This window comes from Streptomyces sp. NPDC044571 (assembly GCF_040647115.1).
Taxonomy (GTDB): domain Bacteria; phylum Actinomycetota; class Actinomycetes; order Streptomycetales; family Streptomycetaceae; genus Streptomyces.
This window is the reverse complement of sequence record NZ_JBEZBN010000004.1, coordinates 110955-167128: the sequence shown is the minus strand read 5'-3', so window position 1 is coordinate 167128 and position 56174 is coordinate 110955. Positions and strand designations below refer to the sequence as shown.

Annotated in this window: 49 protein-coding genes, 1 tRNA gene and 3 pseudogenes (2 of these 53 cut by a window edge); 26 read left to right on the top strand and 27 right to left on the bottom strand. The window is 73.8% G+C overall.

Annotated features, from left to right (window positions below; all coding sequences use genetic code 11):
• A protein-coding gene (locus AB0B01_RS03860; RefSeq protein WP_361712542.1) for an acyltransferase crosses the window boundary here: on the top strand, positions 1-716 show its 3' portion. Its footprint begins 496 nt before the window's first position; 716 of the gene's 1212 nt are visible here — the last part of the coding sequence; the start codon falls outside the window, past its left edge; it ends in the stop codon at positions 714-716.
• Between the two features lie 45 nt (positions 717-761).
• Here the strand turns inward: AB0B01_RS03860 and AB0B01_RS03855 are convergent, their stop codons facing one another.
• Positions 762-1184 carry a DUF350 domain-containing protein gene (locus tag AB0B01_RS03855; RefSeq protein WP_356846041.1) on the bottom strand — a complete coding sequence of 141 codons (423 nt, stop codon included), beginning with the start codon at positions 1182-1184 and terminating at the stop codon, positions 762-764.
• 129 nt (positions 1185-1313) lie between these two features.
• Here AB0B01_RS03855 and AB0B01_RS03850 point away from each other — a divergent pair, with 129 nt between their 5' ends.
• Positions 1314-3083 carry a GNAT family N-acetyltransferase gene (locus AB0B01_RS03850; protein ID WP_361712540.1) on the top strand — a complete coding sequence of 590 codons (1770 nt, stop codon included), beginning with the start codon at positions 1314-1316 and terminating at the stop codon, positions 3081-3083.
• A 33-nt stretch (positions 3084-3116) separates the two neighbouring features.
• Here AB0B01_RS03850 and AB0B01_RS03845 read toward each other — a convergent pair whose 3' ends face one another.
• The 3 genes from AB0B01_RS03845 to AB0B01_RS03835 form a co-directional block, all read right to left on the bottom strand.
• On the bottom strand, positions 3117-6089 hold the full coding sequence (locus tag AB0B01_RS03845) for a tetratricopeptide repeat protein (protein WP_361712538.1): 2973 nt from the start codon (positions 6087-6089) through the stop codon (positions 3117-3119).
• Positions 6079-6390 (bottom strand): trypco2 family protein, encoded by a 312-nt coding sequence (locus tag AB0B01_RS03840; protein ID WP_361712536.1) that lies wholly within the window; start codon positions 6388-6390, stop codon positions 6079-6081. The genes AB0B01_RS03845 and AB0B01_RS03840 overlap by 11 nt, the downstream gene beginning before the upstream one ends.
• 91 nt (positions 6391-6481) lie before the next feature.
• Positions 6482-8497, bottom strand: coding sequence for an AMP-binding protein (locus AB0B01_RS03835; RefSeq protein ID WP_361712534.1), 2016 nt, complete (start codon positions 8495-8497; stop codon positions 6482-6484).
• A 98-nt stretch (positions 8498-8595) separates the two neighbouring features.
• Here AB0B01_RS03835 and AB0B01_RS03830 point away from each other — a divergent pair, with 98 nt between their 5' ends.
• From AB0B01_RS03830 to AB0B01_RS03820, 3 genes are all read left to right on the top strand, one after another.
• Positions 8596-10512: an ABC transporter ATP-binding protein gene (locus AB0B01_RS03830; protein ID WP_361712532.1), complete on the top strand. Its 1917-nt coding sequence runs from the start codon at positions 8596-8598 to the stop codon at positions 10510-10512.
• 62 nt (positions 10513-10574) lie between these two features.
• A complete protein-coding gene (locus AB0B01_RS03825) occupies positions 10575-10955 on the top strand; it encodes a glyoxalase superfamily protein (RefSeq protein WP_361712605.1) in 381 nt (126 codons plus the stop codon).
• A gap of 77 nt (positions 10956-11032) precedes the next feature.
• Entirely contained in the window at positions 11033-11587 is a 555-nt protein-coding gene (locus AB0B01_RS03820) for a gluconokinase (RefSeq protein ID WP_361712530.1), read from the top strand.
• 3 nt (positions 11588-11590) lie between these two features.
• On the opposite strand, the gene AB0B01_RS03815 is transcribed toward AB0B01_RS03820, so the two are convergent.
• From AB0B01_RS03815 to AB0B01_RS03795, 5 genes are all read right to left on the bottom strand, one after another.
• The gene (locus AB0B01_RS03815; RefSeq protein WP_361712528.1) at positions 11591-11839 is read right to left on the bottom strand and encodes a hypothetical protein; all 249 of its coding nucleotides are present in this window, start codon (positions 11837-11839) and stop codon (positions 11591-11593) included.
• The gene (locus tag AB0B01_RS03810) at positions 11836-12615 is read right to left on the bottom strand and encodes a hypothetical protein (protein WP_361712526.1); all 780 of its coding nucleotides are present in this window, start codon (positions 12613-12615) and stop codon (positions 11836-11838) included. The genes AB0B01_RS03815 and AB0B01_RS03810 overlap by 4 nt, the downstream gene beginning before the upstream one ends.
• Positions 12616-12653: 38 nt before the next feature.
• The gene (locus tag AB0B01_RS03805; protein WP_361712524.1) at positions 12654-13850 is read right to left on the bottom strand and encodes a cytochrome P450; all 1197 of its coding nucleotides are present in this window, start codon (positions 13848-13850) and stop codon (positions 12654-12656) included.
• A 111-nt stretch (positions 13851-13961) separates the two neighbouring features.
• Positions 13962-14696, bottom strand: a complete 735-nt coding sequence (locus AB0B01_RS03800; RefSeq protein ID WP_361712522.1) for a hypothetical protein — start codon at positions 14694-14696, stop codon at positions 13962-13964.
• 109 nt (positions 14697-14805) lie between these two features.
• Complete coding sequence (locus AB0B01_RS03795) at positions 14806-18342, bottom strand: S8 family serine peptidase (protein ID WP_361712520.1); 3537 nt, start codon at positions 18340-18342, stop codon at positions 14806-14808.
• A 230-nt stretch (positions 18343-18572) separates the two neighbouring features.
• Here AB0B01_RS03795 and AB0B01_RS03790 point away from each other — a divergent pair, with 230 nt between their 5' ends.
• The 3 genes from AB0B01_RS03790 (at position 18573) to AB0B01_RS03780 (ending at position 22495) form a co-directional block, all read left to right on the top strand.
• Entirely contained in the window at positions 18573-20111 is a 1539-nt protein-coding gene (locus AB0B01_RS03790) for an MFS transporter (protein WP_361712518.1), read from the top strand.
• Positions 20112-20127: 16 nt separating this feature from the next.
• Positions 20128-20754 (top strand): DUF6629 family protein, encoded by a 627-nt coding sequence (locus AB0B01_RS03785; RefSeq protein ID WP_361712516.1) that lies wholly within the window; start codon positions 20128-20130, stop codon positions 20752-20754.
• A 91-nt stretch (positions 20755-20845) separates the two neighbouring features.
• Positions 20846-22495: a GMC oxidoreductase gene (locus AB0B01_RS03780; RefSeq protein WP_361712514.1), complete on the top strand. Its 1650-nt coding sequence runs from the start codon at positions 20846-20848 to the stop codon at positions 22493-22495.
• Between the two features lie 110 nt (positions 22496-22605).
• On the opposite strand, the gene AB0B01_RS03775 is transcribed toward AB0B01_RS03780, so the two are convergent.
• The 5 genes from AB0B01_RS03775 to AB0B01_RS03755 form a co-directional block, all read right to left on the bottom strand.
• On the bottom strand, positions 22606-23085 hold the full coding sequence (locus AB0B01_RS03775; RefSeq protein WP_361712512.1) for a carboxymuconolactone decarboxylase family protein: 480 nt from the start codon (positions 23083-23085) through the stop codon (positions 22606-22608).
• A complete protein-coding gene (locus tag AB0B01_RS03770) occupies positions 23082-24164 on the bottom strand; it encodes a dihydrodipicolinate reductase (RefSeq protein WP_361712510.1) in 1083 nt (360 codons plus the stop codon). Before AB0B01_RS03770 ends, AB0B01_RS03775 begins: the two co-directional genes overlap by 4 nt.
• A gap of 66 nt (positions 24165-24230) precedes the next feature.
• Positions 24231-24347 (bottom strand): DUF6126 family protein, encoded by a 117-nt coding sequence (locus tag AB0B01_RS03765; protein ID WP_356846189.1) that lies wholly within the window; start codon positions 24345-24347, stop codon positions 24231-24233.
• 24 nt (positions 24348-24371) lie between these two features.
• The gene (locus AB0B01_RS03760; RefSeq protein ID WP_361712508.1) at positions 24372-25046 is read right to left on the bottom strand and encodes an XRE family transcriptional regulator; all 675 of its coding nucleotides are present in this window, start codon (positions 25044-25046) and stop codon (positions 24372-24374) included.
• 58 nt (positions 25047-25104) lie between these two features.
• Complete coding sequence (locus tag AB0B01_RS03755; RefSeq protein ID WP_361712506.1) at positions 25105-26646, bottom strand: ATP-dependent DNA ligase; 1542 nt, start codon at positions 26644-26646, stop codon at positions 25105-25107.
• Positions 26647-26811: 165 nt separating this feature from the next.
• Between AB0B01_RS03755 and AB0B01_RS03750 the strand changes: the two genes are divergently transcribed.
• The 3 genes from AB0B01_RS03750 to AB0B01_RS03740 all read left to right on the top strand — a co-directional run bounded on the left by AB0B01_RS03750 (position 26812) and on the right by AB0B01_RS03740 (position 31369).
• Positions 26812-29547: an alpha/beta fold hydrolase gene (locus AB0B01_RS03750; protein ID WP_361712504.1), complete on the top strand. Its 2736-nt coding sequence runs from the start codon at positions 26812-26814 to the stop codon at positions 29545-29547.
• On the top strand, positions 29544-30407 hold the full coding sequence (locus AB0B01_RS03745; protein ID WP_361712502.1) for an ABC transporter permease: 864 nt from the start codon (positions 29544-29546) through the stop codon (positions 30405-30407). Before AB0B01_RS03750 ends, AB0B01_RS03745 begins: the two co-directional genes overlap by 4 nt.
• A gap of 230 nt (positions 30408-30637) precedes the next feature.
• Positions 30638-31369, top strand: coding sequence for a carbonic anhydrase (locus AB0B01_RS03740; RefSeq protein ID WP_361712500.1), 732 nt, complete (start codon positions 30638-30640; stop codon positions 31367-31369).
• A 231-nt stretch (positions 31370-31600) separates the two neighbouring features.
• Here the strand turns inward: AB0B01_RS03740 and galK are convergent, their stop codons facing one another.
• Both galK and galT read right to left on the bottom strand, forming a co-directional pair.
• Complete coding sequence (gene galK, locus AB0B01_RS03735) at positions 31601-32758, bottom strand: galactokinase (protein WP_361712498.1); 1158 nt, start codon at positions 32756-32758, stop codon at positions 31601-31603.
• Positions 32755-33795 carry a galactose-1-phosphate uridylyltransferase gene (galT, locus tag AB0B01_RS03730; RefSeq protein ID WP_361712496.1) on the bottom strand — a complete coding sequence of 347 codons (1041 nt, stop codon included), beginning with the start codon at positions 33793-33795 and terminating at the stop codon, positions 32755-32757. Before galT ends, galK begins: the two co-directional genes overlap by 4 nt.
• A 219-nt stretch (positions 33796-34014) precedes the next feature.
• Between galT and AB0B01_RS03725 the strand changes: the two genes are divergently transcribed.
• The 5 genes from AB0B01_RS03725 (at position 34015) to AB0B01_RS03705 (ending at position 39421) form a co-directional block, all read left to right on the top strand.
• Entirely contained in the window at positions 34015-34353 is a 339-nt protein-coding gene (locus AB0B01_RS03725; protein ID WP_361712494.1) for a hypothetical protein, read from the top strand.
• A gap of 138 nt (positions 34354-34491) precedes the next feature.
• A complete protein-coding gene (locus AB0B01_RS03720; protein ID WP_361712492.1) occupies positions 34492-34833 on the top strand; it encodes a hypothetical protein in 342 nt (113 codons plus the stop codon).
• Between the two features lie 356 nt (positions 34834-35189).
• On the top strand, positions 35190-37070 hold the full coding sequence (locus tag AB0B01_RS03715; protein WP_361712490.1) for an ABC transporter ATP-binding protein: 1881 nt from the start codon (positions 35190-35192) through the stop codon (positions 37068-37070).
• A gap of 179 nt (positions 37071-37249) precedes the next feature.
• Positions 37250-38872, top strand: a complete 1623-nt coding sequence (locus AB0B01_RS03710; RefSeq protein ID WP_361712488.1) for a N,N-dimethylformamidase beta subunit family domain-containing protein — start codon at positions 37250-37252, stop codon at positions 38870-38872.
• Positions 38873-39148: 276 nt separating this feature from the next.
• Entirely contained in the window at positions 39149-39421 is a 273-nt protein-coding gene (locus AB0B01_RS03705; protein ID WP_361712486.1) for a hypothetical protein, read from the top strand.
• 284 nt (positions 39422-39705) lie between these two features.
• Here AB0B01_RS03705 and AB0B01_RS03700 read toward each other — a convergent pair whose 3' ends face one another.
• Genes AB0B01_RS03700 through AB0B01_RS03690 form a run of 3 tightly spaced genes read right to left on the bottom strand, consistent with a single transcriptional unit; the run spans position 39706 to position 40284 of the window.
• Positions 39706-39936 (bottom strand): hypothetical protein, encoded by a 231-nt coding sequence (locus tag AB0B01_RS03700; RefSeq protein WP_361712484.1) that lies wholly within the window; start codon positions 39934-39936, stop codon positions 39706-39708.
• Positions 39876-40121: a DUF6233 domain-containing protein gene (locus AB0B01_RS03695; RefSeq protein WP_361712603.1), complete on the bottom strand. Its 246-nt coding sequence runs from the start codon at positions 40119-40121 to the stop codon at positions 39876-39878. Before AB0B01_RS03695 ends, AB0B01_RS03700 begins: the two co-directional genes overlap by 61 nt.
• 7 nt (positions 40122-40128) lie before the next feature.
• Positions 40129-40284 carry a DUF6131 family protein gene (locus AB0B01_RS03690; protein ID WP_361712601.1) on the bottom strand — a complete coding sequence of 52 codons (156 nt, stop codon included), beginning with the start codon at positions 40282-40284 and terminating at the stop codon, positions 40129-40131.
• A 133-nt stretch (positions 40285-40417) separates the two neighbouring features.
• Between AB0B01_RS03690 and AB0B01_RS03685 the strand changes: the two genes are divergently transcribed.
• From AB0B01_RS03685 to AB0B01_RS03665, 5 genes and pseudogenes are all read left to right on the top strand, one after another.
• Positions 40418-40849, top strand: a complete 432-nt coding sequence (locus AB0B01_RS03685) for a hypothetical protein (RefSeq protein WP_361712482.1) — start codon at positions 40418-40420, stop codon at positions 40847-40849.
• A gap of 32 nt (positions 40850-40881) precedes the next feature.
• On the top strand, positions 40882-41055 hold the full coding sequence (locus AB0B01_RS03680; RefSeq protein ID WP_361712480.1) for a CsbD family protein: 174 nt from the start codon (positions 40882-40884) through the stop codon (positions 41053-41055).
• Positions 41056-41248: 193 nt separating this feature from the next.
• A pseudogene (locus AB0B01_RS03675) lies at positions 41249-41338 on the top strand (hypothetical protein); the annotation flags it as partial.
• A gap of 154 nt (positions 41339-41492) precedes the next feature.
• Positions 41493-41912: a DUF1206 domain-containing protein gene (locus AB0B01_RS03670; protein WP_361712478.1), complete on the top strand. Its 420-nt coding sequence runs from the start codon at positions 41493-41495 to the stop codon at positions 41910-41912.
• Between the two features lie 49 nt (positions 41913-41961).
• Complete coding sequence (locus AB0B01_RS03665) at positions 41962-42744, top strand: ribonuclease BN (RefSeq protein WP_361712599.1); 783 nt, start codon at positions 41962-41964, stop codon at positions 42742-42744.
• A 481-nt stretch (positions 42745-43225) separates the two neighbouring features.
• Here the strand turns inward: AB0B01_RS03665 and AB0B01_RS03660 are convergent.
• The 4 genes and pseudogenes from AB0B01_RS03660 to AB0B01_RS03645 form a co-directional block, all read right to left on the bottom strand.
• A tRNA-Trp gene (locus tag AB0B01_RS03660) sits at positions 43226-43299 on the bottom strand.
• Between the two features lie 469 nt (positions 43300-43768).
• Positions 43769-44743 carry a PfkB family carbohydrate kinase gene (locus AB0B01_RS03655; protein WP_361712476.1) on the bottom strand — a complete coding sequence of 325 codons (975 nt, stop codon included), beginning with the start codon at positions 44741-44743 and terminating at the stop codon, positions 43769-43771.
• Positions 44740-45081: a hypothetical protein gene (locus AB0B01_RS03650; protein WP_361712474.1), complete on the bottom strand. Its 342-nt coding sequence runs from the start codon at positions 45079-45081 to the stop codon at positions 44740-44742. Before AB0B01_RS03650 ends, AB0B01_RS03655 begins: the two co-directional genes overlap by 4 nt.
• Before the next feature lie 89 nt (positions 45082-45170).
• Positions 45171-45395, bottom strand: a pseudogene (locus AB0B01_RS03645) (hypothetical protein); the annotation flags it as partial.
• Positions 45396-45493: 98 nt separating this feature from the next.
• On the opposite strand from AB0B01_RS03645, the gene AB0B01_RS03640 reads away from it, so the two are divergent.
• The 3 genes from AB0B01_RS03640 (at position 45494) to AB0B01_RS03630 (ending at position 50821) form a co-directional block, all read left to right on the top strand.
• Positions 45494-46300 carry an IclR family transcriptional regulator gene (locus tag AB0B01_RS03640; protein WP_361712472.1) on the top strand — a complete coding sequence of 269 codons (807 nt, stop codon included), beginning with the start codon at positions 45494-45496 and terminating at the stop codon, positions 46298-46300.
• Positions 46301-46515: 215 nt separating this feature from the next.
• Positions 46516-48246: a sigma-70 family RNA polymerase sigma factor gene (locus AB0B01_RS03635; RefSeq protein WP_361712471.1), complete on the top strand. Its 1731-nt coding sequence runs from the start codon at positions 46516-46518 to the stop codon at positions 48244-48246.
• 142 nt (positions 48247-48388) lie between these two features.
• Positions 48389-50821, top strand: a complete 2433-nt coding sequence (locus tag AB0B01_RS03630) for a Helicase associated domain protein (RefSeq protein ID WP_361712469.1) — start codon at positions 48389-48391, stop codon at positions 50819-50821.
• Positions 50822-50898: 77 nt separating this feature from the next.
• Here AB0B01_RS03630 and AB0B01_RS03625 read toward each other — a convergent pair.
• Positions 50899-51505: pseudogene (locus AB0B01_RS03625) on the bottom strand (transposase); the annotation flags it as partial.
• A 454-nt stretch (positions 51506-51959) separates the two neighbouring features.
• Entirely contained in the window at positions 51960-53351 is a 1392-nt protein-coding gene (locus AB0B01_RS03620) for a glutamate decarboxylase (RefSeq protein WP_361712467.1), read from the bottom strand.
• Between the two features lie 257 nt (positions 53352-53608).
• Here AB0B01_RS03620 and AB0B01_RS03615 point away from each other — a divergent pair, with 257 nt between their 5' ends.
• Together AB0B01_RS03615 and AB0B01_RS03610 are read left to right on the top strand one after the other, a co-directional pair.
• Positions 53609-53998 carry a tyrosinase cofactor gene (locus AB0B01_RS03615; RefSeq protein ID WP_361712465.1) on the top strand — a complete coding sequence of 130 codons (390 nt, stop codon included), beginning with the start codon at positions 53609-53611 and terminating at the stop codon, positions 53996-53998.
• Entirely contained in the window at positions 53995-54846 is an 852-nt protein-coding gene (locus AB0B01_RS03610; protein WP_361712463.1) for a tyrosinase family protein, read from the top strand. The genes AB0B01_RS03615 and AB0B01_RS03610 overlap by 4 nt, the downstream gene beginning before the upstream one ends.
• Here AB0B01_RS03610 and AB0B01_RS03605 read toward each other — a convergent pair.
• Positions 54798-55538: a response regulator gene (locus AB0B01_RS03605; RefSeq protein ID WP_361712461.1), complete on the bottom strand. Its 741-nt coding sequence runs from the start codon at positions 55536-55538 to the stop codon at positions 54798-54800. The two genes, AB0B01_RS03610 and AB0B01_RS03605, sit on opposite strands and share 49 nt — an antisense overlap.
• Positions 55535-56174, bottom strand: partial view of a sensor histidine kinase gene (locus AB0B01_RS03600; RefSeq protein WP_361712459.1) — the end only. 965 nt of this gene lie beyond the right edge of the window; 640 of the gene's 1605 nt are visible here — the last part of the coding sequence; its start codon lies beyond the right edge, outside the window; its stop codon occupies positions 55535-55537. The genes AB0B01_RS03605 and AB0B01_RS03600 overlap by 4 nt, the downstream gene beginning before the upstream one ends.

Genomic DNA, 56174 nt, shown 5'->3' with positions numbered 1-56174 from the left:
TGCGGGCGGCGCGCCGTCTCGGCGGCTGGGCGGCGGCTCCCCTGATCGCCTTCGTCGCGGTGGTGGACCTGCTGCGCTACGGCCCGCTCGCGGACTCCGTACCGTCCTGGCTCGCGCTGCTGAACGTCCTGCCGGGCTGGCTGTTCGCCTATCAGCTCGGAGTGTCCTGGGGCGAGGGGCGGATCGGTCGGCGCGGGGCCCGGCTGCTGCTGGCGGGCGGGACGGCCCTGTTCGCCGCACTGCTGCTGGTCTTCCACTACCCGGTGTCGGTGGTGGGCGTGCCGGGTGCCGCGCGCACCAACTCGCACCCGCCGTCGCTGCTCGTACTGGCCCTGGCCGCGGCGCAGTCGGGGGCGGCCATCCTGCTGCGGGACCGGCTGGCGCGGCTGCTGTCCCGGCCTGCCCTGTGGGCTCCGGTGGTCGTGGTCAACCTGTGCGCGATGACGATCCTGTGCTGGCATCAGAGCGCCATGCTGGCGGCGGCGGTGCCCGGTTCGTTCGCCGGCGCGGTGCCCGGCCTGACGACGGCTCCGGACAGCCTCGGCTGGATCGCCGCCCGAGTGGCCTGGATGCCGGTGTTCGCCGCCCTGTTGGTGCTCCTCGTCCGGTACGCGCGGCGGTTCGAGGAGCCGTGGACCCGGGTCACCGCCCTGCGGCGGACGGCCGCGGGGCTGCTGGCCGCAGGGTTCGCGGTGTTCGCGCTGGGCCTGGCCTGACGGCTCGCGCCGGGCCGGGCGTGACGGCTGCCGTCCGGCGCCGGGTCAGGCGATGGAAGCGGCCACGATGGCCGCCACCGCCAGGTTGCAGGAGGCCGTGACCCAGACCGCCGGGTGGGGCTCCGGGTCGACGACGATGGCGCCGAGCCGGCCGGGGGTCACCAGGTCCAGGACGAGGAAGGCCACGGCCATCAGGACCAGGCCCAGGAGGCCGAACGCCGCGGTGGACAGCAGGCCCTTGCCGAAGTCCTCGTACGTCGTCCAGATCGAGGTGAAGACGATCCCGCCGACACCGAGGAGCGCGGAGCTGAGCATCACGGCCGCGTTGCGGTTGCGCTCCTCCCAGATCTGCTTCGGGAGCTTCCCCGGCGTCAGCACGTCCACCAGGACGATGCCGAGGATCAGCAGGACCAGGCCGAGGGCGCCGTAGGCGCTGGTGCGGCCGAGTCCGCTCAGGATGTCGCTCATGGGAAGCCTGTCTCCGCTGGGGGTGGGAACGGGTGGGAACCTGTGGTCGGGGTGGCCGAATCTATCGCACGGAATCCCCGCGGACCACGGGGAGTCCGCAGGACGGCACAGGCACAGGGGGGGCGGAGCATGGCCGGGCTGAGGGCGGCGCGGGCCGGGGAGGCACATGAGCTCAGCGCGCTTGCGCTGCGCTCCAAGGCCCACTGGGGGTACGGGGCCGCGTTCCTGGCTGCGTGCGCGCCCGAGTTGGAGATCCGGGAGGGGGAGCTGGCGGCCCGCCGGATCGTGGTGGCGCAGGAGGGCGGGCCCGGCGGCGAGGTCCTCGGGCTCGCCTCCTTGGAAGGGTCGCCGCCGCAGGGACGGCTGGGGCTGCTGTTCGTGGAGCCGGAGGCGATCGGGCGGGGCGTGGGGCGGCTGCTGTACCGGGACGCGCTGCGGCGGGCCGTGGAACTGGGCTTCGAGCGGCTGGTGATCGACGCCGATCCGCATGCCGCCGGGTTCTACCGGGCGATGGGGGCCGTGGCGCCCGCCGGGGGGTCCGGCCACGACGACGTGCCGCCGGGCCTGGTGCGCTTCGAGGTGGCCCCCGTCCCGCTCGCCGGCTGGGCACGGGCCTGGACCGGGGGCGGCCCCGCGGTGCACGTGGGCAACGTCGCCGAGTACAACGCCCAGTTCGCCGACACCTCCCTGGACCGCGGGCAGCGGGCCGCGCACCACTATGCCTGCCTGGCCGCCTTCTACAGCCCGCTGCCGGGGGCGCTGGTCCTGCCGCTGCCGGTGTCCCGGGGCTGGATCGGGCTGGTCTGCCGCCCGCTGGGCTGGGAGGGGGTGGAGGTGTACGACGGGCTCGCGGAGCAGGGCCCCGGCCTCTCGGATGCCGTACGGGCCCGCCCGGCGCTGGCCGCACTGCTGACCTCGGGCGGGCTGCCCCTCGTACCGTGGGGGCGGACCGCCGCGTTCGGGCGGCTGGCGGGGTGGCCGTGGCGGCCGCAGCAGCTGCGGTACGAGTCGAAGGCGGCGGCGCACGGCCTGTTCGCCCGGATCCTGGCGGACGGCGGGCATCCCGCGATCGTGCTCCCCGCCCAGTGGCGGGCCCGGAGCCGGCGGGCCGCGGCCGGAATGCTGGCCGCCCGCGTCGAGGCAGGCCGGTGCACGGTGCTGAAGTCGGAGCACGGGGTAGGCGGTTCGGGCACCGTGATCGCACCGCCCGACCGGGTCCGGGCCGCCGGCGGGGCGCAGGCCTTCCTGCGCGGGCTGCCGCGGGGGCCGCTGCTGGTGGAGGAGTACGTGTCCGGCCCGGCGGAGCCCGGTGCCGTACGCGACCTGACCTACGACGGCTTCGTCGACGCGGCGGGCCGGGTGCACGAGGTCGGCGGCGCGGTGATGGACGTCGAGGGCTCCGGCTACCGCGGAGCGACGGTCGGACCCGGCGTGGTGCCGGCCTGGGCGCTGGAGCCGCTCCTCGGGTTCGGCGGCGCGGTGGGCCGAGAGCTGGCCGCGGCCGGCTACCGGGGCTGGTTCGACGTGGACTTCGTCGCCGACGGCGACGGACGCCTGGCGCCGACCGAGGCGAACCTGCGCCTGACCGGGCCGTCCGTCGCCTTCATGGTGGCGGCCCGGCTGGACGCGCTGCGGGGCGCGGGACACCTCGTACGGATCGTCGACCGGGTGGAGTTGGGGGCCCGGCTGCCCGATGCCCCGCTGGAGGAGCTGTGCCGGGAGTGGGCCCGGGCCTGTGCCGGACTGGGAGCCGTGTTCGTGCCGGCGATCACGACCGGGGCTTTCGACCCCCGGCCCTGGCTGGGGGCCCTGCTGGCCGCGCACAGCGCCGGGACCCTGGATGCGGCGGAGGCCCTGATCCGTTCCCGGGCCCTGGAGCCGGGTGCGCCGTTCCGGTGAAACCCCGCCGCCGGAGTGTGCGGCGGGGCGCCCTCAGGCGTCCTCGCGCAGGTGCTGCGCCTGCGCGGTGAGCCAGGCCGGGGGGACCATCTCCGCGTTGCGGCCGGCGCCCTCCGCGGCCCGGTCCAGGGCGTCGGCGGCCGCGCGCGGGGCGGGCACCGCACGGGCCCGGGCCGCTTCGGCGAGCGCCTGCGCCGCCGCGGCCTCGGCGGCCCCGGCGCGCTCCAGGGAGGCGGCCGCGCGCTCGGCCGTCTCGGCCGCCTGCCCGTACCGGCCCAGGGTCCACTGGGCCCAGGCGGTGTTGTAGAGGCACACGCCCTCGGTCCGCGGGTTCTCCATGGCCGAAGCCGCGCGCAGCGCCTCCTCCAACGGGGCCAGGGCCTCCTCGGGCCGGCCCAGGGCGAGCAGGGCCACGCCCTGGGCGTTCAGCGCGTAGTCCGTCGCCTCCTGGACACCTGCGGCCGCATAGGCGCGGACGGCCCGGTCGCCCGCCGTGACGGTCTCCTCCCAGCGGCCCAGGGACAGCAGGGCCGTGAACCGGGCGTTCCAGGAGCGGGCCTCGGTGAGCCGGTCTCCCGAGGCCGCGGCGAGTTCGCTCAGCCGGTCGGCGCCCGCCAGGGCCGCTTCGCCGTCGCCGAGGGTGCTGTGGGCGAGGCTGAGGCTGAGGACGGCGTGGGCCTCGGCTTCGGCGTCGCCGTTCTCCCGGGCCAGCTCGCCGGCCCGGGCCAACGGGCCCGTGGCGTCCTGGAGGCGGCCCAGCTGCCGGTGCGCGTCGCCGAGGCCGAACACGGCCTCCTGGAGCGCCGGGCGGTCTTCGAGGCGCTCGGCCACCTCGGCGGCCTCCGTGAAGAGTTCGAGCGCGTGCGGCAGCGGGCCGCCGCTCAACCGGGCGTGGCCGAAGCTGATGAGATGGGCGAGACGTGCCCGGTCGTCGGTCACTTGTTCCTCCAGTGTCAGGTGCATCGAGATCGCCGCGAGCACGGAGCCGTGCCAGACCATCCATTCCCCGATGGCGGCGAGGACCAGCGCGGCACCGTCCATGTCCCCGGCCCGCACCCGGTGGTCGAATGCGCGCCGGTGCGCCTGTACGTCGTCCAGCGTGCGCCAGTCCCGGCGCGGCGGGGCGATCCGCGCGTACCAGTCGGCCGCCCGCAGTTCCAACGCCCGCCGCCCCAGCGGTCCTTCGGCGGGAAGGGCGCCGTAGGCGAGGTCGGCGTCCATCGGATGCAGCGCATACGTGCGGGTTCCCCGGTCCACGGACAGCATGCGCATCCTCAGCAGCCCGGACAGGGCGGCCGTGACGTCGAGGGCGGGATCGAGGCCGCCGGCGATCCACTCGACCGCCTCCCGCGTCGCGGGGGTGCGCAGCACCGCGAGGACGTTCAGCACGCTGCGGCTGTCGGCGCCGAGGCGCCGGTAGCGGTCCTGGGCGAGGCCGGCGACCACGTCGCCGCGCAGGGTGAAGTCCTCCAGCACGTCCTCCAGGGTCGGCAGCATCAGCGTGTCGTCGGCCATGGCGCCCACCAGCAGCTCCAGTGCGCGGGGCACCCCGTGGACACGGACCGCCGCCTGCAGCAGCTGCTCGTCCGACAGCTGCGCCACTCCGAGGCTGCCGTCCTGGTCGAGTTCGCGCAGCAGCGCGACGGATTCGGCGGGCGGCAGTCCGTCGGACAGCTCGACCTCGGCGGCGAACCGGCGCAGCTCGGGCGGGAGCCGCAGCGGCAGCTGCGAGGTGATCAGCAGCCGCGGCGTGGCCCGTGCCCGGAAGAGGCAGTCGAAGAAGGCGTCGAGCTCCTCGTCGTCGAGCCGGCCGTCGTCCAGGAGCCGGTCCTCCAGGTTGTCGACCAGGATGACGAAGAGCCGGTCCCCCATCGCGGCGAACAGTTCGCCGATCTTGTCCGGGACGGGGCGGTCGGCGGCCCAGACCTCCAGGAGGCGTGCTTCGTGTGCGGGGCCCAGGGCGCGGGCGCAGTCGAAGTAGAGGCGTTCGAGGGAGACCCCGGAGGTGCGGGTACTCAGGTTGACGAGGGCCGCCGGAAGCGGCCCCTGCGCGTGGCCCGGCCACTCGCCGCGTTCCAGCGTCTCCATGACCTTGGCGGCGACGGCGCTCTTGCCGATGCCGCGGCGTCCCGTGACGGTCACCATGCGGATGGCCGAGTCGGCGAGGTGGCGGCCGATCAGGTCCCGCGCCTCGGTGCGGTCCTTGAACAGCTCCAGCCCGTGGGCGACCGGCAGCCCGATGACCTTCGCGGTGGCCTGCGGGGTCGGTGTGTCCGGGCCGGGCGGCTCGGCGCCGACGTCCGGCAGCGCCGCCGGATCGGGGATCGCCAACAGCGCCGCCAGCTCCGCCCGGCGGGCTTCGGCGACCCCGTGCAGCGTGTGGTCGACACGGACCGCCGTCAGCCGGCCCAGCCCTTCTCCGCGGTGGTGTTCGGCGACGACCCCGACGAGGTACGGCCCGGCCCATACGGCGGCCCCGGACATGCCGGACCACGGTGACACGGCGGGATCGGGGTCGGCCGCGGCCACCGGCACCGTGATCTCCAGGGTGCCGGTACGCAGGTTGGAGAGGGCGGCAACGGTCCCGTCGGCCTGGTGCAGTTCCCGGAACTGCCTGCCGTCGGCGCCGCGCCGGCGCTTCCACAGGGGAAAGCCCGCCGCGTGGACGTCGATGACGGCATGGCGGTCGTCGCCGATGCGGCCGAACCGCGCGGGCGGAACGGGCCCCGCGCCCGCCGGGGGTGTGAAGGTCAGCACCGCCACGTCGGTGGCCGGATCCGACCAGGCGAGCTCCGCCCCGGCCGCCCACTGGCCCGGCCGGTCGGCGTCGAACCGCACCCGCACCGCCGCGGCCCCCGCCACCACGTGGAAGGCGGTCAGCACCGCCGTGTCACCGACCCGGTAGCCCGAGCCGCGCCGCCCGCCTCCGGCGGAGGTGGTGACGATGACCTCGGCGATGCGGTGCGGGTCCAGTCCGCCGCGCCCGGCGGGCGCCTCAGTCCTCACCGAGCAGCTCGTCCCCGGAGATCAGGGCCATCTGCTCCGGCGCGTCCGCCCGTACGGGCTGGAGCGTCAGCGTGAGCTTCTGGGTGACCGTGGCCGAGTGCTTGGCCGAGGCGCCGGCGTCGAACACCCAGAACCTCACCTTCACGCCCGGTTCGCGGGTCCGCTCCACTCCCACGGTCAGTTCCAGTTCCACGCGCTCCGCCTTGAACTTCAGGTCGGAGTCCTCGCCGTCGGACATGGCCCGGCTCAGCTCCCGGCGCAGTTGCGTGATCATGTCCGCCAACTCGACCGCATCGTTCACAGGAAAGGCCCCCCAGACCGGATCCGCACGTCAACTACCCACGATAGTAGGCAACATCATCGCGCATCATCGCGCAGGGGCGGACCCGGGTTCAGGGGGTTTCCCCGTCGTCGGAGGGCGGGGCGGGCCTGCGGCTCAGGAAGTGGGCCACGATGGCCGCCGCGATCATCAGCGGGATGTTGAAGGCGTAGACCAGGGCGGCCTGGAGCGGCCAGTCCCGCTTGTCGGCGAGGCGGTAGAAGTTGTCCTGGGGCCACCAGGCGACCAGCAGGTAGACCACCGCCAGGTGTGCGGCCGTGGTCAGGGCCCGGCCGCGGCCGTGGCGCAGCATCGCCCGGCGGCCCGTGAAGAGGAAGGCCAGCCCGGCGGCGAAGGCGGCGCCTTCGAAGAGGTAGAGGACGAAGAAGAGGAACGCCCAGGGACCCGGCACCCCGGTCAGGTCGGTCGACCCGGGCCACAGCGCGCCCGTCAGCAGGTAGAGCACGAAGCCGGCGACGCCCATTCCGAGGGCCCCGCAGCCCACGGCGCAGGAGGTGGGGAGCTCTGCGCCACGGGCGGCCGCGTACTTGCCCCCGCTGCGGGCGGCCCCCTCCCCCGGCTCGCCCTGCCGGGGCTGGGCCAGGGCGGCCCGGTCCTCGCGGCCCGCGCGGGTGCGGGGCAGGACCCGGAGCGGGAACACCGCGTCCGGGGTCTGCGCCGGGAGCACCTTGCCCGCCAGGTGGTCGCGCAACGTTTCGATGTCCGGCAGGTCGGCGGCCGGGGACCGGGCCTGCGCGCCGGCCGGCGGGGCGAGGTGGGCGACCAGCCGCCGCCGGCCGGGCCTGGTCTCCGTCTCGGCCACGAGCGCGGCACCGACGGCCCGGTGGCCCCGGATGGCGGCTTCGACCGGGTGCGGGTCCAGTTCGCGGCCGCCGGTGGTGATCCGGTCCTGGATCCGGCCCGTGAACTCCAGCAGCCCGTCGGGGCGCAGCCGCCCGAGGTCGCCGGTGGGGATCGGGTCGCCCCCGTCGGGCGGGGTCAAGTGGATCTCGGCGCCGCGCAGTTCGACCCGGCAGCCGGGGAAGGCGGTACCGATCAGGCAGAGTTCCTCGGGGTCGTCCAGGGGGCGGGGCAGCTGGGACAGTTCGGAGCCGGTTCCGGTGCCGGCGGTTTCCGCGAGCGCGTAGACGTTCACGACGCGGGCGCCGGTGCGCAGGCTGCCGTGCAGGGCGTCCTGTTCGTCGAGGAAGAGGCGGTCCCCGGTGACGGTGACCAGCCGCAGCGAGCGCAGGGCCGGGTCCGGCCGGCCGCGCCCGGGCGCCTGCTGCCCGCGCAGCAGCAGCCGGGCCGCTCCGGCCGGGTCGGTGTGCAGGACGTCCACCTGCTCCGCCTCGACGGCCCGGCGTATCTCCTCGGGCTTCCAGGGCGAGCGGCCGGGAAGGACCAGGGCCCCGCCCGAGCACAGGGCGCGGGTCCATCCGGCGGCGAAGGCGGCGAGATCCGCTCCGGGGGTGATCAGGTGCCGGTCCTCGGGGGTCAGCCGGCCCAGCTCGGCCCAGCTCTCGTACGCGGCGAGCAGCCGGGCGTGGCCGACGGGGACGGGGCGGGCGGACACGGCGCTCGTGAAGAGGACGGCTGCCGGGCCGGCGGGCGCGGTGCGCGGCGGCGGCCCGGTGGGCCGGTCGGCGATCGCGGCCGCTTCCGTGTCGAGGCGGAGTACCCGCAGGTCCCCTCCGGTGTCGAGGCCGGCGTGGTGGGCGGTGTGGGTGAGCAGCGCACGGGGCGTGAGGGCGGCGAGCTGCTGCTGCCCCGTGCGCGGGTGCTCCACGTCGATGACCGCGTAGCTGCCCCCGGCCTTGAGGACGGCGAGGAGGGCGGTGACGAGCTCGGCCTGCCGGGCGGTGCCGATGGCCAGGAGGCCGCCCTGCGGTAGACCCGCGGCGAGCAGGTGGTGCGCCAACCGGTTGGCCCGGGCGTCGAGTTGTCCGTAGGTGAGGCTGTCCGGTCCGGCGATGACGGCCCGCGCCCGAGGGGCCCTGCGGGCCCACTGCTCGAAGCGGTGCAAGGCGGTGTCGACGGCCGGCCGGTGGAGGTGGTCGGAGTGGTCGGGCTCTGCTCCCTGCGTCATCCGCCGATGATGGCACCCCCCGCTGACATCCGGACCGGGACCACTCACCTCAACCGGCCATTGACCTCAACCACGGTCGAGGTCCTAGCGTTCGGACCATGGACATGGAAGTCACCGCTTGGACATCGCTGCACAGCGCGATCAACGCCCAGCAGGACCGGCGGCCCGTCTCGCGGGCGAGCCTGCGCCGGGTCGCCGCCTTCGCCCGCCCGCACCGCCGCGGGCTGACGCTGTTCCTCCTGCTGAGCGTGGTGACCGCGCTGCTCGCGGTGGCCACGCCGGTCCTCGCGAGCCGGGTCGTCACCGCGATCGTGGACGGCCGGGACAGCTCCGTGGTCACCCGGCTCGCCCTGCTCATCGCCTTGATCGCGGTCGCGGAGGCCGGGCTGGGGCTGCTCACCCGCAAGCTCTCCGCCACCCTCGGCGAAGGGCTGATCCTGGACCTGCGGACCGCCGTCTTCGACCACGTCCAGCGGATGCCGGTCGCGTTCTTCACCCGCACCCGGACCGGCGCGCTGGTCAGCCGCCTGAACAACGACGTGATCGGCGCGCAGCGGGCGTTCAGCAACACGCTGTCCGGGGTCGTCGCCAACACGGTCACCCTGCTGCTGACCCTGGCGGTGATGCTCGGCATCTCCTGGCAGATCACCCTGCTGGCCCTCGTCCTGCTGCCGGTGTTCGTGCTGCCCGCCCGCCGGATGGGAGCGCGGATGGCCGCGATGCAGCGGGAGGCGTCCGCGCTCAACGCCTCGATGGGGACGCAGATGACGGAGCGCTTCTCCGCGCCCGGCGCCACCCTGGTCAAGCTCTTCGGGCGCCCGGCGGACGAGTCGGCCGAGTTCGCGGCCCGCGCCGCCCGCGTGCGCGACATCGGCATCCGTACGGCGATGGCCCAGTCGGCGTTCATCACCGCGCTCACCCTGGTGTCGGCCCTCGCCCTCGCGCTCGTCTACGGGCTGGGCGGGTACTACGCGCTGCGCGGGACCCTTGACGCCGGGAACGTCGTGGCCCTCGCGCTGCTGCTGACCCGGCTCTACGCGCCGCTGACGGCGCTCGCCGGCGCCCGGGTCGAGGTGATGAGCGCCCTGGTGAGCTTCGAACGGGTCTTCGAGATCCTCGACCTCAAGCCGCTGATCGAGCAGCGGCCGGATGCCCGCCGGGTCCCGGACGGGCCGGTGGCCGTGGAGTTCGACCGGGTCTCCTTCGGCTACCCCTCCCCCGACAAGGTCTCGCTCGCCTCCCTGGAGGAGGTCGCGACCCTCGACGCGCGGGGCGGCACGCAGGTGCTGCACGAGGTGTCGTTCCGCGCCGAACCGGGCCAGATGATCGCGCTGGTCGGCTCCTCCGGCGCCGGCAAGTCGACCATCGCGCAGCTGCTGCCGCGGCTGTACGACGCCGACGCGGGCGCGGTCCGGCTGGGCGGGATCGACGTACGGGAGCTCACGGCGGACTCGATCCGCGAGACGCTCGGCATGGTCACCCAGGACGGGCACCTCTTCCACGAGTCGGTACGGGCCAACCTGCTGCTGGCGCGGCCCGGGGCGACGGAGGAGGAGCTCTGGGAGGCGCTGCGCCGGGCCCGGCTGGACGGGCTGGTCGCCTCGCTCCCCGACGGGCTGGACACCGTCGTCGGCGAACGCGGCTACCGCCTGTCGGGCGGCGAGCGGCAGCGGCTGACCATCGCCCGGCTACTGCTGGCCCGGCAGCGGGTGGTGATCCTGGACGAGGCCACCGCGCACTTGGACTCCACCTCGGAGGCGGCGGTGCAGGAGGCTCTGGGCGAGGCCCTGGCGGGGCGCACCGCGGTGGTGATCGCGCACCGGCTGTCGACCGTGCAGGCGGCCGATCTGATCCTGGTGGTCGAGGACGGGCGGATCGTGGAACGCGGGACCCACCCCGAGCTGCTGGCCGCGGGCGGGCGCTACGAGGAGCTGTACCGGACCCAGTTCGCGGCGGCCGAGGCGGCGGCGGCCGATGCCCCGCCGGGCGGCGCGGTTCCCGCTGCGGGCGCATGATGCCGACAGGCCCGCGCGCCGGGCACCCGCCGACCGTGGAGCAGCCGACCGTGGAGCAGCCGATGGACATCAAACTGGAACTGGTCATCGTCCCCGTCACCGATGTCGACCGGGCCAAGGCCTTCTACGAGCGGGTCGGGTTCCACGCCGATCACGACGTCACCGTCAGCGAGGACCTCCGCTTCGTGCAGCTGACCCCGCCGGGGTCGGCCTGCTCGATAGCGCTGGGCATGGGCCTCACCCGGATGGCCCCGGGTTCGCTGGACAACCTCCAGGTCGTCGTCGCCGACATCGAGGAGGCCCATGCGGACCTGCGGGGCCGGGGCATCGAGGTGAGCGGGATCCAGGACATGCCCTGGGGCTCGTTCGTGTACTTCGCCGACCCGGACGGCAACCGCTGGTCGGTCCAGCAGACGACGCCCCGCACGGCGGTCGGGGCCTGAGCGGCAGGTCGGCCTCCGCACGGTTGACCCCCGCACCGGTTGACCTCCAAGCGGGGTGAACGTCGACAATCAGCGCCATGGACGACGACACCCCGCCCGGCCCCGTGCACCGGGTCGCCGTGGCGGTGACGGTGGTGATGGGGGTGTCCGGCACGGGGAAGACGACCGTGGGACGCCTGCTCGCGGAGGCGCTCGGCGTCCCCTACGCGGAGGGCGACACCTTCCATCCGGCGGCCAACGTCGCCAAGATGTCCGCCGGGATCCCCCTGGAGGACGCCGACCGTTGGCCGTGGCTGGACGCCATCGGCGACTGGATCCGGGCGCGGCGGGGTCCCCGGGGTGCGGTCGTGGCCTGTTCGGCGCTGAGGCGTGCCTACCGGGACCGGCTGCGCGCCGCCGCGCCCGGCGCGGTGTTCGTACACCTGCACGGCGAACGCCCCCTGATCGAGCGGCGCATGGCCGGGCGGACGGGTCACTTCATGCCCCTCGCGCTGCTGGATTCGCAGTTCGCCGCGCTGGAACCGCTCCAGGAGGACGAACCCGGGGTCGTCGTCGACGTCTCCGGGTCACCGCAGCAGATCACCGCACGGGCCCTGGCCGCGCTGGCCGCGCTGCCCGCCGAGAAGGAGTGACGGTCAGGGCCTCCGCCGGCGGCCCGCTTCGAGCTGGGCCGCCGCCAGGGCGAAGCCGTCCGCGGCGGTGGTGCAGCGGTCGGCGAGGGCGGCGACCTCGGCCCGGAGGGCGTCGCCCTGCGGGCCTTGGCCGCCCAGCTCCTCGACGGCCGCGCGCAGCCGCTCCGCGTGGGCGCGCAGGGCGGCGCTGTGGGTGCGCAGGCCGAGGGACGGGTCCGGCGGCCGCGGACGCAGCCGGGGCGCGGGGCTCACCGGTTCCGCCACGGCTGGACGAGGAGGATGCCGCCGGTGCCGATGAGGCCCATGGTGTGGACGCATCCGGCGTGCCCGGCGCTGCGGGCGGGGATCGTGCGCCCGCCGGTGTTGCGGTCGCGGTCGAAGAGCGCGCGCAGGGCGGCGCCGAGGCCGAGGAGCGGCTCCGCGGCCATGGCACGGCCGGTTGCCACCTGCCAGCCGGCATGGTCGTTGAAGGGGTTCGTGTCCGTCAGCGCGTTCCAGGCCAGCAGGTCGGCGAAGGAGGAGGCCAGCAGCGCGAAGGCCCGCTCGGCTCCCCGCTCCCGCAGGACCTTGCGGAACAGGCGGACCGCCGCGGCCTGCCCGTCCTGCTCGACCGCCCTGAGGATGGCCGCCGCCTCGGGGTCGTCCAGCAGTTCGGGGCGGTCCACGCGCGCTGCCCGGATCCGGGCCTTCAGCCCGCAGACGGCGAGGCTGACGGCCAGGTTCTCGCGGCCCGTGAGCACCCCGGCGAGCCAGCCCGCCCGTGCCACCCCGCGGCCGCGGGGGGCCCAGCCCAGGCCGGCGGGATCCGTGAGGAGGCGCAGCAGGGTGCGCCAGGCAGGTCGGCGGCCGGGAGGCCGGCTCCGGCCGTGGCGGCCCGGATGGGCCCGCAGGCCGGGCCCGAGGGCCAGCCGCGAGGCGTAGAGGGAGGCTTCACCGACGGCGTCGGCGGCCTCGGCGAGCTCGCGGCACAAGGCGTCCAGCAGTTCGACGTCCGGGTCGGTGGACGGGGAGGTCGCGGCGTCGGACATGGAATCCTCGCGGGGCGGTAGTCGGGACGGGAGCCGCGTCAGCGGCGGGTGAGGGTGAGCCGGATCCCGCGCGGGTCCAGCGCCGTCGGCAGTGGTCCCGGCGGGTCCAGCACCGGCCGTACGGCGGAGATGCGCGCGCGGCGCAGGATCTCGGCGCAGAGAGCGGTGGTGACGAGCAGACCGAGCCGGTCACCGGGGCAGCGGCCGGGGCCGTGACCGAAGGGGGACATCCGGATGTCCTGGTCGGCGCCCGGACTCTTCCACCGGCCGGGTACGAAGACGTGCGCGGCGGGCACGTGTTCGGGATCGCGCTGGTGGAAGTGGGCGGGCAGCAGCACTGCAGTGCCCGCCGGGTGGCGCACGCCCCGCCACTCGGTCTCCGTGCGGGTGACCCGGATCAGGTCGGGCACCGCCGGATACAGGCGCAGCGTCTCCTGGACGCAGGCGCGCAGCCGGGGCAGTTCGTCCGGGGCGCCGCCCGCGGCGGCCTCCGCCGCCGCGGCGTCCTGCTCCGCGGGGTGGCTGCCGAGCAGGAGCAGGGTGCGCAGCACGGTCGCGGGGATGGTGTCCATGGCCCGCAGCCACGGGCGGACCGCAGCCTCCGCGGCGCCCGCGGCGTCCACCGCGGCGAGCCGCCGGGTGGCCCGGGCCGGCAGGGCGTGCGCGTCGGCCGGCGCCGCCCGTGCCCGGTCCCTCCGCCGCAGCGGGCCGGCCCGGGCGAGGAACTCCTCGGCGGCCCCGGCCCCGTCACCGAGCACGATGCGGCGGGCGGTGCGGGCGACGGCATCCCGTACCCGTCCGAGGTCCAGGACTGCACCGGCGGTCAGCTGCCGGGCCTCCTCCGTGAGGACCGCGTGGAGGGCTCCGCACGCGGGCGGGACCGGGCCGCCGACCGCCCCGGCGGGTTCGGCGTAGAACTGCCGCAGTTCCTGCGGGTCGAGGAGGACGAGCACGTTCCCGGTCAGCCTGCGGACGAGGACGGGGGCTCCGCCGTGGCGGGCGCGCAGCGAGCGCAGCGTGCCGGGGGAGAAGACCGGCCGGGGGCCGGCGAAGCCGCGGCCGAGGAGCGGAAGGGCGCGGCCGGCGACGAACCGTACGGTCTCGGCGCGCCCGGCCCGCGCCGCCCCCGCCGCGCGGGGACCGGCCGTGACGGCGGGCCCGGCCCTGGACGGGTCGCGGCCGTGCCCGCCGGGGCGTCTGAGTACGCCGAGGGCGGCCTCGTGAAGCGTGCGCATCCGTATCCCTCCGCGCAGCCGGGACCAACGGTCGGTGACTTCCAGCTCACCGTACGTCGCCCCCGGGGCGAGCGCCCTGCGGGAACGGCCCAACCGGGTCGGGCCCCCGGTTCAGCGAGTGGCAGGGCGGGCGAAGGCCGCCTCGCGGAAGGCGGCGCGCAGGGGCCCCGGGGGGCGGGTCGGCAGCAGGAGCGCCCAGCGGTGCAGGCGGGGTGAGACCCATACGCAGGAGGAGTCGCCGTGGTACCAGACGCCCTGCGGGGCGGGGTGCCACAGGAGGCCGCGGGCGGGCGTGAGTTCGCCGGTGCGGATGCGGAGGGACTCGGTGGTCCAGGAGCGGGTGACGGGGTGGTCGGCCGGGGAGAGGAGGTGGCTCAGGAAGCGCACGAGGTCGGCGAGGGGTGCGTGCAGGGCGGCGCCGGCGAAGCGCGTGCCGGTCATGCCGAGGGGGTGCCAGATCCGGGTGGCGGCGAGTTCGGCGAGGGCGGTGCCGCCGAGGTGTTCGGCGAGGCGGGTGAGGGCGGCTGTGTGGTCCGGGGGGCCGCCGGTGCGGGTGAGCAGGTGGTGGGCGGTGGTGGCGCCGACGGCCCCGTGGCCGGCTTCGGCCCCGTAGGCGGTGAGCGGGGTGTGCAGGCGCAGGCTCTTCTCGGCGACGAGGCTGCCGATCACGGGCCACAGCGCGAGGACCGCGGTCAGCGCGCCGACGTCGAAGGGGGGCGCCTCGTCCGCGTGGTTCGCCGACCCGGCCTGCATCCCCTCCGGGCCCCCGACCGCCCATACGGCGCCGGGGTCCGCGGACCGCAGTACGGTCCCGATCCGATCGACCGCGCCGCTCTCAAGCGTCATGGTCCCCGACGCTAACCGCCCCGTGCCGCCCGCCGGGACCACCCCGCCGCGCGCCGGGACCGGGGCCACTCGAATGCCCCGGCCCCGACGCTGCGGTCAGGGGGTCCCGTCAGGAGGTCCGGTCAGGGCGGTCGGTCACCCGGAGGCTGTTCAGCAGGGGTTTGCCGTAGCCGGTGTGCGTCACGAAGCGGAGGTCGAGGACCCCGTCCGTGACGGTGACCGTGTAGGTGCGGGTCAGCGCGGTGTACGTGCCCGCCTCATAGGCGATGTCCAGGGAGGGCAGCACCTGCGCACCCTCGGCCAGGACGTCGAAGACACGCTTGTTCGGTTTGGTCGAGGACAGCTCGGCGAAGCCGAGTTCCACGGTGTACGTACCGTTCGGGACGTTGTCGAAGCGGTAGGCGTACATGCCCTCGCGGGCGTTGCGGAACAGCCGCTGGTCGTCCGTTCCCGCGATGGTGCGGCCGGTGGACTCCACCGAGGAGTTGCCCTGGTAGCCGTAGGAGCCGGCCGTGTACTTCCGGTCCGCGGACCAGGCGTCGCCCAGGACGTCCGTGGACGGGGAGGCGGAGCCCGCGTCCAGGGCGACCTGGTAGCGGGGGACCACGATCTTGACCGACACCGTGAGCACCGGTGACCGCCCGCTCGCCGAGGTGATCTTCAGGTCGGTGGTCAGGACCGTGCCGGGCGCCAGGCCCGCCGCGTCCGCGTTCAGGGTGAGCGTGCTCTTGCCGCCGGTGGGGAGGTTCCCCGTGCCAGGGGTGGCCGTCAGCCAGGCCGCGTCCTCGGACACCGTGAAGTCCGTGCCGAGGCCCGGGTTGGTGAGGTCGAGGGTGCGGGTGCGCTTCTGGCCCGCCGGGAGGACCACCTCCAGCGCGGCCTTGGACGCCGTGACCCTGCCCGTGCGCAGCGCCCGGTCGGCCACGGTGACGGCGGCCGGTGCGACGTCGACCGCCAACTGCGCGGACTCGTACGCGGGGGCGGTCAGGGACACCGTGCGGGCCCCGGCCGGGCTCTGGACGACGTAGCCGCCGTCCGCCGCCGTGGTCGCCGCCACGGCGGTGTCACCCGCGCCCACCGTGACCGTGGCGCCCGCGACGCCCTTGCCGTCGTTCGCGTCGAGCACCCGGCCCGCGACCACGCCGCTCTTGGTGGTGCGGAAGGAGACGGTCAGCCCGTCGCTGAGGACGGCGGTGTTGAAGGAGTAGGCGAAGGCGTCCGTGCCCGTCGCGTTCTCCACGCCGATCGTGGCCGAGGAGCCGCCCTTGATGCCGGTCCCGCCCGTCCCCTTGTAGGCGTACGTCACCGTGCCGTCCTCGCCGATCGCCGCCGTGAACGAGAACTTGTCCCCCTGCGCCGACCAGTGGGCCACCTCGCGCCACTCGATGACGTACTGCCGGTGCGGGGCGGTTCCGGTGACGGCGGTGAAGACGCCCGAGCCGCTGCCGGGCGCGCCGACGACGAGGTCGTCCCAGAAGGGGTAGAGGGCCGCGTTCGGCGTGGCCGCGCTCGGGAGGGCGCCGTTGATGTCGCCGGTGTGGGCACCGCCGAAGCTGACCGTGCCGTTCGTCCCGATCCAGGCCTGCCCGTACGTCTTTCCGTACAGCGGCAGCGGGAAGGGGAGGTCGACGCGTTCCGTGGTGTTGTCACCGGTCAGCGCGAGCTGCCGGTCCCCTGCCGGGTACGGGCGGCCGCCCGAAGCGGCGCAGGCGTAGCCGTACCCGTCGGTGCGCTCGGGCAGGGTGACGGCGACGGTGGCGTCGCCCGCGACGGCGAGCTGGGCGCTGCCGGCGGTGAGGCAGCGGGAGGAGTGGGCCGCCCGCACCTCGTACGTGCCGTGCGGCAGGGTGAGCTCGAAGCGGCCCTGCGCGTCGGCGGTCGCGGTCACCGGCGTGTCGGTGACGGTGACGGTGGCGCCCGCGGCGGGTCCGGCGGCGGAGGAGACGGTGCCGGTCACCTTTCCGGAGGGGGCCTGGGTGAGGGTGAAGTCGCCGGTGGCGGTGGCGTTCTCGCTCACCGTCGCCGTGGCCGTCTCCTGGCCGTAGCCGAATTTCGAGGCGGTCATCGTGTAGGCACCCACCGACAGGGAGGGGAAGCCGTAGCTGCCGTCCGCCGCGGTGGTCGTCGTGCGGGAGATCGGTCCGGTGGCGGTGACCTTGGCGCCGGCGACCGGGGTCCCGCCGGAGCGGACCGTGCCGCCCAGCGCGCCGACCGCGCCGCGCGGGGCGCCCGACACGGCGGCGAGTGCGTCGAGCTTGCCCTGGCCGAAGACGTTGTTGTCGGCGGCGTTGCCGCCGCACTGGCCGTTGTCGGTGTCCTGGGCGGTGCCGTTCAGCAGGGCCTCGGTCTGGGCGACGTCGCCTTCGAGGGCGGGCGCGGCCGACCACAGGAGCGCCACGGTGGCGGCGGTGTGCGGTGAGGCCATGGAGGTGCCGGAGAAGGCCTCGTATCCGCCGCCGGGAACGGAGGAGCGGACGTTCACGCCGGGGGCCGCGATGTTCGGCTTGACGATGCCGGCCGGGCCCGCCCCGCGGGAGGAGAAGGAGGCGATGGCGCCGTTGATGTCGAAGGCGCCGGAGCTGTAGGAGTTCGCGTAGTCGCCGGGCGAGCCGCTGGTGGCGCAGCCGGGGCCGGCGTTCCCGTTGGAGAAGGCCGGGAAGATTCCGGCGGCGCGCCAGGTGTCGACGATCTGCTGGTACCAGTCGTCGTGCGTGGAGCTGCCCCAGGAGTTGTTGACGATGTGCGGGGCGAGGTCGGGGCGCGGGTTCTGCCCGTTCAGGTCGGTGGGGGCGACGATCCACTGGCCGGAGGCGAGGAGGGAGGCCTCGGAGCAGGAGTTGGTCTCACAGCCCTTGGCGGCGATCCACCGGGCGCCGGGCGCGACGCCCGTCTTGGCGCCGCCGTCGTCGCCGACCATCGTGCCCATGGTGTGGGTGCCGTGGTCGTTGTTGTCGCAGGGGGCCGCGCCGGCGCAGACGCCGGCCGGGTCGAACCAGTTGTGGTTGTGGTCGTAGGTCCCGTCGGCGTTCCTGCCGCGGTACTGGCGGTTCACGGCCGGGTGGGTGTAGTCGACCCCGCTGTCGATGTTGGCGACGACGATGCCCTCGCCTCGGACCCCGAACTGGTCCCACACCTGCGGGGCCTTGATCCGGTCGATGTTCCACTCGACGGCGTCGGCGCCGGCCTGCTCCCGCTTGCCCTCGGCGGGCTTGGGGAGTTCGACCTTGTCGTCGGCGTCGATCCGGGAGACCTCGGGGCGCTGGGCGAGGGTGCCGGCGAGCTTCTCGCTGCCGACGACGCGGACGGCGTTGACGATCCAGTACGAGGTGTACTCGGCGTTCGCCCCGTCCAGGGCGTTGATCAGCCCGGCCTGGGTGCGTGCGGCATGGTCCTTCTTGGTCCGCAGGACCGTTTCGGCCTTGGCGGCGCGGGTCTGCTGCCGGGCGGCGGCGCCGAGGTCGGCCGCGCTGTCGAGGTAGACCCAGAACACGGCTTTGGCGGAGCCGTCGAGCTGGGCGCGGAGTTTCGGCTCGATCTTGCGTTCGGCTGCGGTGGGGGCGGGGCCGGGCTCCGGCGCGGCCGCCGCGACACCCGCGCCGACCGGCAGCAGCAGGGCCGCGGTGAGGGCGGCGAGCGCCGCGCGCAAGGGCCGTGAGGAGCCTCGTGAGGAACGGGAGCGTCGTCGTCTGTTGCGTGGGGCCATGTGTGGTCTCCTCGTACGCCGGGTGCGGGTGTGTGCGGGATGTGCGGACAGGACGTGGGTGAGGTGCGCGGTCATGGTGAAGGAATTGCCATGGACACAACAAGGGGGCCAAATGAGCCGTGTTGCGCCGCCCCGCGGTGGCCCTTCCGCGCCGGGCGGGCGAGCCTGAAGGCATGACCCATCCCGCGCCCGGCGAGCCCGATGTCCCGCTCGCGTCGGCCCGGGGGCGCTGGATCCTGCTGACCACCGTCCTCGGGTCGAGCATGGCGCTGCTGGACTCCACCGTCGTCAACGTGGCGCTCCCCCGGATCGGGCGGGACCTCGGCGCCGACCTGGCCGTGCTCCAGTGGACGGTCAACGCCTATCTGCTGACCCTCGCCGGGCTGATCCTGGTCGGCGGCGCCCTCGGGGACCGGTTCGGGCGGCGCAGGGTCTTCGTGCTCGGGGTGGTGTGGTTCGCGGCCGGCTCCCTGTTCTGCGGGATCGCCCCGAACGCCGGGGTGCTGATCGCCGCGCGGGCCCTGCAGGGCATCGGCGGCGCCCTGCTGACCCCCGGATCGCTGGCCCTGATCCAGGGGTCGATCCGGTCCGAGGACCGGGCGCGGGCCGTCGGTCTGTGGTCCGGGTTCGGCGGGGTGGGCGCGGCCGTGGGGCCGTTCCTCGGCGGCTGGCTGGTGGACGGGCCCGGCTGGCGGTGGGTGTTCCTGCTGAACGTGCCGCTGGCCGCGGCGTGTGTGCCCGTCGCCCTGCGGCACGTACCGGAGTCGCGCGATCCGACGGCGCACGGGCGCTTCGACGTGGTCGGCGCCGCCCTGGGAGCCGCGGCTCTCGCCCTGCTGACCTACGCGCTGATCGAGGCCCGCTCCGCCACCGTGCCGGTGGTGTGCGCGGCGGTCGGCGGTGTGGTCCTGGCCGGTGTGTTCGTGCGGGTAGAGCGGCGCCGGGCCGATCCGATGGTGCCGCCCTCGATCTTCGGCTCCCGCCAGTTCACCGCCGTCAACCTCGTCACCCTGTGCGTGTACGCGGCGATCGGCGGATTCTTCTTCCTCGTGGTGCTCCAGCTCCAGGTGGTCTCCGGGTACTCAGCGCTGGCCGCGGGCGCCGCGCTGCTGCCGACGACCGTGCTGATGCTGCTGCTGTCGGCCCGGTCCGGGGCCCTCGGGGAGCGGATCGGCCCGCGGATCCCGCTCACGGTGGGGCCGCTGCTGTGCGCGGGCGGCATCCTGCTGATGCTGCGCGTCGGCCCGGGAGCCTCGTACGTGCGGGACGTCCTGCCGGCCATGTTCGTCATGGGCATGGGCCTGGTGACGCTGGTCGCACCCCTGACGGCGACCGTGCTGGCCTCGGTGGACCCGGGGCGGGCGGGCCTGGCCAGTGGCATCAACAACGCGGCCGCGCGCGCCGCCGGCCTGCTGGCGGTGGCGGCGCTGCCGCTGCTGGCCGGGATGGGCCCCGACGCCTACCTCTCGGCCGAGCTGTTCGACGACGCCTTCGGCTGGGCCATGGTGTGGTGCGCCGGGGCGATGGTCCTGGGCGCCGCCGTGGCCTGGGTCACCGTACGCCGGCCGGCGCCGGGGGCCTGCCACCCGGAATGCCGTACGTACTGCGCCGTGAACGCCCCGCCGCTGGAACCCCCGCGGCACGCGGCGGACGAGGGCCCGCCGAAGCCGGGCGCGGCCGGCCCGGGCGCGCCGGGTCCGGGCGCGCGGTAGGGCGCGGAGCGGCGCCATGTGCTGGAGCGCCACGGCGGATCTGGTGGCGGGCGCGGCCGTCACCGCCGTCGGCGTCGCCTGCGTGACGCGCGTACGCCGCCCCCGCGATCTGCCCCTCGCCGCCCTGCCGGTGCTGCTCGGGGTGCACCAGCTGGTGGAGGCCGCCGTGTGGCACGCGGGCGGCGGGCGGGGTGCGGCCACCACCGCCTGGGCGGTGATCGCCCTGCCGGTCCTGGCCGGGTGGGTGCCGCTCGGGGTGCTGCTCGCCTCCGGGCCGGGCGCTCCCCGCCGACTGCGGGCTGCGGCGGCGGTCGGCCTGGCCACCGCAGCGGTGCTCTCGTACCGCCTCGCGACCTTGACCGCGAGCGCCGAGATCCGGGGTCACATCGTCGGCTACGGCGTGAATGTTCCGTGGATGCCGCTGGTGCTCGCGGGCTACCTGTTCGCCACGCTCGGCGCCCTGCTGCTCGCCTGCGACCGGCGCCTGCGGCTCCTCGGCGGTGTGCTGGCGGTCGGGGCATTGGCCTGCTCAGCGCTGTGGCGGCTGGAATTCGCCTCCACCTGGTGCGCCTTCGCGGCGGTCGCGTCCCTGCTCGTACTGGGTTGGGTCCGGCGCCCGCAGGGCCGTCCTTCCGTCACGTGACCGGCTGGAAGTTACCTAGACGTATGTAGTGACTTCACATGCGGGCAGCAGTAGAACTCGTTCCCATTCCGCCGAGAGTGAGGAACGTCACATGAGTGACAAAGCCCTGCACGAAAACGGCTCCAAGGGGATCTCCCGTCGTGGATTCATGGCAAGAACGAGTTCCATTGCCGGCGCTGCCGTGCTCGCCGGTCAGGTCGCGGCCGGGCCCGCGCGGGCGGCCACGAACCCGACGGCCGGCCCGATCGAGAACGGCGCACGCGTACCCGCCCTGGTGATCGGCACGGGCTACGGCGGATCCGTCGCCGCCCTCCGGCTCGCCCAGGCGGGCGTGGACGTGCACATGGTCGAAATGGGCATGGCCTGGGACACCCCCGGCTCCGACGGCAAGATCTTCTGCAACACGACGAGCCCGGACCAGCGGGCGTACTGGCTGCGGACCAGGACCAAGCAGCCGCTGAGCAACTTCCTCGGCTTCCCGATCGACAAGGACGTCCCCCGCTACACCGGGATCCTGGACGCCGAGGAGATGGGAGGAATCATCGTCTACCAGGGCCGCGGTGTGGGCGGCGGTTCGCTCGTCAACGGCGGGATGGCCGTCACCCCGAGGCGGTCGAACTTCGCCGCCATCCTGCCGACGGTGGACGCCCAGGAGATGTACGCCACCTACTACCCGCGCGCCAACGCGGGGCTCGGGGTCGGGCTCGTCGACCCGGCCTGGTTCGACACGGTCGACTGCTACCAGTTCGCCCGGGTCGGCCGCAAGCACGCGCAGCGCTCCGGCTTCCCGTTCGTCTTCGTCCCCGACGTGTACGACTGGGACTACATGAAGCAGGAGGCCGCCGGCACGGCCCCCAAGTCCGCGGTGGCCGGAGAGATCCTCTACGGCAACAACCACGGCAAGAAGTCCCTGCAGAAGACCTACCTGGCCCAGGCCAGAGCCACCGGACGGGTCACCATCTCCCCCCTGCACAAGGTCACTTCGGTCAGACCCGCGACGGCGGGCGGCTACACCGTCGTCATCGACCGGATCGACACCTCCGGGACCACCACGGCCACCAAGTCGGTGACCGCGGACAAGGTGTTCTTCGCCGCCGGCAGCGTCGGCACCAGCAAGCTGCTCGTACGGCTCAAGGCGACCGGCGCGCTGCCCGCCCTGAACGGCGAGATCGGCAAGGGCTGGGGCGACAACGGCAACGTCATGTGCGGGCGGGCGAACCACATGTGGGACCCGACGGGAAAGATCCAGGCATCGATCCCCTGCGGCGGCATCGACAACTGGGACGCGGGAGGCGCGTTCGCCGAGGTGGCACCGCTCCCGACCGGCATCGAGACCTACGCCTCCTTCTACCTGTCGATCACCAAGAACCCCCACCGCGCCGAGTTCACGTACAACGCGGCGTCGGGTGCCGTCGAGCTGAACTGGCAGACCGCGTGGAAGCAGCCCTCCATCGACATGGCCAAGACCATCTTCGACAAGATCAACTCGAAGGAGGGCACGATCTACCGGACCGACCTCTTCGGCAGCTACAAGATCTGGGGAGACCACCTCACCTACCACCCGCTCGGCGGCGCGGTCCTCGGCAAGGCCACCGACAACTACGGGCGCCTGTACGGCTACGCCGGCCTCTACGTGATCGACGGCGCGCTGATCCCCGGAAACACCAGCGTGAACCCGTTCGTCACCATCACCGCGCTCGCCGAACGCAACATCGAGACGATCATCGCCACTGATCTCTGATCTGTGATCTCTGATCTGTGTCCTCCGGGCGAACCGCACAGCAGCCGGGGCCGTCGGAACGCACCGACCGGCCCCGGAACCCTTGCCGCCGCGGCGCCCGGTGACCCGGCTCAGTGCCCCGGCAGTGCGCAGACGCTGTCGAGGCCCAGCACGTGGTTCAGCCGTCCGAAGGCCAGCCATGAGCCGATGCTCATCGTCAGTTCCACGATCTCCAACTGGCTGTAGTGGGCGGTCATCCGGTCCCAGAACGCGTCGTCGAGGTTGTGGTGGTCGAGGGTGTAGCGCTCCGCGTACTCCGCGGCCAGCCGGGTCCGCTCGTCGAAGCGGTCCGTGGTGCGCCACTCGGTGACGGCGTCGGAGAACTCCTCCTCGACCTTCTCCCCGTCCCGCTCCGTGCGCCAGTCCAGGCAGAACACACAGCCGTTGATCTGCGCCACGCGCAGCCGCGCCGCCTCGAACTCGCGCAGCCCCAGGGTGGTGTGCGCGTACACGGACAGTGAGAAGTTGGCGGCGGCCATCCCGATCCCGGGGACCATGTCGCCCCACACGTACTCGATCGGGTGCTGCCCCTCGGGTATGTCGATCCTCATGACGGTTTCCTTCCGAGTTTGCCGATGGCGGGGCGCAGGGGGACGTCGAGGGCGTCGTAGAGGCCCGGAGGGGCCTCCACCAGCCAGTCGATGGCGCCCACGAGCCGGCCGACCGCGGTGGCGTTCCCGCCCGCGGAGCGGTTCTCGCCCTCGTCCACGGCCTCGACGGTGACCTCGATGTGCGGGCGCCCCTCGATGATCACGCGGTGGGCGCCGTCGCCGCCGTCGGGCGGCGACGGCCAGTCGGGGGCGCAGGAGGCGTGGATGCGGGTGACGTGCTCGATGACGATGCGCGGCTCGCCCCCGACGATGCCCTGCACCTCGAAGCGGATGGCGCCCTGGGTCCCCGCCTCGAAGGCGCCCATCGTGCGGGTGCGCACGGTGGTGTCGAGCGCACGGCGCTCCACCGTCTCGCGTATCTCGTCGAGTTCGGCGCCGAGGGCCCGGGCCATCATCCGGATCTGCCCGCCCCACACCATGCTCGGGACGGACGGCATGAGCATCATCGGCTCGTAGGCCATGGGCTGCCCCATGCCCACGAGGAGGCGGACCGAGTCCGGCTGGTCGTAGGTGGAGTAGTCGAATATCTCCTGGCACCGGATGGCGTCGACGGTGGTGCCCAGCCCGCTGAGCAGCAGCGGCAGTACGTCGTTGCCCCAGCCGGGGTCGACTCCGGAGGCGAACAGCGAGCCGCCGCCCTCGGCGACGGCGGCCGCCACCGGGTCACGGAACTCCGGCGGGGCGTTGCGGTGGTCGTAGAGGGGGTACAGCGCGGGGCTGACGACGACCGCCCCGGCCCGGATCGCCCGGGTGATGTCGGCGAGCGCCTCGTCGGGGCGGACGTCCCCGGACGCCGCGTACACGACGGCCCGCGGGCGTGCGCTCAGCACCGCTTCGACGTCGTCGGTGGCCAGGACCCCCGTGTCGTGGTCGAGTTGGCCGAGCCGGCCCGCATCGCGGCCGACCTTGTCCGGGTGGTGCACGATGACGCCGGCCAGTTCCAGCGCCGGATGGGCCGCTACGGCACGGATGGCCGAACGGCCGACGTTGCCGGTACCCCAGACAACCGTGGAAATCATGCGCGGAGGGTAGCGACAGGGCCTGCAGGTTCCTAGAGCCGCGAAGGGAAACTTCCCCCGCCCGCGTCACTGGTTCCGGGCGCCGAGGACGAACAGCAGATAGACGAAGAAGGCGAAGAGGTGACCGACGAACAGGTACGCGATCAGCCGGATCACCAGACCGCGGGGGAACTTGGACTGCATGTGCACGGAAGGGCTCCTTGGCTGTCAGGGGCGGGGGGCCGGGCCGGCAGCGGTGCCGGTGCTGCCGCCGCCGAGGCACAGGCCGGCGAGGCCGGCCTGCAGCAGGGTGTGGACGAACAGCAGGTCGGCCCCTGCTGCGGTGGCCGCACCGATCCGGTGCGGGGTGAGTGAGTCGAAGTGCGCGCTGTCCCCGGGCTCCAGCAGGTACTCGCTCTCCCCCAGGTGCAGCCGCAGCCGTCCCTTGAGCACGTAGAGCCACTCCTCCCCGGGATGGACGCGGACCAGCTCGCCCTGGCTCCGGCCGCGGGGCACGTGCACCCGCAGGGCCTGCATCCCGCGGCCGGAGCCGCCTGCCTGCCAGTACGTCCAGCCGTCGGCCTCCCGGGCGCCCGGGCCGCCGGCCCGTACGACGGGGTCGGCGACGGCGGGGGTCTCGCCGAGCAGCTCGGAGACCGTCGTACCGTAGGTGCGGGCGAGCCCGAGCAGCAGCGGCAGCGAGGGCTGGCGCTGCCCGGTCTCCAGGCGGGACAGGTGGGCGGGCGAGAGCCGGGCCCGCGCGGCGGCGGCCTCCAGCGTGAGTCCGGCGCGGCGGCGCAGTGCGCGCAGCTGCGGGGCCACGGCGGACAGCTCGTCAGGGCTGCCGACGCGCTCGGCCGGGGCGTCGGGGCCCTCGGGACCGGGGGCGGGACCGGGTGTCATGCCCCGATTCAGCCAGAGGGTTGCCTGCATGGCAAGCCATCTTGCCTCTGAGGCAAAACTAGGGCTCGGTCCGGACGCTCTGGCCCAGCACCGTCTCCACCGTGTCCGCCTCGGCCGCGCTCTTGTCCGGGCGGTGGCGCAGCACCCGGGCGAAGCGCAGCGCGACCCCGGCCGGGTAGCGCGGGGAGCGCTGGAGCCCGTCGTAGGCGATCTCCACCACCAGTTCGGGCCGCACCCGCACGGTGAATCCGTCGTCCTCCACCGCGAGCTCCCCCAGCCGTTCGGTCTGCCAGCGCAGCATCTCGTCGGTGAGCCCCTTGAAGGTCTTGCCGAGCATGGCGAAGGTGCCGTCGGCCGCCCGCGCCCCCAGGTGCAGGTTCGACAGCAGTCCGGTGCGCCGCCCGTGGCCGCGTTCGACGGCGAGCACCACCAGGTCCAGGGTGTGCACCGGTTTGACCTTGAGCCAGTTCTTGCCGCGCCGTCCGGCCGCGTACACCGAGTCGAGCGCCTTGACCATGACCCCCTCGTGGCCGCGGCGCAGGCTCTCGGCGAGGAACTCCTCGGCTTCGGCCTCCTGCGCCGCCGGGTCCTCGACCGCCAGCCGGCGTACCCGCGCGGACTGCGGCACGAGCGCGGCGAGCTCCGCGTACCGCTCGCGCAGCGGCAGGTCGAGGACCGCGCCGTCGCCGACGGCCAGCACGTCGAAGAAGTACGCGGCGGCAGGCAGGACCTGCCGGGCGGCGGCGACGTCGAGGCGGGACCCGACCCGGCTCGCGATCTCCTGGAAGGGCACCGGCCGGCCGGCCGGCGTGTGGCCGATCACCTCTCCGTCGAGGATGAAGCGCTCCCCCGCGAACGTCCGTGCCAGTTCCGCCACCTCCGGGAGGCGGCCGGTGATCTCGTCCAGGGAGCGGGTGTAGACGCGTACGTCGTCACCGTCCCGGTGCACCTGGACCCGGATCCCGTCGAGTTTCTCCTCCACGGCGCAGGGGCCGAGCGCGGCCAGCCCCGCGGCGACCGACCGGGCGGTGTTCGCCAGCATGGGCTGGACGGGCTGCCCGACCCGCAGGGTGATCCCGCGCAGCGCCTCCGCGCCCTCGGCCAGGACCGCCGCCGCGACCCGGGGCAGCGAGCCGTCCAGCATCACGGCCCGGCGCAGTTCGGTGGCCGGTACTCCGGCCGCCGCGGCCACCGCTTCCAGGGCCACCGCGTCCAGCGCTCCCTGGCGTACCTCCCCGGAGAGCAGGCTGCGCAGGAACCGCTGTTCGGGTGCGGTGGCGGCGCCGAACAGGGCGTCCACGATCCGCTGTCGCGCCGCCTGGGCGCCCGCCCCGGCGACGGCGGCGAGTTCGGTCACCGCCGCGTCGACGGCCCGGACGCTCAGGGTGGGCCGCTCGGCGGGCTCGACGTCCCGGCTGAGCGTGCGCCAGCCGATGCCGGGACGGCCTTGCGGAAGGCGCCCGGCGAGGTACGCGATCACGAGCCCGGCCTCGTCGGGCGGCGCGGCGGCGAAGAGCTCGGCGAGCAGGGCGGTCTTCCGGGAACGGGCGGAGGTCTCGGCGACCTCCCGGGACACGCGTGCGACCTCGGCCAACAGCATGCCGCCATCCTCCCGCCGGCCGGCGCCGGGCGCAGGTCGGGCGGAGGGAACCGGGCGGATACCGCAGGCGCGGTACGGCGGCGCCGCTGGAGTAGTCCTGGAGGAGGTGCCCGGGTCCCCCTGGAGGCGCTCAAGGGGCGGGGACCCGGCGTTTAGGGTTCCCGTATGAAGCTCCGACTGCTCCGACTGCCGAAGCCCGACCCGCCCCGGCGGCGCCGGACCCGCCTGCTCGCGGGCGCCGCCGCGCTCGCCGTGGTCGCCGGGGCCGGGACGTGGACGGCCGGCGCGGCCGCGGACGGGCCGCCCGTGCACCGCAGGGACCAGGTCCTCCAGATGCCCGGCGCGGGGATCGACACCTCCTACTTCACCTCGGGCGGGACAGGCGGGCGGCCCCGTCCCGCCGTGCTCCTCGGGCACGGCTTCGGTGGCAGCAAGGACGACGTCCGCGCGCAGGCGGAGCGGCTGGCCCGGGAGGGGTACGCCGTGCTCACCTGGTCGGCGCGCGGCTTCGGCCGTTCGGGCGGTCAGATCGGGCTGAACGACCCGGATGACGAGGTCAAGGACGTCTCCCGGCTCGTCGACTGGCTCGCGCGCCGCCCCGAGGTACGGCTCGACGGGGACGGCGATCCGCGCGTCGGGGTGGCCGGCGCCTCGTACGGCGGGGCGGTCTCGCTGCTCGCCGCAGGATACGACCGGCGGGTGGACGCCATCGCTCCGCAGATCACGTACTGGAGCCTCGCGGACTCCCTCTTCCCGCAGGGCGTCTTCAAGAAGCTGTGGTCCGGCCTCTTCTTCACCACCGGTTCGGCGGCCGTGGTGCCGCCCGCCGCCGGGGCGGCCGGGGCGGCGCCGCAGGCGCCCGCGGCCCCGGGCTGCGGGCGGTTCCGCCCCGAGCTGTGTGCCATGTACGAGCGGGTCGCGGCGGCCGGGAAGCCCGACGCCGAGGCCCGCGCGCTGCTGGAGCGGCGCAGCCCCGCGGCGGTCGCGGAGCGGATCAAGGTGCCGACCCTCGTCGTCCAAGGCCAGGACGACTCCCTCTTCCCGCTGGACCAGGCCGACGCCATGGCGAAGGCCGTCGCGGCGAACGGCGCCCCGGTCTCCGTGGACTGGGCCTCGGGCGGCCACGACGGCGGCATGCGCGAGTCCGCCCGCATCGAGGGGCGGGTGACTGCCTGGTTCGACCGCTACCTCAAGGGTGACGGGGGCGCCGACACCGGCCCTGCCTTCCGCGTGTCGCGCTCGGGCGGCATCGACTCGACCGACGGGGCGGTCCAGCTGCGCGGCGCGAGCGGCGACGCCTACCCCGGTCTGACGGCCGGCCCCCGGGAGTTCGCCCTGACCGGCCGGGAGCAGAGCTTCGCGAACCCGCCGGGCGGGGCTCCGCCCGCGATGTCCTCGCTGCCCGGGATCGGCGGGCAGCTCGCCGCCTTCGGGGCGAATCTCTCGGTGGACTTCCCCGGGCAGCACGCCCGGTTCGAGTCGGATCCGCTGACCGAGGAGGTACGGATCACGGGAACACCGACGGTCACCTTGAAGGTGAGCTCGACGGCCGCGGACGGCTCGGCCGTCCTGTTCGGCAAGGTGTACGACGTGGGGCCCGACGGACGCGAGGCGGTGCTGCCGAGCCTGCTGGTGGCTCCCGTACGGGTCGAGAACGCCGGGCAGGGCGCGACGGTGCGGCTGCGGCTGCCCGCCGTCGACCATGCGGTGGAGGCCGGGCACCGGCTGCGGCTCGTCGTCGCGGCCACCGACCTGGGCTACGCGACCCCGGCCGCTCCGGCCACCTACACCGTGGGGGTGGAGGGCCCGCTCGCCGTGCCGGTGGCCGAGGGCGTGCGGACGGCCTCGGCGGGGCTGCCCGCGTGGACCTGGTGGCTGCCGCTCGGCGCGGCGGCGCTGGCCGCGGCGCTGCTGGGGATCCGGCGGACCGGCCGGGAGGCCGCGGGGCCGCGGGGGCGGGGACCGCAGCCCGACCCGGCGCTCGCCGACGTACCGCTGGAGATCACGGGACTGACGAAGCGCTATGCGAAGGCCCAGGACCGGTACGCCGTGCGGGACCTCTCGTTCCGGGTGGAGAAGGGGCAGGTGCTCGGGCTGCTCGGGCCGAACGGCGCCGGGAAGACGACCACCCTGCGCATGCTGATGGGGCTGATCTCGCCGGACGCCGGGGAGATCCGGGTGTTCGGGCACCCGGTGCGGGCCGGCGCGCCGGTGCTGTCGCGGGTCGGGGCGTTCGTCGAGGGGGCCGGTTTCCTGCCGCACCTGTCGGGGCGGGCCAATCTGGAGCTGTACTGGCGGGCGACCGGCCGCCCGGCCGAGGACGCGCACCTGGCGGAGGCCCTGGAGATCGCCGGGCTCGGCGACGCGCTGGAGCGCGCGGTGCGCACGTACTCGCAGGGCATGCGCCAGCGCCTCGCGATCGCGCAGGCCATGCTCGGCATGCCGGACCTGCTGATCCTCGACGAGCCGACGAACGGTCTGGACCCGCCGCAGATCCGGGAGATGCGGGACGTGATGATCCGGTACGCGGCCGGCGGCCGGACCGTGATCGTCTCCAGCCACCTGCTGTCGGAGGTGGAACAGTCCTGTACGCACCTGGTGGTCATGGACCGTGGGCGGCTGGTGCAGGCCGGCGAGGTCGCCGAGATCACCGGCGGCGGGGACACGCTGCTGGTCTCGCTGGCCGGGCCGGTGGACGAGGGGGTCGTCGGCAAGGTGGCGGCCCTGGAGGGGGTCGCCTCCGTGACGGCCGCCGATGACGGGCTGCTCGTACGGCTGGACGGTGCCACGCCGGCCGGGTTGATCGCCGAACTCGTCCGGCTGGAGGTGCCGGTGACGGCGGTGGGGCCGCACCGGCGGCTGGAGGACGCGTTCCTGACCCTGATCGGAGGTGCGGCATGACCGCCCTGGACACGGCTCCCGGGTACCGGCCCGGCGCCACGCTGCCGTTGCGCGTGGAGGCACTGCGGCAGTGGCGCAGGCGGCGGACGCTGGTGATGGGCGGGGTGCTCGCCGCACTCCCGTTCATCATGGTCATCGCGTTCGCGGTGGGCGGCGGTCAGGACGGCGGGCGGGGCGGCCGGGACGGCCGGATCACCCTCATCGACACGGCGACGGCCTCGGGGGCGAACTTCGCCGCCACCTGCCTGTTCGTGTCGGCCGGGTTCCTGCTGGTGGTGCCGGTGGCTCTGTTCTGCGAGGACACGGTCGCCTCCGAGGCGAGCTGGTCCTCGCTGCGCTACCTGCTCGCCTCGCCGGTGCCGCGGGCGCGGCTGCTGTGGAGCAAGCTGGTGGTGGCGCTCGGCTTCAGCCTGGCGGCGATGGTGCTGCTGCCGGTGGTGGCGTTGGCGGCGGGTACGGCCGCGTACGGGTGGGGGCCGCTCAAACTCCCGACCGGCGGAGCGCTTCCCGCGGGGGAGGCCCTGCCCCGGCTCGCGATGGTGGTGGCGTTCGTCTTCGTTTCGCAGCTCGTGACGGCCGGGCTGGCGTTCTGGCTCTCCACGCGGACGGACGCGCCGCTGGGCGCGGTGGGCGGGGCGGTCGGCCTGACGATCGTCGGCAATGTGCTGGACGCGGTGACCGCGCTCGGGTCCTGGCGGGAGTTCCTGCCCGCGCACTGGCAGTTCGCCTGGGCGGACGCGCTGCAGCCGCAGCTGGAATGGGGCGGAATGGTCAAGGGCGCGGCGGTGTCGGTGTCGTACGCGCTGGTGCTGTTCGCGCTCGCGTTCCGGGGCTTCTCCCGCAAGGACATCGTGTCCTGACCCGCCGGATGCGGTCGGGGGCCGCCGCGTGGTCGGGGGCCGCCGGCGTCCGCACCCCGACCGGCGCGGGGGCGTCGGCCTCGTGCACGCCGACGGCCCCGGGAGTCAGCCGTCCGTGGCAACGGGGTCCGCGTCGTTGTGCGCCTGCCGGGCGATGGCCCCGGCAGGCGGGACAATCGCGCTCGTCACGACGTACGGACGCGCCGGCGCGGCACCGAGGGGCACCACCGATGCACACAGCAGGACTTCCGGCCCGCCGGGCCGTTCTGGCCGGGGCACTCGCGGCGACCGCCGCCGCGCTCTCGGGATGCTCGTCCCCGAGTACCGCGAAGGCCACGACCGCAACTCCCCCGCCACGGCCCGCCACACCCGAGGCCGCGTTCACGCGCCTGATGGAAGGCAACCAGCGCTGGGTGAGCGGCACGCTCGAACACCCCGACCGCGATCCCGAGCGGCGCGAGCTGGTCGCCGAGGCGCAGGACCCCTTCGGGGTGGTCCTCTCGTGCATCGACTCCCGGGTGGCGCCCGAGCTGGTCTTCGACACCGGGCTCGGCGACCTGTACGTCCTGCGTACGGGCGGGCAGACCGTCGGCCCGGTGGTGACCGGCTCCGTCGAGTACGGACCCATGACGGGCGGCACCCCGCTGGTGGTGGTGCTCGGACACCAGCGCTGCGGCGCCATCGAGGCTGCGTACAAGGCGCTGAAGGCCGGCACGACGCTGCCCGGCAACCTCCAGGCCATCGCGAAGGCGCTGGCGCCGGCGTACGAGCTGACGGCCAAGAGCCCCGGCGCCGACCCCGTCGACACCATGATCCGCAACCAGGTCAAGGTGACCGCGGACGAGTTGCGGACCAACGCCGACCTGGGGCCCCTCGTGAAGAAGGGCGCCCTGGCCGTCGTCGGTGCCTACTACTCGCTGGACACGGGCAAGGTGGAGGTCCTGACGGGCCCTCCCGGCTGAGCGCTCACCTCCGCGGCTGCGCGATCACGTCGATCTCCGCCGGCAGTTCCGGGTCCGGCGGACGAGCAGGTGACGGCCGCGTTGGCCCTCACCTGCTCGGCGGAGGTGGCGCCCGCGATCACCGAGGCGCATCCGGGGTGTGCCAGGAGCCGGCCGATGGCGAGTTCGAGGACGGTGCGCCCGTGCCGTCGATCAACCGGGCGCCAGTTCAGGCATCCCGGTACACGCGGTTCACAGGATCCGGGCCGCGCCGGCGGAGGGTGCGGCCACCGTGATCCGCGGTGGCGCGTGCCCCGCGCGGGCGAAGGCCTCCGTCACCGCCCGCGTCACCACCGGCTCGGCCTCCGCGTCGATGAGGGCCAGCGCGGAGCCGCCGAAGCCGCCGCCGGTCATCCGGGCCCCGTACGCGCCCGCCGCGTTCGCGGTGGCCACCGCGAGGTCGAGCTCCGCGCAGGAGACGGCGTAGTCGTCGCGGAGCGAGCGGTGTCCCTCGGTCAGCAGCGGTCCCGTCTCCCGCAGCCGCCCGGCCCGCAGCAGGGCCTCGACCCGTACGACGCGTTCGTTCTCGGTGACGACGTGCCGGACCCGGCTGCGCGCGACCGGGTCCGCCAGGCGGGCGAGCGCCTGCTCCAGCTCGCGGTACGGGAGGTCGCGCAGCGCGGGCAGGCCCAGGGCGGCGGCCGCCCCGTGGCAGGAGGCGCGGCGCTCGGCGTACGCCCCGTCGGCCAGGTCGTGCTTGACCCGTGTGTCGATGACCAGGAGGCGCAGACCCGCGGCCGCACAGTCGAAGGGGATGTGCGCCTGCCGGAGGCTGCGGGTGTCCAGGTGGAGGGCGTGGCCGTCGGTGGCGCACGCCGAGGCCATCTGGTCCATCACCCCGCACGGCACGCCGACGTAGGCGTTCTCCGCGCGGCGGGCGAGCGCGGCCAGTTCGGGGCGGGTGAGCGGGATCCCGTGCAGGTCGGCGAGGGCCAGCGCGGTGGCCACCTCCAGGGCGGCGGAGGAGGACAGCCCGGCCCCCGCCGGCACCTCGGACCGTACGTGCAGATCGGCGCCCCCGACCGGAAGACCGGCCTCCCGCAGGGCCCAGAGCACGCCGGCCGGATACGCGGCCCAGCCGTCGGAGCCCTTCGGGGGGCGCGCGGGATCGAGCTCGGCGGGGTCGAGGGTCACCACCCCGGAGGGGGTGTCGGCGGAGTGGAGCCTGAGCATCCCGTCGGTGCGCCGGGCGGCGGCCGCCTCGGTGCGCTGCGGGAGGGCGAAGGGCAGGGCGAAGCCGTCGTTGTAGTCGGTGTGCTCGCCGATCAGGTTGACCCGGCCGGGTGCCGCCCAGACCCCCTCGGGCGGGTACCCGTACAGCTCCTTGAACTCCTGGGCCGTCCCGCTCACCGGCTCGCCACCTCCCGCAGCCGCGCGGCCGCGTCCTCGGGCCGCACGTCGTTCATGTAGGCCTCCATCCCGGATTCGGTCCCCGCCAGGTACTTGAGCTTGTCGGCGGTGCGGCGGACGGTGAAGAGCTCCAGGTGGAGCGCGAAGTCGGCGCGGCCCTCGCCCGAGGTCGGCGCCTGGTGCCAGGCGGAGACGTACGGGGTGGGGTCGGGCCGCCCGAAGAGCCGGTCGAAGCGGCGCAGCAGTTCCAGGTAGACGCGGGGGAACTCGTCGCGGGCGGGGCCGTCCAGGGCGGTCAGGTCGGCCGCCCGGCGGTGGGGGTAGAGGTGGACCTCGTACGGCCAGCGTGCCGCGTAGGGCACGAAGGCGGTCCAGTGCTCGGCTTCGAGGACGACGCGGGTGCCTTCGGCCCGCTCGGCGGCGAGCACCTCCTCGAAGAGGTTGCCGCCGGTGGCCGCGCGGTGGGCGGCCACGGTGGCGAGCATGCGGGTCGTGCGCGGGGTGACGAACGGGAACGCGTAGATCTGGCCGTGCGGATGCGAGAGGGTGACACCGATCTCGGCGCCCCGGTTCTCGAAGCAGTACACCTGGCGGACGCCCTCGCGGGCGGAGAGTTCGGCGGTGCGGTCGGTCCAGGCGGCCAGCACCAGCGCGGCGCGCTCCTCGTCGAGCTGGGCGAAGGAGGTCCGGTGGTCGGGGGTGAAGCAGATGACCTCGCAGCGGCCGGTGTCGCCGGCGAGCGAGGGGAAACGGTTCTCGAAGACGACGACCTCGTAGTCGGGGGCCGGGACCTCGCCGGCCCGGCCTTCGGTGGAGGGGCAGAGCGGGCAGGCGTCGGCGGGTGGCAGGTAGGTGCGGCCCTGGCGGTGGGAGGCGATGACGACGGCGTCCCCGAGGAGGGGGTCGCGGCGCACCTCGGAGGTGGTGGCGGAGGCTTCGAGGGGGCGGGTGTCGGGTACGGCGCGGGCTGCTGCGTCGTCGGTGTCGTAGTAGAGGATCTCGCGGCCGTCGGCCAGGCGGGTGCTCGTTCGCTTCACGGGGCCAGCTTCTCTCACTGCCACCGCCGGGGTCACTGGCGGGTACCGACCTCGTACGAGCGGGCCTGGGCGCCGTTCCTCTTCAACGGGCTGGTCATCGGTGCGGGCGAAGCGGAGCGGATCCGTCGGCGGGGGCCGGCCGCCGCGCGGGTCCCACCGGCGCTACCTTGACGACAGGACGGGGGTTTCAGATGCCGGCGACACAAGGGGCGGGGCGGAATGGGACGTGGCGACGGTCAGGTATGGCGGCTGGAGCGCCGTTGGGGGCAGGAACACGGCCGGGAACTCGTGGGCGAGATCGCGATCGCGGGGTTCGACTTCCCGTGGTTGAGCGGCCGCTTCACCCCGCAGCCGGCGTTCGCGGTGTTCAAGCCCTGGTTCGACGAGGCCCGCGCCGTTCTCGCGGAGGAGGACTTCGAGCGGTTCGACGAGGTCTACGCGTCGATTGCGCGGAGGCTCACCCTGGTGTCTCCGACCGGCCCGGTCGCCGAGTTCCTGCTGCACATCGAAGGAGACGAGGCGCGGTTCCGGTGGAGCGACACCCCGTTCGAGCCCTGACGGCGCCGCACGCACCGGCGCCGCACGCGCCGGCGCCGACGCCGTACGGCTGTCCTGGACATGCCGCTTAGGGTGAGGAGGCACCCCGCCCAGGTCGCCGGGCAGTCCGGACCCGGCCCCGTTCCTCAGGAGTCACCCATGGCGCGCTCGCTCGACGGTCTCGTCTTCGTCCCGGTCGCCGACCAGGCGCCGGGCCAGGTCGGCCGGGAGACCCGGTTCGTGTACCACGAACAGGGCGACCGGATCTGGGCCGAGTACTCCGGTGGCGACGTGGCCAGGGGCTACCTGGTCGGCACCCGCTCCGGCGACGGGCTCGACTTCCGCTACGTCCAGCTCCGGCACGACGGCACCACCGCGTCCGGGCACTGCACCTCGCTCGTGACGGAACTCCCCGACGGCCGGCTCCGCCTGGCGGAGACGTGGACGTGGGAGTCCCAGCAGGGCAGCGGCACCAGCCTGGTCGAGCAGCTGTCTGCCTGACTCCTCGGACCTCAGCGGATCCGGGCCGCCTGGCGACCGCCACCGACCGCCGCCGGGCGACGCGGCCCCGCAAGCGGTTTCCGGCGACCGCCCCTGCCACCGGCCGGTTCCGGCCAATCGCCGCCCCCGCGCTGCGGCCGGACCCCGACCCACCCCGTCGGCACACCGGCGCCCCCACACCCGCCAGGTCGGCCGGATCGCGCTGCTCCACCCTCCGGGCTGCTGTGTACTCACTCCTCCGCTCCCCCGGCGCACCCCGCCCCGGCCTCCCCCCCTGGAGGCAGGGGTCTCCTCGTCATGCCGCCGTCCGAGGGGCGGAACGACTTCCCTCACCGACGAGTTGGAGGAGGAACACCATGGCCCGCAAGCAAGCCGAGGAACCGAAAGCCGCTGCCCTGCCCGCGCCCCCGGAGTTCACGTACGCCTGGGGGCAGCACAACAAGACCATGGAACAGCTCTCGCCGGCCGACATGGCCCGCCGGGTGCCGGCCGCGCTCGCCCAGACCGCCCGGCTGGCCTGGGCGGTGAACCGGACCGCGTTCGTCTGGCTCGTCTGCGCCCAGGTACTCGGCGGCGTCTGCACCGCCGCCGCCCTCACGGCCGTCTCCCGGGCCATGGGCCCTCTGCTCACCGCCGGCACCGTCGAGGAGCGCGTCACGGGCGCCGCCTGGCCGCTCGCCGCCGCAGCGGCCCTGACGGCCCTGGGGGCGCTGGCCTCCCTCGCGTCCGGGAGTGCCGCCCGGCGCCTGAATCCCGGCATGTCCACCCTCGCCGATCTGGCGATGGTGGACGCCCACATGGACGTCGAGCTGTCCGCCTACGACGCCCCCGACTTCACCGAGCGCTCCGAGGCCGCCGAAACCGGATCCGCCCGCTCCGCAATGTTGCTGCAGGACGCGCTCGGTTTCTCCGGCGGCCTGATCGACATGGTCGCCGTCGCGTCGGTCCTGTGCGTCGTCCACCCCGTGCTGCTGCCCCTGCTCCTGCTGTCGGTCATCCCCCGCGGCCTCGGCTCCGTCTTCGCCGCCCGCCTCGACTACCGCCTCCACAACGAGACCGTCGCCTCGCGCAACATCCGCCACATGATGCGCTGGCACCTCACCACCCCCAAGCTCGCGGACGAGCTGCGCGGCAACAGCATGCGCCCGTACGCCCACCACTGGTACGCCGCCGTCTGCGCCCGGATCGACTCCACCATGGTGGGGTCCGCGCCCCGCTACCTGGCCGTCCACCTCACCGCCGCGGTGGTCTCCGGTCTCTTCATCGTCCTGACCTGGGCCTGCCTCGGCGCGCTCGTGGTCGGCGGTTACATGGCACTCGGAGCCGCCGGTACCGCGATCGTCGCCATGCGCACCTCCACCGCCGCCCTGTCGCAGCTCGTGGTGTACGGCGCCGCCATGTTCCAACACGCCCTCTACCTCGGCGACTACGCCACCTTCATCCGCCAGGCAGCCGAGCAATCCGGGCCGCGCGGCCCCCAGGAGCTGGAGGCCCCGGGGAAGATCCGCCTTGAGGCGGCCACGTACACCTACCCGGGCAAGGACAGCCCCGCGCTCGGCCCGGTCGACCTCACGCTCCACCGCGGGGAGGTCGTCGCCCTCGTCGGGGAGAACGGCGCCGGCAAGTCCACCTTCATCCGCCTCCTCACCAGCCTCACCGCCCCCACCACCGGCACGGTCTCCTGGGACGGCGTTCCGACCGCCGACGCCGATCAGCGCTCCGCCTGGCGGCACGTCGGGCTCGTCACCCAGTCCTACGGGTACTGGCCCTTCTCCGCCCGCGAGAACATCACCCTCGGCCAACCCGACCCCCGCGGCGAGGAGGCGGTCTGGGACGCCCTCGCCGCCGTCGGCATGAAGGACACCGTCGCGGCGTTCCCGAGCGGCCTCGACACCCTGCTGGCCCGCTCCCTGTGGGGCGGTCACGAGCCCTCCGGCGGCCAGTGGCAGCGCATCGCGTGTGCCCGGGCCTTCCACCGCAGGCCCGGCCTGCTCGTCATGGACGAGCCGACCTCCGCCATGGATCCCCGCGGCGAGCACATGGTCTTCTCCGGGCTGCGCGACATGAAGGACGACCGCATCACGGTCATCGTCACCCACCGCATGGAGAACTGCCGCCTCGCCGACCGCATCATCGTCCTCGACGCCGGCCGGATCACCGAACAGGGCACGTACGAGGAACTCCTCCGCCAGGACGGCTCCTTCGCCGAACTCGTCCGTCTCTCCCAGGACCGCTAGGCGGCGTCCGCCACACGGCGGGGGCGTCGGAGCCTCCCGCCGTGCGGCACTGGTCGCGCGGTCGTCCCGCTCGGGGACACCGGTCTACCGGGAGCCGCCCCGACACCGCTGTGGTACCGGGACGACCTCCCCGAACCCGGTGGCGAGGGGGCGCGAAGGCGTGACATAACGTGCCCTCCATGGATCAGGAGCACATAGCCGGGGGCGGCGAAGGGGCGGGCAGGCGGCGCTTCCTCGCCCTCGCGACGGGGGCGGCCACCGCTGCCGGGCTGGGAGCCGTGGGCGGCTGCGCGAGCCCGGGCGGCGCCGGCCGGGCGGACCTGAGGTCGGGGGCCGGCAAGGGCCCCACCGCCAGTGGCTCCGCCGGGAAGACGACCGGTCCGGGCGCCTTCGACGTCAAGGCCGAGAACGCCCGCCCCGGGAACGCCGACTGGCACGTCACCAAGGCCGGGCCTGCGCGGGCCATCGAGGGCTTCGCCGACCGGGTCAGTGTCCTGCCCGGCGAGTCGTTCGGGCTGCACGTGTCCACCACCGCGCCCCGGTTCACGGTCTCCGCCTACCGGATGGGCTGGTACGGCGGCGCCCGCGCCCGGCTGGTGTGGCGCTCCGAGGCGCTGCCCGGCATCCGGCAGCCCGAGCACACCGTGGACTCCGCGACGCGCATGGTCCGCACCCGGTGGCCCCGTACGGCCACGGTCGACACCAAGGGCTGGCCGGAAGGCTGCTACCTGCTGCGGCTCGACGCGCAGGGCGCCGAGGGGCAGCGGTTCGTGCCCGTCACCGTCCGGTCGGCGGCCACGGCGGGACGTACGGTCGTCGTGAACGCGGTGGCGACCTGGCAGGCGTACAACCGGTGGGGCGGTTACGGCAGCTACGACGGCCCGAGCGGCGGTTACGCCTCCCGGTCCCTCGCCGTGACCTTCGACCGGCCGTACGAGTACGACGACGGCGCGGGTCTGTTCCTGGTGTACGAGGCGCCGCTGCTGGCCCTCGCCGAGCGGCTCGGCCTACCGCTGGCCTACGCGACGACCACCGACGTGGCGCGCGAGAAGCGGCTGCTGGAAGGGGCCGCCGCGGTGCTGTCCCTCGGCCACGACGAGTACTGGTCGCCCGAGCAGCGGGCCCACTTCACGGCAGCCCGGGACGCCGGGACGAACATCGCGGTCCTCGGCGCCAACTGCTGCTTCCGCAGGATCCGCCTGGAGCCCTCCGACCTCGGGCCGGACCGCACGGTGGTCTGCTACAAGTCCTCCTACGACCAGGACCCGGGGTTCAAACGGGGCGGGCCGGCCACGGTCGACTTCCGCTCGGCCCCGGGGGCCGACCCGGAGAGCTCGCTGCTCGGCGTGATCTACGACGGGTACCCGGTGGACGCCCCCTACGTGGTGACCAACCCGGGGCACTGGCTCTTCGAAGGTACCGGCGTGAAGGCCGGCGACCACTTCCCGCACCTGGTGGGCGTCGAGTACGACAAGGTCGACACCGGTTTTCCGACGCCCCGGCCGATCGAGATCCTGGCCCACTCACCCGTGGTGTGCGAGGGCCGGCCGAGCCACCAGGACACGGCCTACTACACGGCGCCGAGCGGCGCGGGAGTGTTCGCCACCGGGACGATGCGGTGGGTGGAGGCCCTGGACGCCACCGGCGACGGGCGCAGCGGGGCCAACCACGGACTGGACGCGCGCTCAGGAGCGTTCACCACGCGCGTGACGGAGAACATGCTGCGGGTGTTCGCGGCAGGACCGGCGGGGCGGACACATCCGGCGCAGGACAACGTCAAGGCGGTGTACGGGGGTTCGTGACGGAGGCGCCGGCCGTGCCGGATGGCCGGATTGTGGTGGACTCCTCCCGGAACGGGTGGTTAGCCCGCCCCTGTATCCAGCGGGGGCGGGCTTCTTCGCATCCGGAATCTTGCTCTGTCATATGCCTACGGCCCACCTGCCTGGGGTTCTACGGTGTGCATCGTGTGGGGGCCGCCTGCGTCGTCGTCGCCCGGCCGCCGCACCTCCGGGATGCGCACACGCGCCAGCCGGGTGAACCTGAAGGAGATCCCGACCCCTCACACACCAGGGATAGCCATGATCAAGAAGCTGCACGAGATGGGCATGCGAAGCGAGCACGCGTACATGGCAGCGTTCGCCTCGATCGGTCTTTCCATCGCCACATGGGTGACGTCCCTCAACGCCGAACCGGGGGCCGGCATCGCTCGCGCCGACCGGTGGGGAATCTTCGTTGGCGAATGGGCCCCCACCTTCTTCGGGCTCGGCCTGGCCCTGTCCCACTACGAGCAGTCGGAGGGCACCCTCCTCGCCAGCGTGAGCGACATCCGCGAGGAACGAGCGGCCATGTAGCACCTACGTCAGTCCAGCACGCCGAGCGCCGTATCTCCTGGCCGCGCCATCACGGCCCCGGACGAAGCGGAGACCTTGGGCATGACGACCTACATGCGCCGACTTCGATCAACGCGAGACCGGCTCGCCGACCCCTGCCCGTTGTCGGCGCCCCGTGCCACGCTGGTCTCGTTGGCGCCTATACCCAATGCCTTCGGCACGTCCCTGCGCACAGATGCAGTGGTCTCGGTGCTGTGACCGTGGCGCGACGGCTGACGCCCGTCCCTTCGGGGGCGGGCGTTCTGCTATTCGCCCCCCTCGTACACATGCGGCTTCCCGCCCTGCCAGGCGATGACGGGCGAGTCTCCGAGGACCAGCTCCTCTGGGTCGGGGACTTCGATGCGCCGCAGGAACTCGATCAGGTCCCGGTCGCTGTAGGCCACCCCGAGGACGGTGTCGACGCCGCGGATTCGGATCACGACCCGCCGGCCACCCGACGCCGAGATCCGGTGCACGAGAATCGGCGCATCGTCCATGCCTCCAGCCTGCGGCGGGCCGGTTGGTCCAGCACGCCGAGGGCGGTGTCGGGCCGACAGTGGGTGCAGGCTTCAACGCCGTCGGCGAGGGCCCGGCGGGCGAGGTCGCGGCCGGCGGGGTGGCAGCGGGAGCGGGTGTCCCAGCAGTCGCCGACGTGTGAACGTGGGTTCCTGCGGGGGAACAGGGGACGTCTACCAGTAGTGCCGTCGTCCGCCGACCTTGTGTCCGACGGATCCCAGGATCAACAGGATGATGCCGATGACGATCAGGATGATCCCGATGGTCCACAGGATGGCGATGCCTGCTACGTAGCCGACGACCAGCAGGATGATTCCGAGGACGATCATGATGTCCGCCGATCTCACGCGGTGAGGTGATGCGAGGCCCCCGTTTCCAGGGTAGATCCGCCCTCTGGCTGTGGCTCCCCGGGCAGGGCAGTCCTACCGTGGAAGGACAGCGAGCAGATCTCTGGAGCGCGCCATGCTCGTCATTCTCGGACTCGTCCTCCTGATAGCCGCGCTGGTCGTCGGTGTGGCCGGCGTCGTTGCCAATGACGGCAGTGCCCATGAGCTGACCGGCGGATTCTCCGTTTTCGGCTACGAGGTCAGCGGCTCCACCGGCACTCTCTTCCTCTACGGCATCGCCGTCGGGGCCGTGGCCCTGCTCGGGCTGAGCCTTCTCCTGGCTGGTGTCCGCCTGGCTGGTGCGCGCCGTACCTCTCATCGCGGCCACGACACCGGTCCCGGAGTCAACAATTCGCGCCGAGGGGCAGCCGCCGCCAACGATCGCGCCGACGTCGAAGACCAGCGGGGCACCGCCCGCCCTCAGGCGACGGGTGGGCGAGCGTCCGACCCGGACGGAGAGCACCGGAGGGGGCTCAACCCGTTCAAGCGCCGATCGGAGCCCCGGTAGGCCGCCACACGACTTACGAGGGGAGGCGCCCCATGAGTATCGGCAAGAAGATCGCGCACAAGGCCGAAGCGGTCAAGGGCGGCGCCAAGAAGACCGTCGGCCGTGTCACCGGCAGCCGGCACCTGCGGGCCGAAGGCCGTGGTGACCAGATCAAGGGCAACACCAAGCAGGCCGCGGCGAAGATCAAGGACTCCTTCAAGCACTGACCGCTGCGCTCGCCCTGTCGACCGCACGGCAGGGCTCCGGAGGTGCCAGGTATGGCCATCAAAAAGGGTGCCACCCAGGCCAGGTCCAAGGGGCGGCGTGTGTCCAACAGCCGTGGCATGGAGGTCCTGTCCAGGGTCGGACTCTTCACCCGGGGGTGTGATCTACGTGCTGGTGGGGCTCCTGGCCGTGCAGATGGCGTTCGGCGGCGGCAGTGGCAAGGAGGCCGCTGGGTCAGGTGCGGTGCGGACCATCGGCGAGCAGCCGTTCGGCCGGGGGTTGCTGTGGGCACTGGTGGTGGGGCTGGCGGCGATGGCGCTGTGGCGGATGTCAGAGGCCGCGTTCGGACAGGCGGTGACGGGCGGTGACAAGTGGACCCGGCGCCTGGGCTCTTTGGGGCTGGCGGTCTTCTACACCCTTCGGGCGGGTCCTCTTCGGCGTGGTCGGAGCCGTCCTGGCCATCGTGGGCGTGGTGATCGTGGTGCGCAGCCTGATGCGGAAGTTCGAGGAGAATCTCCGGACGGGCGAGATGAGCCCGGCGACGCGGCGGGTCGTCGCGGGGCTGGGCGTCGTCGGCGGCGTGGCGACCGGCGTGGTCGCGGCGGTGTCCGGGCTGTTCGTCCTGCTGGCTGCGGTGCAGTTCGATCCCGGCCGGGCCAAGGGCATGGACGAGACGCTGCGTTCGTTCGCCGCCACACCCGCCGGGCCCGTGCTCCTGATCGCCGCGGCGATGGGTCTCCTGCTGTTCGGCCTCTATTCGTTCTGCGAAGCCCGCTGGCGCAAAGCCCCTGAGCACGGAGCCTCGGCAGAGCAGCCGGCCGAGGCGCCGGGCCCGGAGGCGCACCCAAGTGCCCCCTAGCGAGGGCATCCCGTCCGATGCCGCAGGCCGCTTGTCTCCGTTCGGGCGCCTGCGCAGCGCGATCCGCCGCTCGCGGGCGGGGCGCAGGTGGGGGTGGGGCAGCGATATCGACCTGTCGCAGCGTTCGCTGGGATTCGCGGCGCTCGGGTTCCTGACACCGGTGCCACTGCTGATCGTCGTGTCCGCGGCCGATCCGGCGAGCGGACGGGGGTTCGCGCAGTGGCTGGGAGACGGGCTCGGCGTCTCGACGGCCGCCAGAGGGGAGATCGAGCGGTTGTTCGCCCTGCCGGGTCAGGCGTGGCGGACCACGACGGCGTTCGGCCTCGCCGCCCTCGCCGTATTCGGTCTGTCGTTCGGGGCGGCGGTGCAGAGGGGCTACGAGAAGATCTGGGATCTGCCCCCGGCCCGCTGGTGGGCCAGGTGGCGGCACGTGCTGTGGCTCGCCGTCCTCATCGGGATCCTCTTCCTGTCCGCGATCACACCCCTGTGGCGGGATTCCTCGGCCCGCGGGGTGGTCACGGTGCTGAGCGGCACCCTGTTCTTCTGGTGGTCCCAGCGGCTACTGCTCGGCGGCCGGGTCGCCTGGGCCACCCTGCTGCCCGGGGCGGTCGCCACGATGCTCGGGCTGCTCGGCCTCAGGCTGTTCTCGCGGCTCGTGTTCTCACCGCTGATCGCATCCAGCGCAGTCGCCTATGGCCCGTTCGGAACCGTCCTGGTCATCCAGTCCTGGTTGGTCGGCGTGGGCGTCGTCGTGTTCGGCGGCGCCCTGGCCGGCCGACTGCTCCCCAACGAGCTCCCTCGCCTGTCACGGGCGCTGAAACGGCGGGGGTGAGGCCCGGATCCACCGCCTCTTCTCCGCTCAGGGGCGCAGACCGAGCCGTCTGCGGCCCTCGCGAAGCCACTCCAGCTGATCGTCTGACACCCGTCAAACGACATCGGTTCGTGATCATAAAGTCAGCACCAGGATCGGGGCATTTTGGGATCTTGATTCAGTCGGACGATCGTAGACAGGTAGGCGATAGGCAGTCAGGCCGTCGCGGTGCAGTGCGATCGGCTCCACCGTCAGCACGTGTGGACCGCGGCACCGACGGCTGAGGCGGCCCTCTCCCTCAGGAGGAGAAGAGCCGCCGCCTGTCGTCTGACGTGCACGAACAGCAAGATTGCTTGGGTGGAATTGGGGGTGCCTGACGCTGTAGCAGCAGGGTTGCGGCAGGGTAGTGCTGACCTAGTGCCAGCGTAGAGCTGCATGGGAAAGGCCCAAGCAGACAGTGTCTGACCTGGACCTTTGGTTGCGAACTACCAGTTCACGGAAGCAGGGGCGGCAGGATTCGAACCTGCGGCATCTGGTTTTGGAGACCAGCGCTCTGACCAACTGAGCTACACCCCTTCGGTGAGACCAACCATGTCATGGCGCGGCCCCGAGATCCACTTGTTTTTTGGATCAAGTGGAGTGAACTTCTGCCCGCGCCTGGGCACGGGGCGGTCAACCGGCTCACCGCGCAGGGGGTCGAGCGGGCGGTCAGCCGCGACCACGGCACCCACCCTCACCGCCGCCGGGGTCTGGCCCCTGCTCGCGCTCCTCCCCGACGGTGCGGCCGGACCCGCCCGGGCCGAACTCGCCGCAGCCCTCGGCACGTCCGCCGGTTCCGGGCCGAGGCGGCCCGCGAACTGCTGGACGGTGGTCGGGCTGCGCCGCAGCACCTCGCTCCTGGACGGCGTCAGCGTGGCGCACGGATCCGGCGGGCCGGTGACAGTGCTGGAGGCGGTCGGGGACGGCGGGGTCGATGTCCGGCTCGTGCTGGGCGAGTCGGCCGCCGCGCCCGGCGCCGTCCTCGCCCCGCGGCTGACCGGGCCGGTCACCCGCGGTGGGCCGTGGCCAGGGCCTTCGTCTCCGCGAAGGCGGGCACGCGGCCGGTGCCACCCCGTCCGGACACCGACAGGGAAGCGGCCGCCATGCCGTACGCGACCGCGTCGGCAAGGCTGTCGCCCAGGGCCAGTCGCGCGGTGGCGGTGCCGGTGAAGCAGTCCCCGGCGCCCGTGGCGTCGACGGGGTCCGGCACGACCGGTACGGGGTGGTACTCCGCCCGCGTGCCGTCGTCCAGCAGCAGCCGGTCCGCGCCCGCCGTGACGACGACCGTACGCGCTCCCAGCGCGCGGCAGCGGGCCGCGGCGGTCAGCGGATCGCCGGTGTCCACGAGGGGCAGGGTGTCGGCCGGGCAGGCCGTCTTCAGGAGTCCGGCCAGCGGGGCGATCCCGGCCAGCAGCTCCCGCGCCTCGGACCGTCCCGTGAGCCGGGGACGGAAGTTGGAGTCGTACGAGACGTGCCCGCCGGCCGCGTGCACGGCCCGGGCCGCGGCCAGCACCGCGGCCCGCCCGCCCGGTGCCAGGGCTCCGGTGATCCCGCTGGTGACGAGCGCCTTCGAGCGGGTCAGCAGCTTCCGCCATGAGGCGACGTGTCCGGTGGAGAGGGTCGAACCGGCGCTGCCGGTGCGCCAGTAGACGAAGGCGCGGTCGCCCCCGGTGTCGGCGGCGAGCAGGTAGGCGCCGTTGGGGCGCGGGGAGCGGTGGACATGGGAGACGTCCAGGCCGAGCTCGGCCGCGCGGCGCAGCAGGGGCACGCTGAGCTCGTCGTCCCCGACGACGGCGAGCAGGGCGGTGCGGGCCCCGGCCGCGGCGGCGGCCGCAGCGGCGTTCAGGGCGTCACCGGAGTAGGAGAGGCGGGCCGAGGTCCCGTCGACGGCCCGGCCGAGGGCTGTGTCGGCGTGGATCTCGACCAGCACCTCGCCGAGGACGAGCACGTCGTACTCCGCCGTCCGCCCCGGCCCGGTCATCGCCCGGCCCCGCAGCCGGCGTCGGCACGGGCGCCGCCCCGCTCGCCCCACCCGGTCGACGCAGCGAAGACGGCGGCCAGTTCACCCGGATCGTCCGGCAGCCCGGCGCCGATGCCGACGGCCGCGGCTCCGGCGTCGAGCCACGCGCGGACCGCCCCGAGGCGGATGCCGCCGGTCGGGATCAGCAGCGCCCCGGGGAGCACCGCCGTGAGGGAGCGGATGAACCGCGGGCCCCCGACGTGCGCCGGGAAGACCTTGGCGGCGCCGGCGGACCGGACGGCGGAGGCGATCTCGGCGGGGGTGAAGCCGCCTTCGACGAACACCGCCTCACGCCGCACGGCGACCGCGCGGACCTCGGGGCCGGGTACGGGGAGACCAGGAAGGCCGCGTCGGCGTCGAGTGCGGCCTCCGCGTCCGCGGCGGTGGTGACGGTGCCGACGCCGATCAGTGCGGGGCGGCCGTGCGCGTCGGCCAGCCGGACGGTACGGGTGAGGGCCTCGGCCCAGTTGGGGGTGGACGTGGTCAGCTCGATCACGCGGCAGCCTGCCGCCAGCAGGCCTTCGGTCCGGCGGACGGCATCCTCCGCGTCGGCCGTGCGGAGCACGGGCAGCAGGCGCTGGGCGGCCAGCTCCTCCAAGGGGTGGCACGGCATCGGAGCGACCTCCATGTGTCCCACGTAGTGGCACGCCGTATCGTTTAACGGAACTCGTTCCCTGAACGACCCTACCCCTCAACGCCCTTGGAGGTCAGGTGTCCGACACGACAGGCCACGGACTCGGCCACGGACACGGCCACGGCCGCGGCGGCGGCGGCCGGACGTCCGCGGCCGGCACGGCGCTGGAGAAATCGATGCGGATCCTGGAGGCGGTGGCCTCGCCCGGAGGCCCCCACCGCCTCACCGATGTGACGGCGGCGGCCGCCGTACCGAAGTCGAGCACCTTCCGGATCCTCGCCTCGCTGGTCGAGCAGGGGTTCGTCCGCGTCGACGCGGACTCCCGCTACGGGGTGGGCCCGCGCCTGCGGGAGCTCTCCGCGCTGGTCGGTGGCGGCGAGCCGGCGGACATCGGGCGGATCCTGGGCGAGTTGCAGCAGGCCACCGGCCAGACCGTGCACCTGGCCCTGCACACCGGGGAGTCCCTCACCTACATCCGGAAGCTGGAGGGCGGCCAGCCCTTCCGGACGGCGTCGCGGATCGGGATGCGGATGCCCCTGCACAGCACCGCCGTCGGCAAGAGCATCCTGGCCCACCTGCCGGAGGAGGAGTTCGACGCGTTCGTCCGGGCCGCGGGACTGCCGGAGCGCACCCCGCGGACGCTGACCGACGTGCGCGCTCTGCGGGCGGAACTGGCGCTGGTCCGTGCCCGGGGCTACGCGTTGGACGACGAGGAGAACGAGCCTGCCGTCCGCTGCGTCGGCGCTCCTGTCCTCGACGCCGGAGGACACCCGGTCGGCGGAGTCAGCGTCACCACGCTCGCCCCTCTCGTCGCGCGCGAGGAGATCGAGTCGTACGCCCCGATGGTGCGCGCGGCCGCCGAGGCACTGGCTCCCCTGCTGTAGCGGCCCCGGAGGGCGGCGCCCGGGGCCGTACGGGGGGATGCGATGCTTGCGGCGCCGAGGCGGCCCCACCCGGTCGGACGCGTCCGTACGGCCCCGTTCGGTACGGGCCGCGAACTCGCCCTCCGGATTTTCGCGATAAGTGTTATCCGAGCTCCCCTCGACGGTCTCCCAGGCATTGGGCATCATCGACGGCCGGTACGGACAGGGAACATCACATGACTACTGAGCACACGGCAGCGCTGGTGGCAGCGGCCCGTGCGGGCGACCCCCGCGCGCAGGACGAACTCGTCGGCACCTATCTGCCGCTCGTCTACAACATCGTCGGGCGGGCCCTGAACGGGTCCTGCGACGTGGACGACGTGGTGCAGGACACGATGCTCCGCGCGCTCGACGGGCTGGGCGGGCTGCGCTCGGACGAGAGCTTCCGGTCCTGGCTGGTCGCGATCGCCATGAACCGGGTGCGTGCGCACTGGCAGGCCCGGCACAGCGCCCCCGGCGAGAGCGGCCTGGAAGCCGCCTGGGAGCTCGCCGATCCCGGCGCCGACTTCGTGGACCTGACCGTCGTACGGCTCCAGTTGGAGGGCCAGCGGCGGGAAACCGCCCGGGCCACCCGCTGGCTGGAGCCCGAGGACCGGGCGCTGCTGTCGCTGTGGTGGCTGGAGTGCGCCGGTGAGCTGACCCGCGCCGAGATGGCCGTGGCCCTGGAACTCTCCCCGCAGCACACCGCGGTGCGGGTGCAGCGGATGAAGGCGCAGTTGGAGTCGGCGCGGGTGGTGGAGCGGGCGCTGGACGCCCAGCCGCCGTGCGAGACCCTGCGAACGGTGACGACCGGCTGGGACGGGGTCGCGTCGACGCTGTGGCGCAAGCGAATAGCCCGGCACGCGCGGGAGTGCCTGCGCTGCGCCGGTCTGTGGAACGGCCTGCTCCCGGCGGAGGGGCTGCTCGCCGGCCTTGCCCTGGTACCGGTGTCGGCGGCCCTGCTGGCAGGCGTACGGTCGGCGGCGGCGGGCGGTTTCGTCCCGGCGGGCGCGGCGTACGGGGCCGACAGCGGCGCGGGCGCATACGGATTCGACGGCGCGGCCACGGCATCGGCACCGGGCTCGGCCGCGGGCCCGGGCTCCGGCTCCGCGATACCCGCGGAGTCCGCGGACCACGCGACGGAGCTCACCCCGACCGTCTCCGCGCAGGGCGGCGCCCCGGCCGGCACCCCGGGCGGCGGCCGCAGCGTACTGCGCAAGCGCCGCCGCAGCCGTCGGCGGGCCATAGGCGGTGCGGTGATCGCCGCGTGCGTCGCGGGCGGCGGCCTCGCCTACCTCGGCGGCTTCCCCGGTTCGGGCGACACCGAGGCGGAGGGCGCCGCTCCCTCGCCGCTGGCCGCGCTGTCGGCGCCCGAATCCGCGAGCGCCGCGCCCTCGGACTCCGCCTCGCCGTCCGCATCGCCCTCCCCTTCGGCGTCGGCCTCCCCGAGCCCGTCCGCCGAGAGCACCAGCCCGAGCCCGACGCCGACCGCCTCCAAGACGCCCTCGCCGCGGACCTCCGCGCCCGCTCCGGCACCCGCCCCGCAGGGGATCGCGGGCCAGGTCATCGCCCTGGTCAACGAGGAGCGCGCCGCGGCCGGCTGTGGCCCCCTCAAGGAGGACTCGCAGCTGCGCTCCGCCGCCCAGGGGCATTCCGACGACATGGCGAACCGGGACTTCTTCTCCCACACCAACCCCGACGGCGCCGACCCGGGCAAGCGGACGACGGTCGCGGGCTACCGCTGGTCCACGTACGGGGAGAACATCGCGAAGGGCCAGCAGACGGCGGCCTCGGTGATGGACGCGTGGATGAAGAGCCCCGGCCACCGGGCCAACATCCTCAACTGCTCGTTCAAGGACATCGGCGTGGGCATGCATCAGGGCCCCGGCGGCCCCTGGTGGACGCAGAACTTCGGGGCGCGCATGTAGCCCCGCCGTGCCGCCGGCGACCCGCTCCCCCGACCGCTCCTCCGACCCACTCCCCCGGCGCGCTTCCCCGGCTGCTTCAGAAAAGGGAGCAAGATAGGAGCTGGAGCCGAACAAGCAGATCACAGTGGGCGGGGTGGCGTGCATGCCGAAGATGGAACTCCGTCCGCACCAGCGCGAGGCCGTCGATGCCGTGGTGCGGGCCCTGGAGCTGCCCGCCGGTGGCCGGGTCCCGGCGGCCGGGCTGCGGACCCAGGTCGTCATGGCGACGGGTGCGGGCAAGTCCCTCGTCGCCGTGCGCTCCGCCGAGGAGCTGCGGGCCGGCCGGGTGCTGGTGCTGGTGCCCTCGCTGGACCTGCTCGTCCAGACCGTGACGGCCTGGCGGGAGGGCGGCCGCACCGGCCGCTCCCTCGCCGTGTGCTCGCTGCGCGCCGAGGAGGCGGGCCTGCCCACCACCACCGATCCGGCCGAACTCGCCCGGCGGGGCGGCCGGAGCGGGGAACGGGTGACGGTGTACGCCACGTACGCCTCGCTCGGCCTCGGCACCATCGAGCGCGCGCACCTCGCCGGACTGCCCGGCTGGGACCTGATCGTGGTCGACGAGGCGCACCGCACGTCCGGGCGGATCGGCAAACCCTGGGCGGTGGTGCACGACAACGCTCGTATCCCCTCCCTGCGGCGTCTCTACATGACCGCCACGCCCCGGGTCTGGCAGGACCCCGACGAGGGCGAGCAGGGCGGCGCCGGGGGCTCGGGCCCGCCGGCGCGGGGGCGGGGCGAGCTCGTCGCGTCGATGGAGGACGACCCGCAGGGCCCGTTCGGCGCCCGCTGCCACACCCTGACCCTCGCCGAGGCCATCGACCGGGGCATCTGCGCCCCGTACCGGGTCGTCTGCGTGGACGTCACCGACCCCGCGTTCCAGGCGGCGGTGCTGCTGGGCCGGGACGGCCGCTCGGACGCGGTGCGCGGGGCACGGCTGGCGGCGCTGCAGGCGGCCCTGGTCAAGGCGTCCGCCGAACAGGGCTTCCGGCGGACGCTGGTGTTCCATCACCTGACGAAGGAGGCCGAGGCCTTCGCCGCCGGGTTGCCCGAGGTGGCGGCGCGGCTGAGGGCGTCGGGCCGCGGCCGGCGGCCGGGATATCCCCGTACCGTCCGGGCGGACTGGCTGTGCGGGCAGCATTCGGCGGCACACCGGCGGCAGGTGCTGGAGGCGTTCGCCGCGGACGGGGGAGCGGAGAAGGCCTTCCTCGGGAGCGTCCGGGTACTCGGCGAGGGTGTGGACACCAAGGAGTGCGACTCCGTCTACTGGGCGGACGTCCGGGGGTCCATGCCCGACCTCGTGCAGGCGGTGGGGCGGGCGCTGCGGATCCGGCCGGGCGAGGGCAAGGTCGCCTCGCTGGTGGTGCCGGTCCTGCTGGGGCCGGGTGAAGGCCCGCGGACGATGCTGACCTCCCGGGCGTACGGGGACCTCGCGCGGCTCCTGGAGGCGCTGCGGGCGCACGACACCCGGTTGGTGGAGGCCCTGGCGCAGCCGCAGGTGCCGGGGCGGCCCTCTGAGCCGGTCGAGGCCGCGGCAGCCCGGTCCGCGGTCGAGTCGCTGCTGAGCTTCTCCACCCCGCGGGACCCGGCGCTGCTGGCGGCCTTCATCCGGCTGCGCGTGCTGCACCCCGAACACGGGAACTGGCGGCGGGGGGTGGAGGCGGCGCGGATCTACGCGGCCGCGGCCGGGGACCTGAAGGTCCCGTTCGGGTTCAAGGTGCCGGCCGGTGACCCGGCGTGGCCGCCGGCCCTGGCCGGGTTCCCGCTCGGGCAGTGGATCGCGGACGCGCGGCGTACGTACCGGCGGGGTGCGCTCGGCCGGGAGCGGGTCGCGCAGCTGGACGCGCTCCGGATGGTGTGGAGCCACTTCGACGTGGCTTTCGAGGAGGGTCTGGCGGCCGCCCGCGGCTGGGCGGCGGAACACGGGCACCTGCTGCCGCCGGTGGACGCCACCTGGCGCGGCGCGCCGGTCGGTGTCTGGGTGAAGAACCAGCGGGCGGCGGCCCGCCGCGAGGGGCCGGGGGCGCTGCCGGAGGAGCGCCGGGAGGCACTGGAGGCCATCGACGCCTCCTGGTGCCCGGCGTGGGACATCTCCTGGCAGCGGGCCTTCCACCTGACCCGGGTCCATCTGGATGCAGGCGGCCGGCTGCCGCTCTCCCGGGGCGAGGCGGTCGTCCAGGGCGAGGACCTGGGGGTGTGGGTACGGGCCCAGCGGTCGGCCTGGGACCGGCTGACCTGGGCGCAGCGCTGGCTGCTGGAGCACACCCTCGGGGTGACCCCGGCGACGGGGCCGGAGCTCCCGCGGCCGCGGCGCAGCCAGGCCGAGAAGTGGGCGGCGCACCTGGGGGCGGCCCGGGAGTTCCGTGCCCGGGAGGGCCATCTGCGGGTGCCGCGCACGCACGTGGAGCGGGTCGGCGGCCAGGAGTTCCGGCTGGGTTCGTGGATCGCCAACCAGCGGGCGCGGGCGGACCTGCTGACCGCGGACCGGGTCGCGGCCCTGACCGCCCTCGACATGCAGTGGTCCACGCCCCGGAGCTGAGGCCGCGGGTGTGGCTCGCCCGGGCCGGGGGTCCGGCGGGTCACGGCCGGAGCCGCTAGATGATCGATTCCAAGCCGTCAGTGGTCATAGGCAGTCAGGGACCGCATGACGGGCTGGCCGGTGTGCTCGTGTGCCAGATGGCGGCGGTCAGCGCGAGGATTCGCCGAAGCACGCGGACCATCACGCCGCCGGGGGTGCGGCCGCGGTGGCGTTCGAGGTCGAGTTGGCCCTTGAAGGTCTCGTTGATCGACTCGATGACCTGCCGCAACGGCTTGAACAGCTGTGATCCGGCCCGCTCGGCCTCGCCCTTGCGGGCCGGACGCAGCAGTTCGATGTTCAGGTCGGCCAGCTGCGACTCGAACTCGCGGCCGAAGTAGTTCTTGTCGCCGACCAGCGTCTGTCCAGGTGGCCGGTCGGTGACGAGCGTGGGTTCGGTGGCGAAGATGTCGAGGAGTATCTCGCGTTCGTCGGCCTTCGCCCCGGTCGGCACGAACGCGACCGGCAGCCCGCCCAGCGTGCACAGCAGGTGCAGCCGAAGTCCCCAGAAGTAGCGCGTGTGGCTGCGCAGTAGCCGGGCTGCTCCGGCAGGTACGGGAACAGGTGCCTCAGGTGGGCCCGGGCATGCCGGAGCCAACGGGCCTCGGAGGTATAGCCGAGCATGGCCTGCATCATCGACAGAGTGAGACCGCCACCGTTCGGTACGAGACCGTTCGCGATTCAAGCGGCCGGTTCGTACGCGGTGGCGTGTCGTCACGCTCAGTCCTCCGGTTCCCAGGCGCGGAGCAGGTCGAGCAGCTCCGGGTTCATCTTGATCCATTTGCCCGACAGCGGTTTTCCCAGCCGGTACGGCGGGGAACTCCGGCCCAGGCGAGCCCACGCTCGGGCTTCCGCTACGCGACAGCCGAGCCCCGCGTCCCAGGCGACAGACCCACGATCCACTCGATCGCTCCGGCCGCCTCGGCCAAGATCGCGGTGGACAGCCGCTCCCAGGTCCCGTCCAACTCCCAGGTCCGGAAGCGGCTGTACACCGTCTGCCGGTGATGCTCATCCCCTGCTGCTGCCGACAACCGCACCAGGAGACCGCGTTCTTGCGTTCAGCGCCTCAACGCGCAGCGCAGGACCCCTTGGAATCAATCATCTAGTGGTGGAAGCCCGGGCGGGGTGCGGTCGCCGGGACGGGCTGGGGGGTCGCCGTCAGGTGGTCCACGGCCCGGCGCAGGTCTGCGGCGAGCAGGGTGATCTGGTCGCGGGTCACCCCGTGCCGGACCAGGACGCGCTGGACGACCGTGTTCCCGCGGTCGGCGGGCAGCGGGTAGGAGGGCACCTGCCAGCCGCGCATCCGCAGCCGGTCGGAGAGGTCGTACAGGCTGAAGCCGGCCGCGGCCGGGTCGGTGAGCCGGTAGCAGACGGCGGGGAGGGCGCCTTGGCCGTCGTACAGGAGGGTGAAGGGGCCCACGGCGGCGATCTCGCCGGCGAAGTGGCGGGCGGTGTCGGCGCAGGACTGCTGGACGCGCCGGTAGCCGCCGCGGCCGAGGCGCAGGAACAGGTAGTACTGGGCGATGACCTCGCCGCCGGGGCGCGAGAAGTTGAGGGCGAAGGTCGGCATGTCGCCGCCGAGGTAGTCCACGTGGAAGACGAGCTCGGCGGGCAGCAGGTCGGCGGTGCGCCAGACGATCCAGCCGACGCCGAGCGGGGCGAGCCCGTACTTGTGGCCGGAGGTGTTGATGGAGGCGACCCGCGGCAGCCGGAAGTCCCACGGCACGTCGGGGTGGAGGAAGGGGGCGACGAAGCCGCCGCTGGCCGCGTCGACGTGGATCGGGATGTCCCAGCCGTGCGCCGCCTGGATCAGATCGAGTTCGGCGGCGAGGTCGGCGACGGGCTCGTAGTCGCAGGTGTAGGTGACGCCGAGGATGGCGACGACACCGATGGTGTTCTCGTCGACGTACGTGCCGAGTTGGTGGGGGCGCAGGCCGGTGGCGCCCTCCTCCAGGGGCACCTGGCGCAGCTCGACGTCGAAGTACCGGGCGAACTTCTCCCAGCAGACCTGCACCGGCCCGCACACCAGGTTCGGCCGGTCCGCGGGCAGGCCCCGGGCGTGGCGGCGGGCGCGCCAGCGCCACTTGAGGGCGAGGCCGCCGAGCATGGCGGCCTCGCTGGAGCCGGTGGTGGAGCAGCCGGTGGCGGAATGGCCCGCCGGCGCGTGCCACAGGTCGGCCAGGATGTTGACGCAGCGGGCCTCGATCTCGGCGGTCTGCGGGTACTCGTCCTTGTCGATCATGTTCTTGTCGAGGCATTCGGCCATGAGGCGGCGGACGCCGTCGTCGGACCAGGTGGTGCAGAAGGTGGCCAGGTTCTGGGCCGCGTTGCCGTCGAGGAGGAGCTCGTTGTGGAGCAGCTCGTAGACCACCTGCGAGGGCGAATGGTCCTCGGGCATCCGGTACTTGGGGAGGACCTGGCCGCTCAGGGCGGACGTGAACACGTCCGTGTCGGCGTCGGGGATGCGGGCGTGCTTCGTCTCATGGAGAGGCATATCCGGACTATAGGTGACAGATAACAATAAGTCCGGCTTCAGGTTCCGGCCGACTCTGCGATGTGACCCCCTCCATAGGACGCCACCCCGGCAGAAGAAATTACTGTCCGGTAAGATGATCTCCACAGATCTTCCCGTTCGAGCCGTGGAAATCAGCCCGGACGGGAAGATCTGACCAACTGGTTCTATGGGCAACATATCCGCAGATGTCCGGATAACACCACTGGGTTCAGGTCCTGCTGATACCTCTTCGGGCCATGAACAAGATCACTCGCCGGCAGGCCATGGGCACCACCGCCGGCGCACTCACCGCCCTCGGCCTCGCCGGCGTCACCGCGCACGCGGCCGCCGCCGACTCCCGCACCCCCTTACCCGCCGGCACGGTCGACGAGGTGTACCAGGGCCGGCGCATCCAGATCACGCCCGGCGGGGGCGGCCACCACGGCGGCCACCACTCCCCCGGCCTGCCCACCGTTCGGATAGACGGCCGCGAACTGCACGTGATGCGCAACGCCGACGGCACCTGGATCAGCGTGGTCAACCACTACGAGACCTTCTCCGACCCCGCATCCCTGGCCCGCGCCGCCGTGCGCGAGCTCCAGGGCGCCCCGCTCCTCCCGCTCGCGCCCACGGGAGGCACGGCATGACCGTCCGCAAGAACCAGGCCGCGCTCACCCCCGAGGAGAAGCGCGCCTTCACCAACGCGCTGCTCGAACTCAAGCGCACGGGCGTCTACGACCGGTTCGTCACCACCCACAACGGCTTCATCATGGCGGACACCGACTCCGGCGACCGGGTCGGCCACCGCTCCCCCTCCTTCCTGCCCTGGCACCGCCGGTTTCTGCTGGGATTCGAGGCTGAGCTGCAAAAAGTGGATCCGAAGGTTTCGCTTCCCTACTGGGACTGGACGGCCGACCGCACCACCCGCTCCTCCCTCTGGGCCGCGGACTTCCTCGGCGGCACCGGACGCGCCCGCGACGGACAGGTACTCGACGGGCCGTTCGCGTACGCCGCCGGCAAGTGGAACATAGCCGTACGCGTGGACGGACGCGCCTACCTGCGGCGGGCCCTCGGCACGGGCGTGGCCGAACTGCCGACCAGGGCCGAGGTGGACGCCGTGCTGAACATGCCGGTCTACGACGCGGCACCCTGGAACAGCTCCTCGAACGGCTTCCGCAACCATCTGGAGGGCTGGCGCGGCGCCAATCTGCACAACAGGGTGCACGTCTGGGTCGGCGGCCAGATGGCCACGGGGGTCTCCCCCAACGACCCGGTGTTCTGGATGCACCACGCGTACGTCGACAAGCTGTGGGCCGAGTGGCAGGCCCGGCACCCGCAGTCGCCCTACCTGCCCGCCGCCGGTACCGCGAACGTCGTGGACCTGCACGACACCATGCGGCCGTGGAACGACGTGACCCCGGCCGACCTGCTCGACCACCGGAAGTTCTACACCTTCGACACCGAGCCTGCAGCGGCCGCCGCCAGCCAGCGGTAGTGCAGTTCGGGGCGGCCGACCTGGCCGTACCGGGGGGTGCGGTCCGCGCGTCCGGTGTCCACCAGGTACTCCAGATAGCGGCGGGCGGTGATCCGCGAGGTCCCGGCCGCTTCGGCAGCCCCGGCGGCGGTCAGCCCTTCGGGCGCCGCCCGCAGCAGCGCGGCGACCCGGTCCAGAGTCGACGCGCTGAGGCCTTTGGGCAGCTCGGCGGGGCTCGGGGCGCGCAGGGCGGCGAGCGCCCGGTCCACGTCGTCCTGACCGGCCGCTTCCCCGGCCGTCGCGCGGAACTCGGCGTAGCGCAGCAGCCGTTCGCGCAGCGTGGGGAAGGCGAAGGGTTTCAGTACGTACTGGACGACGCCGAGCGAGACGCTCTCGCGGACCACGGCCAGGTCCCGCGCCGAGGTCACGACGATCAGGTCGACGGGATGCCCGGAGGCCCTGAGCCGACGCGCGAAGCGCAATCCGTGGCCGTCGGGCAGGCCGAGGTCGAGCAGCAACAGGTCGACCCGGGTCCGCTCCAGGACCCGGGTGGCCTCCGCGAGGGAGTGGACGACGCCCACCGCCGTGAAACCGGGCACCCGTCCCACGTACAGGGCGTGCGCGTCGGCGGCGACCGGATCGTCCTCGACCACCAGTACCCGCACCTCGGCGGCCTCCGCGCCGCCCGCTTCGCGCCCGCGCGGCCCGCTCACGCCTGCGGCTCCCTTCCCGTGGGCAGTCGTACGGTGAACTGCGCGCCGCCGCCCGGGGCTTCGGCCGCCTCCGCGCTGCCTCCGTGCCGGTGGGCCACCTGCCGCACCAGGGCGAGGCCGAGACCGCGCCCTTCACCCTTGCCCGACCAGCCGCGGCGGAACACCTCTGCCGCAGCGCCCTCGGGCAGACCGGGGCCGTTGTCGGTGACGCGGAGCAGCAGCCCGTCCTCGTCGGGCCGGACCGTGACGGCGACCCTGGCCCCCGGCACCCCGGTCACGGCGTCGACCGCGTTGTCCAGGAGGTTGCCGAGGACGGTGACGAGGTCCCTGGCCGGGAGCGCGGCGGTCCGCCCGACGGCGGCCCGGCTGTCGGGGGTGACCACCAGCTGGACGCCCCGCTCGTGGGCCTGGGCGGCCTTTCCGAGCAGCAGGGCCACCAGGACCGGCTCCCCGACGGCGGTGACCACCTCGTCGGTGAGCGCCTGGGCCAGCTCCAGTTCGGCGGTGGCGAATTCCACGGCCTCGTCCGCCCGGCCGAGCTCGATGAGGGAGACCACCGTGTGCAGCCGGTTGGCGGCCTCGTGGGCCTGGGAGCGAAGCGCCTGGGTGAACCCGCGCTCCTGGTCCAACTCACCG

Coding starts and splice junctions, on each gene's coding strand:
- AB0B01_RS03855 (WP_356846041.1), bottom strand. CDS start 1,184: ATGAGCGACATCCTGAGCGGACTCGGCCGCACCAGCGCCTACGGCGCC.
- AB0B01_RS03850 (WP_361712540.1), top strand. CDS start 1,314: ATGGCCGGGCTGAGGGCGGCGCGGGCCGGGGAGGCACATGAGCTCAGC.
- AB0B01_RS03835 (WP_361712534.1), bottom strand. CDS start 8,497: ATGACGCAGGGAGCAGAGCCCGACCACTCCGACCACCTCCACCGGCCG.
- AB0B01_RS03830 (WP_361712532.1), top strand. CDS start 8,596: ATGGACATGGAAGTCACCGCTTGGACATCGCTGCACAGCGCGATCAAC.
- AB0B01_RS03825 (WP_361712605.1), top strand. CDS start 10,575: ATGGACATCAAACTGGAACTGGTCATCGTCCCCGTCACCGATGTCGAC.
- AB0B01_RS03820 (WP_361712530.1), top strand. CDS start 11,033: ATGGACGACGACACCCCGCCCGGCCCCGTGCACCGGGTCGCCGTGGCG.
- AB0B01_RS03810 (WP_361712526.1), bottom strand. CDS start 12,615: ATGTCCGACGCCGCGACCTCCCCGTCCACCGACCCGGACGTCGAACTG.
- AB0B01_RS03805 (WP_361712524.1), bottom strand. CDS start 13,850: ATGCGCACGCTTCACGAGGCCGCCCTCGGCGTACTCAGACGCCCCGGC.
- AB0B01_RS03800 (WP_361712522.1), bottom strand. CDS start 14,696: ATGACGCTTGAGAGCGGCGCGGTCGATCGGATCGGGACCGTACTGCGG.
- AB0B01_RS03790 (WP_361712518.1), top strand. CDS start 18,573: ATGACCCATCCCGCGCCCGGCGAGCCCGATGTCCCGCTCGCGTCGGCC.
- AB0B01_RS03785 (WP_361712516.1), top strand. CDS start 20,128: ATGTGCTGGAGCGCCACGGCGGATCTGGTGGCGGGCGCGGCCGTCACC.
- AB0B01_RS03780 (WP_361712514.1), top strand. CDS start 20,846: ATGAGTGACAAAGCCCTGCACGAAAACGGCTCCAAGGGGATCTCCCGT.
- AB0B01_RS03775 (WP_361712512.1), bottom strand. CDS start 23,085: ATGAGGATCGACATACCCGAGGGGCAGCACCCGATCGAGTACGTGTGG.
- AB0B01_RS03770 (WP_361712510.1), bottom strand. CDS start 24,164: ATGATTTCCACGGTTGTCTGGGGTACCGGCAACGTCGGCCGTTCGGCC.
- AB0B01_RS03765 (WP_356846189.1), bottom strand. CDS start 24,347: ATGCAGTCCAAGTTCCCCCGCGGTCTGGTGATCCGGCTGATCGCGTAC.
- AB0B01_RS03760 (WP_361712508.1), bottom strand. CDS start 25,046: ATGACACCCGGTCCCGCCCCCGGTCCCGAGGGCCCCGACGCCCCGGCC.
- AB0B01_RS03755 (WP_361712506.1), bottom strand. CDS start 26,646: ATGCTGTTGGCCGAGGTCGCACGCGTGTCCCGGGAGGTCGCCGAGACC.
- AB0B01_RS03750 (WP_361712504.1), top strand. CDS start 26,812: ATGAAGCTCCGACTGCTCCGACTGCCGAAGCCCGACCCGCCCCGGCGG.
- AB0B01_RS03745 (WP_361712502.1), top strand. CDS start 29,544: ATGACCGCCCTGGACACGGCTCCCGGGTACCGGCCCGGCGCCACGCTG.
- AB0B01_RS03740 (WP_361712500.1), top strand. CDS start 30,638: ATGCACACAGCAGGACTTCCGGCCCGCCGGGCCGTTCTGGCCGGGGCA.
- AB0B01_RS03725 (WP_361712494.1), top strand. CDS start 34,015: ATGGGACGTGGCGACGGTCAGGTATGGCGGCTGGAGCGCCGTTGGGGG.
- AB0B01_RS03720 (WP_361712492.1), top strand. CDS start 34,492: ATGGCGCGCTCGCTCGACGGTCTCGTCTTCGTCCCGGTCGCCGACCAG.
- AB0B01_RS03715 (WP_361712490.1), top strand. CDS start 35,190: ATGGCCCGCAAGCAAGCCGAGGAACCGAAAGCCGCTGCCCTGCCCGCG.
- AB0B01_RS03710 (WP_361712488.1), top strand. CDS start 37,250: ATGGATCAGGAGCACATAGCCGGGGGCGGCGAAGGGGCGGGCAGGCGG.
- AB0B01_RS03705 (WP_361712486.1), top strand. CDS start 39,149: ATGATCAAGAAGCTGCACGAGATGGGCATGCGAAGCGAGCACGCGTAC.
- AB0B01_RS03700 (WP_361712484.1), bottom strand. CDS start 39,936: ATGGACGATGCGCCGATTCTCGTGCACCGGATCTCGGCGTCGGGTGGC.
- AB0B01_RS03690 (WP_361712601.1), bottom strand. CDS start 40,284: ATGATCGTCCTCGGAATCATCCTGCTGGTCGTCGGCTACGTAGCAGGC.
- AB0B01_RS03685 (WP_361712482.1), top strand. CDS start 40,418: ATGCTCGTCATTCTCGGACTCGTCCTCCTGATAGCCGCGCTGGTCGTC.
- AB0B01_RS03680 (WP_361712480.1), top strand. CDS start 40,882: ATGAGTATCGGCAAGAAGATCGCGCACAAGGCCGAAGCGGTCAAGGGC.
- AB0B01_RS03655 (WP_361712476.1), bottom strand. CDS start 44,743: ATGACCGGGCCGGGGCGGACGGCGGAGTACGACGTGCTCGTCCTCGGC.
- AB0B01_RS03635 (WP_361712471.1), top strand. CDS start 46,516: ATGACTACTGAGCACACGGCAGCGCTGGTGGCAGCGGCCCGTGCGGGC.
- AB0B01_RS03630 (WP_361712469.1), top strand. CDS start 48,389: ATGCCGAAGATGGAACTCCGTCCGCACCAGCGCGAGGCCGTCGATGCC.
- AB0B01_RS03620 (WP_361712467.1), bottom strand. CDS start 53,351: ATGCCTCTCCATGAGACGAAGCACGCCCGCATCCCCGACGCCGACACG.
- AB0B01_RS03615 (WP_361712465.1), top strand. CDS start 53,609: ATGAACAAGATCACTCGCCGGCAGGCCATGGGCACCACCGCCGGCGCA.
- AB0B01_RS03610 (WP_361712463.1), top strand. CDS start 53,995: ATGACCGTCCGCAAGAACCAGGCCGCGCTCACCCCCGAGGAGAAGCGC.